Origin of the sequence: Candidatus Planktophila sp., from assembly GCF_040402275.1 — a bacterium.
Taxonomy (GTDB): domain Bacteria; phylum Actinomycetota; class Actinomycetes; order Nanopelagicales; family Nanopelagicaceae; genus Planktophila.
On the sequence record NZ_JBBAMW010000009.1, the window covers coordinates 1 to 40,700 of the forward strand.

44 protein-coding genes and 3 tRNA genes are annotated in these 40,700 nt (G+C 45.2%); 19 read left to right on the top strand and 28 right to left on the bottom strand.

Annotation, left to right across the window (positions count from 1 at the left end):
- From AC9UEY_RS03330 to AC9UEY_RS03365, 8 genes are all read right to left on the bottom strand, one after another.
- A partial coding sequence (locus tag AC9UEY_RS03330) for a 2Fe-2S iron-sulfur cluster-binding protein (protein ID WP_509537751.1) occupies positions 1-367 on the bottom strand: 367 nt, incomplete at its 3' end.
- On the bottom strand, positions 367-2,247 hold the full coding sequence (locus AC9UEY_RS03335) for a fumarate reductase/succinate dehydrogenase flavoprotein subunit (protein ID WP_509537754.1): 1,881 nt from the start codon (positions 2,245-2,247) through the stop codon (positions 367-369). The genes AC9UEY_RS03330 and AC9UEY_RS03335, both read right to left, overlap by 1 nt.
- 14 nt (positions 2,248-2,261) lie before the next feature.
- Entirely contained in the window at positions 2,262-3,062 is an 801-nt protein-coding gene (gene sdhC / locus AC9UEY_RS03340; protein WP_509537756.1) for a succinate dehydrogenase subunit SdhC, read from the bottom strand.
- Between the two features lie 120 nt (positions 3,063-3,182).
- A tRNA-Ser gene (locus tag AC9UEY_RS03345) sits at positions 3,183-3,268 on the bottom strand.
- A gap of 48 nt (positions 3,269-3,316) precedes the next feature.
- Complete coding sequence (locus tag AC9UEY_RS03350) at positions 3,317-4,129, bottom strand: HAD family hydrolase (protein WP_509537759.1); 813 nt, start codon at positions 4,127-4,129, stop codon at positions 3,317-3,319.
- On the bottom strand, positions 4,126-5,385 hold the full coding sequence (gene serS / locus AC9UEY_RS03355) for a serine--tRNA ligase (protein WP_509537762.1): 1,260 nt from the start codon (positions 5,383-5,385) through the stop codon (positions 4,126-4,128). Before serS ends, AC9UEY_RS03350 begins: the two co-directional genes overlap by 4 nt.
- Positions 5,382-6,212 (bottom strand): prephenate dehydratase, encoded by an 831-nt coding sequence (gene pheA, locus AC9UEY_RS03360; protein ID WP_509537764.1) that lies wholly within the window; start codon positions 6,210-6,212, stop codon positions 5,382-5,384. Before pheA ends, serS begins: the two co-directional genes overlap by 4 nt.
- Before the next feature lie 3 nt (positions 6,213-6,215).
- A complete protein-coding gene (locus AC9UEY_RS03365) occupies positions 6,216-6,893 on the bottom strand; it encodes a glycerophosphodiester phosphodiesterase (RefSeq protein WP_509537767.1) in 678 nt (225 codons plus the stop codon).
- A gap of 30 nt (positions 6,894-6,923) precedes the next feature.
- Here AC9UEY_RS03365 and AC9UEY_RS03370 point away from each other — a divergent pair, with 30 nt between their 5' ends.
- Both AC9UEY_RS03370 and AC9UEY_RS03375 read left to right on the top strand, forming a co-directional pair.
- Positions 6,924-7,700, top strand: coding sequence for a PP2C family protein-serine/threonine phosphatase (locus tag AC9UEY_RS03370; protein WP_509537770.1), 777 nt, complete (start codon positions 6,924-6,926; stop codon positions 7,698-7,700).
- On the top strand, positions 7,693-9,243 hold the full coding sequence (locus AC9UEY_RS03375) for a protein kinase domain-containing protein (RefSeq protein ID WP_509537773.1): 1,551 nt from the start codon (positions 7,693-7,695) through the stop codon (positions 9,241-9,243). The genes AC9UEY_RS03370 and AC9UEY_RS03375 overlap by 8 nt, the downstream gene beginning before the upstream one ends.
- Position 9,244: 1 nt before the next feature.
- Here the strand turns inward: AC9UEY_RS03375 and AC9UEY_RS03380 are convergent, their stop codons facing one another.
- The gene (locus AC9UEY_RS03380) at positions 9,245-9,895 is read right to left on the bottom strand and encodes an aminodeoxychorismate/anthranilate synthase component II (RefSeq protein WP_509537776.1); all 651 of its coding nucleotides are present in this window, start codon (positions 9,893-9,895) and stop codon (positions 9,245-9,247) included.
- On the opposite strand from AC9UEY_RS03380, the gene AC9UEY_RS03385 reads away from it, so the two are divergent.
- Positions 9,894-10,178: a cell division protein CrgA gene (locus AC9UEY_RS03385; RefSeq protein ID WP_509537779.1), complete on the top strand. Its 285-nt coding sequence runs from the start codon at positions 9,894-9,896 to the stop codon at positions 10,176-10,178. The two genes, AC9UEY_RS03380 and AC9UEY_RS03385, sit on opposite strands and share 2 nt — an antisense overlap.
- Before the next feature lie 49 nt (positions 10,179-10,227).
- Here AC9UEY_RS03385 and AC9UEY_RS03390 read toward each other — a convergent pair whose 3' ends face one another.
- From AC9UEY_RS03390 to dnaA, 10 genes are all read right to left on the bottom strand, one after another.
- Positions 10,228-10,698, bottom strand: a complete 471-nt coding sequence (locus AC9UEY_RS03390; RefSeq protein ID WP_509537782.1) for a rhomboid family intramembrane serine protease — start codon at positions 10,696-10,698, stop codon at positions 10,228-10,230.
- Between the two features lie 55 nt (positions 10,699-10,753).
- Positions 10,754-11,266, bottom strand: coding sequence for a peptidylprolyl isomerase (locus AC9UEY_RS03395; RefSeq protein ID WP_509537784.1), 513 nt, complete (start codon positions 11,264-11,266; stop codon positions 10,754-10,756).
- Positions 11,267-11,316: 50 nt separating this feature from the next.
- A tRNA-Ala gene (locus AC9UEY_RS03400) sits at positions 11,317-11,389 on the bottom strand.
- A 13-nt stretch (positions 11,390-11,402) separates the two neighbouring features.
- Positions 11,403-11,477, bottom strand: a tRNA-Ile gene (locus AC9UEY_RS03405).
- Positions 11,478-11,581: 104 nt separating this feature from the next.
- The gene (gene gyrA, locus AC9UEY_RS03410; RefSeq protein WP_509537787.1) at positions 11,582-14,077 is read right to left on the bottom strand and encodes a DNA gyrase subunit A; all 2,496 of its coding nucleotides are present in this window, start codon (positions 14,075-14,077) and stop codon (positions 11,582-11,584) included.
- Entirely contained in the window at positions 14,077-16,032 is a 1,956-nt protein-coding gene (gene gyrB / locus AC9UEY_RS03415) for a DNA topoisomerase (ATP-hydrolyzing) subunit B (RefSeq protein ID WP_509537790.1), read from the bottom strand. Before gyrB ends, gyrA begins: the two co-directional genes overlap by 1 nt.
- Positions 16,033-16,208: 176 nt before the next feature.
- A complete protein-coding gene (locus AC9UEY_RS03420) occupies positions 16,209-16,667 on the bottom strand; it encodes a DciA family protein (protein ID WP_509537792.1) in 459 nt (152 codons plus the stop codon).
- Positions 16,667-17,761 carry a DNA replication/repair protein RecF gene (recF, locus tag AC9UEY_RS03425; RefSeq protein ID WP_509537794.1) on the bottom strand — a complete coding sequence of 365 codons (1,095 nt, stop codon included), beginning with the start codon at positions 17,759-17,761 and terminating at the stop codon, positions 16,667-16,669. Before recF ends, AC9UEY_RS03420 begins: the two co-directional genes overlap by 1 nt.
- A 23-nt stretch (positions 17,762-17,784) precedes the next feature.
- The gene (dnaN, locus tag AC9UEY_RS03430) at positions 17,785-18,915 is read right to left on the bottom strand and encodes a DNA polymerase III subunit beta (RefSeq protein ID WP_509537796.1); all 1,131 of its coding nucleotides are present in this window, start codon (positions 18,913-18,915) and stop codon (positions 17,785-17,787) included.
- A 327-nt stretch (positions 18,916-19,242) separates the two neighbouring features.
- On the bottom strand, positions 19,243-20,643 hold the full coding sequence (gene dnaA, locus AC9UEY_RS03435; RefSeq protein ID WP_509537859.1) for a chromosomal replication initiator protein DnaA: 1,401 nt from the start codon (positions 20,641-20,643) through the stop codon (positions 19,243-19,245).
- Between the two features lie 284 nt (positions 20,644-20,927).
- Between dnaA and rpmH the strand changes: the two genes are divergently transcribed.
- From rpmH to AC9UEY_RS03475, 8 genes are read left to right on the top strand one after another with little or no spacing between them, the layout of a single operon-like run.
- The gene (rpmH, locus tag AC9UEY_RS03440; protein ID WP_509537799.1) at positions 20,928-21,065 is read left to right on the top strand and encodes a 50S ribosomal protein L34; all 138 of its coding nucleotides are present in this window, start codon (positions 20,928-20,930) and stop codon (positions 21,063-21,065) included.
- Positions 21,066-21,084: 19 nt separating this feature from the next.
- The gene (gene rnpA / locus AC9UEY_RS03445; RefSeq protein ID WP_509537802.1) at positions 21,085-21,438 is read left to right on the top strand and encodes a ribonuclease P protein component; all 354 of its coding nucleotides are present in this window, start codon (positions 21,085-21,087) and stop codon (positions 21,436-21,438) included.
- A complete protein-coding gene (yidD, locus tag AC9UEY_RS03450) occupies positions 21,435-21,662 on the top strand; it encodes a membrane protein insertion efficiency factor YidD (RefSeq protein WP_509537804.1) in 228 nt (75 codons plus the stop codon). Before rnpA ends, yidD begins: the two co-directional genes overlap by 4 nt.
- On the top strand, positions 21,662-22,564 hold the full coding sequence (gene yidC / locus AC9UEY_RS03455; protein WP_509537806.1) for a membrane protein insertase YidC: 903 nt from the start codon (positions 21,662-21,664) through the stop codon (positions 22,562-22,564). The genes yidD and yidC overlap by 1 nt, the downstream gene beginning before the upstream one ends.
- Before the next feature lie 48 nt (positions 22,565-22,612).
- Positions 22,613-23,143, top strand: coding sequence for a Jag family protein (locus tag AC9UEY_RS03460; protein WP_509537809.1), 531 nt, complete (start codon positions 22,613-22,615; stop codon positions 23,141-23,143).
- A gap of 3 nt (positions 23,144-23,146) precedes the next feature.
- Positions 23,147-23,725 carry a 16S rRNA (guanine(527)-N(7))-methyltransferase RsmG gene (gene rsmG, locus AC9UEY_RS03465; RefSeq protein WP_509537811.1) on the top strand — a complete coding sequence of 193 codons (579 nt, stop codon included), beginning with the start codon at positions 23,147-23,149 and terminating at the stop codon, positions 23,723-23,725.
- A gap of 8 nt (positions 23,726-23,733) precedes the next feature.
- A complete protein-coding gene (locus AC9UEY_RS03470; RefSeq protein WP_509537813.1) occupies positions 23,734-24,642 on the top strand; it encodes a ParA family protein in 909 nt (302 codons plus the stop codon).
- On the top strand, positions 24,642-25,505 hold the full coding sequence (locus AC9UEY_RS03475; protein ID WP_509537816.1) for a ParB/RepB/Spo0J family partition protein: 864 nt from the start codon (positions 24,642-24,644) through the stop codon (positions 25,503-25,505). The genes AC9UEY_RS03470 and AC9UEY_RS03475 overlap by 1 nt, the downstream gene beginning before the upstream one ends.
- Here AC9UEY_RS03475 and AC9UEY_RS03480 read toward each other — a convergent pair.
- From AC9UEY_RS03480 to AC9UEY_RS03510, 7 genes are read right to left on the bottom strand one after another with little or no spacing between them, the layout of a single operon-like run.
- Positions 25,502-26,767, bottom strand: coding sequence for an aminotransferase-like domain-containing protein (locus AC9UEY_RS03480; RefSeq protein WP_509537818.1), 1,266 nt, complete (start codon positions 26,765-26,767; stop codon positions 25,502-25,504). The two genes, AC9UEY_RS03475 and AC9UEY_RS03480, sit on opposite strands and share 4 nt — an antisense overlap.
- 41 nt (positions 26,768-26,808) lie before the next feature.
- The gene (locus AC9UEY_RS03485; protein WP_509537821.1) at positions 26,809-27,801 is read right to left on the bottom strand and encodes an N-acetylmuramoyl-L-alanine amidase; all 993 of its coding nucleotides are present in this window, start codon (positions 27,799-27,801) and stop codon (positions 26,809-26,811) included.
- A gap of 4 nt (positions 27,802-27,805) precedes the next feature.
- Positions 27,806-28,129 (bottom strand): thioredoxin, encoded by a 324-nt coding sequence (trxA, locus tag AC9UEY_RS03490; protein ID WP_509537823.1) that lies wholly within the window; start codon positions 28,127-28,129, stop codon positions 27,806-27,808.
- Between the two features lie 33 nt (positions 28,130-28,162).
- Positions 28,163-29,089 (bottom strand): thioredoxin-disulfide reductase, encoded by a 927-nt coding sequence (trxB, locus tag AC9UEY_RS03495; protein WP_509537826.1) that lies wholly within the window; start codon positions 29,087-29,089, stop codon positions 28,163-28,165.
- Positions 29,090-29,111: 22 nt separating this feature from the next.
- Positions 29,112-30,758 (bottom strand): murein biosynthesis integral membrane protein MurJ, encoded by a 1,647-nt coding sequence (murJ, locus tag AC9UEY_RS03500; protein ID WP_509537829.1) that lies wholly within the window; start codon positions 30,756-30,758, stop codon positions 29,112-29,114.
- Positions 30,755-31,858: a DUF6049 family protein gene (locus tag AC9UEY_RS03505; protein WP_509537832.1), complete on the bottom strand. Its 1,104-nt coding sequence runs from the start codon at positions 31,856-31,858 to the stop codon at positions 30,755-30,757. Before AC9UEY_RS03505 ends, murJ begins: the two co-directional genes overlap by 4 nt.
- Positions 31,855-32,433 (bottom strand): NUDIX hydrolase, encoded by a 579-nt coding sequence (locus AC9UEY_RS03510; protein WP_509537834.1) that lies wholly within the window; start codon positions 32,431-32,433, stop codon positions 31,855-31,857. The genes AC9UEY_RS03505 and AC9UEY_RS03510 overlap by 4 nt, the downstream gene beginning before the upstream one ends.
- 32 nt (positions 32,434-32,465) lie before the next feature.
- Between AC9UEY_RS03510 and AC9UEY_RS03515 the strand changes: the two genes are divergently transcribed.
- On the top strand, positions 32,466-33,896 hold the full coding sequence (locus tag AC9UEY_RS03515; protein WP_509537837.1) for a CCA tRNA nucleotidyltransferase: 1,431 nt from the start codon (positions 32,466-32,468) through the stop codon (positions 33,894-33,896).
- Here AC9UEY_RS03515 and AC9UEY_RS03520 read toward each other — a convergent pair.
- Positions 33,886-35,157 (bottom strand): MFS transporter, encoded by a 1,272-nt coding sequence (locus AC9UEY_RS03520; RefSeq protein WP_509537840.1) that lies wholly within the window; start codon positions 35,155-35,157, stop codon positions 33,886-33,888. The genes AC9UEY_RS03515 and AC9UEY_RS03520 overlap by 11 nt on opposite strands.
- Positions 35,158-35,200: 43 nt before the next feature.
- Here AC9UEY_RS03520 and AC9UEY_RS03525 point away from each other — a divergent pair, with 43 nt between their 5' ends.
- From AC9UEY_RS03525 to rplI, 7 genes are all read left to right on the top strand, one after another.
- Complete coding sequence (locus AC9UEY_RS03525; RefSeq protein WP_509537843.1) at positions 35,201-35,614, top strand: DUF5318 family protein; 414 nt, start codon at positions 35,201-35,203, stop codon at positions 35,612-35,614.
- A gap of 9 nt (positions 35,615-35,623) precedes the next feature.
- Complete coding sequence (locus AC9UEY_RS03530; protein WP_509537846.1) at positions 35,624-37,525, top strand: transglycosylase domain-containing protein; 1,902 nt, start codon at positions 35,624-35,626, stop codon at positions 37,523-37,525.
- A complete protein-coding gene (locus AC9UEY_RS03535) occupies positions 37,525-38,712 on the top strand; it encodes a glycosyltransferase family 87 protein (protein WP_509537848.1) in 1,188 nt (395 codons plus the stop codon). Before AC9UEY_RS03530 ends, AC9UEY_RS03535 begins: the two co-directional genes overlap by 1 nt.
- 101 nt (positions 38,713-38,813) lie before the next feature.
- Complete coding sequence (rpsF, locus tag AC9UEY_RS03540; protein WP_445822045.1) at positions 38,814-39,101, top strand: 30S ribosomal protein S6; 288 nt, start codon at positions 38,814-38,816, stop codon at positions 39,099-39,101.
- A gap of 52 nt (positions 39,102-39,153) precedes the next feature.
- Complete coding sequence (locus AC9UEY_RS03545) at positions 39,154-39,657, top strand: single-stranded DNA-binding protein (protein WP_509537851.1); 504 nt, start codon at positions 39,154-39,156, stop codon at positions 39,655-39,657.
- A gap of 84 nt (positions 39,658-39,741) precedes the next feature.
- The gene (gene rpsR, locus AC9UEY_RS03550; RefSeq protein WP_509537854.1) at positions 39,742-40,029 is read left to right on the top strand and encodes a 30S ribosomal protein S18; all 288 of its coding nucleotides are present in this window, start codon (positions 39,742-39,744) and stop codon (positions 40,027-40,029) included.
- Between the two features lie 13 nt (positions 40,030-40,042).
- Positions 40,043-40,492, top strand: coding sequence for a 50S ribosomal protein L9 (gene rplI, locus AC9UEY_RS03555; protein WP_509537856.1), 450 nt, complete (start codon positions 40,043-40,045; stop codon positions 40,490-40,492).
- 53 nt (positions 40,493-40,545) lie between these two features.
- On the opposite strand, the gene AC9UEY_RS03560 is transcribed toward rplI, so the two are convergent.
- The coding region (locus AC9UEY_RS03560) for a CorA family divalent cation transporter (protein WP_509537861.1) at positions 40,546-40,700 on the bottom strand (155 nt) is incomplete at its 5' end.

Below are 40,700 nucleotides of genomic sequence, written 5' to 3' on the forward strand. Positions count from 1 at the left end.
GATCCTTAGGGTGCTCATAAGCAGGGATTTCCATTGCTTTTTTGTAGTTAAAGGAAACATCTGTAACAAGGTCTTTGATGATTGGGAATGCACGAAGTGGTGTGACAGTGATTGTTTCCTCTTCACCAAATGATGCAACCTGTGTCATACATGCAAGACGAGGCTTACCGTTGATCTCCATTGAACAAGATCCACACTTACCAGCCTTACAGTTCCAGCGAACAGCCAAGTCACCCATCTGTGTTGCTTGAACACGGTGGATTACATCCAGGACTACTTCACCTTCGTTTGCCTCTACAACTACATCTTTAAGACCACCATCGGTTGAGTCTCCACGCCAAATACGAAGTTTAATATTGCGTGCCATTAGTTGGAACCACCTTTCACAACTTCTTCGGGTGTCATGTATTTCTCCAGCTCATCAATATCAAAGAGATCAAAGAGCTCTTTCGGAATCACTGGCAACGCTTGTTCACGAACATTCACCTGATTACCATCAAATGAGGAAATATTATTTATCTGACGCCACTTTGTATTCATAACCGGGAAATCATCGCGGGTATGACCACCACGTGATTCTTCTCGATTGATTGCCGACTTTGCAGTTGATTCAGCAACTAACAACATATTATCTAAATCAAAAGCAAGGTGGAACCCTGGGTTGAACTTTCGACTGCCGCTCACCGCAACATTCGCGCTGCGTTTTCTAATATCTGCGATCTTTTCGATTGCTTCTTTTAGTTCACTACCAGTGCGGATGATTCCAACAAGGTTGTGTGCTACTTCCTGTAACTCTGCATGGAGTGAGTACGAGTTTTCTCCACCTTCACGATCAAATGGAGCCTGAATCTTTGCTGCAGCTGCCGTGATTGCAGCCTCACTGACGGGGTTTACTGGATTATTCTTCACATATTCAACGGCGCCCATTCCCGCGCGACGACCAAATACCAAAAGATCTGACAGTGAGTTTCCGCCAAGACGATTTGATCCGTGCATTCCACCGGCGACTTCACCAGCTGCAAATAAGCCCGGAACCCCTACCGCTGCTGCAGTATCGGGCTCTACTTCAACCCCACCCATGACGTAGTGACATGTTGGGCCAACTTCCATGGCCTCCTTTGTGATGTCAACGCCAGCTAACTCGTAGAACTGGTGCCACATAGAAGGAAGGCGCTTTTTAATAATCTCTGCAGATATGCGCTTTGAAACATCGAGGAACACCCCACCATGTTCTGATCCACGACCTGATTTAACTTCAGTGTTAATCGCACGTGCAACTTCATCACGAGGCAACAGCTCTGGCGGGCGACGGTTGTTGTCCTGATCTACATACCAACGATCTGCTTCTGCTTCGTTGTCTGCGTACTTATCCTTAAACACATCTGGGATGTACTTGAACATAAATCGCTCGCCTAAGTTGTTTGTAAGAACTCCACCTTCACCACGAACAGATTCAGTTACCAAGATTCCCTTAACAGATGGTGGCCACACCATTCCTGTTGGGTGGAACTGCAAGAACTCCATATCAACCAGGTTTGCACCAGCCTTTAATGCAAGTGCATGTCCGTCGCCAGTACCTTCCCATGAGTTAGAAGTAATCTTGAAAGTCTTTCCAACACCACCAGTTGCAATAACAACTGCAGGTGCTTCAAATAAAACCTCTTCGCCAGATTCACGCCAGTACCCATAGGCACCAGAGATCTTTCCATTTTCTTTCAGAATGTCAGTGATTGTTAGCTCTGCGAAAACTTTAATTCCGCTTTCCATATCACCGGTATCGCGGCCATCTTTTTGCTGCAGCGCAACAATCTTCTGCTGCATGGTGCGAATAAGTTCTAGGCCGGTGCGGTCACCAACGTGTGCCAGGCGTGGGTATTCATGTCCACCAAAGTTACGTTGTGAAATCTTTCCTTCTTTAGTGCGATCAAAAAGAGCGCCCCATGTTTCCAGCTCCCAGATGCGATCTGGTGCTTCCTTTGCATGCAGCTCTGCCATGCGGAAATGACTGAGGAATTTGCCACCGCGCATAGTGTCGCGAAAGTGAACCATCCAACTATCTTTGTCGTTGACGTTACCCATTGATGCTGCGGCTCCACCTTCAGCCATAACAGTGTGGGCTTTACCAAATAGAGACTTACAAATGATTGCTACGCGAAGTCCTGATTCACGTGCTTCTACAGCAGCACGTAATCCAGCACCTCCGGCACCGATTACAAGGACATCGTATGTATGGCGTTCTAGTTTCATAGTCGAATGTCCCTTTAGAAGAAGTAGAAGTTAGTCCATGCGCCAGTTGCAACTTGGCGAACATAGATATCGGCGAATGCAACAGCGGCTAATGAGAACCATGCAAACTGTTGATGTGAATGATTAAGTACTGAAACCCAACTCCATAGCTTGTAGCGAACAGGGTGCTTAGAGAAATTCTTTAAACGTCCACCAATTGTGTGGCGACATGAGTGACATGACATTGAGTACAACCACAACAGCGTTGAGCTCACAAGAAGAACAAGTGAACCGACGCTCATGTGACCCCATTGGCCTTCAGGGTTCTTAAATGAAATAACTGCGTCGTAGGTAAGAATTACATTTAACAGTAAACCTGCATAGAAAAAGTAGCGATGTGAGTTTTGAATAATGAGAGGGAATCGAGTCTCACCTGTGTACTTCTTGTGAGGTTCTGCAACTCCACATGCTGGTGGCGACATCCAGAATGAACGGTAATACGACTTGCGGTAGTAGTAACAGGTCATACGGAAACCGAGAGGGAAGATCAAAATAATTAACGCTGGTGATAATGCAAAGTTAAAGATTTGCGCACTCACTGGTGTGAAACCAAGCATTGTTGCTTCAGGTACACAGGCCTGCGACAAACATGGTGAATAGAAAGGTGAAATCAAGTGATCCGCGTAGTAATTAGCATTTTCAAATGCGCGGAAGGTTGCATAGATAACGAAGGAGATTAAGACTCCGAAGGTTGCAAGTGGTTGTAACCACCACTTATCTGTGCGAAGCGTGCGCTCTTTAATCTTGGCGCGTGTTGGTGAAAAAACACCTGACATGTACAACTCCCCTGGTGTAAGCCTGTTTGTTACTAGGGGCTAAGTCTGCTCTGGAGATGAAAAAGTGGCTAGATCAATTCCCGCTTAAGCGGTATGAACTCAGCCACAACTTCACAAAAATGGCGGAGGGCGTGGGATTTGAACCCACGAAACTTTCGTTTGCCGGTTTTCAAGACCGGTGCACTCGGCCGCTATGCGAGCCCTCCGTGGGAGAGATTACCCGAATTTAGCCCTAGCGAAAAATCGGCCAGTTATTAGGCGGGAAGATCCAAGAGTTCTTCGATGATCTTTGCAACACCATCGGCGGTACATGGTTCTGCTACCCCTTTTGCAAATGATGGTGCATCTGGATGGCCATCTGACATTGCATAAGAACGAGCTGTCCATTCAAGCATTGAGAAATCATTGGGATTATCACCAAAGGACACACAATCCTCAGCTGTTAGACCTAGACGCTCTGCCATCATTGCAAGTGTTGTCCCTTTTGAAATATTAAGTGCTGAGATTTCAATAAGTGAATCCCTTGATGTTGAATGAGTGACAGTCACAAGATCACTGAGCTCGCGATGGGCAACGGCAACCATTTCATCAGATGTGAACTCATAATTACTGCATCTTCCTAAAATCTTTAAAGCAGGACGCTTGATTGCATCCTCAATTTTTTCCACACCAACGTTGTCCAAGCCAACATCCCACTTAGGAACATATGCGATCTCACGGTGGTAGTGATCGTTAGACTCAACAGCAAATGACATTTCAGGCATTGCTATGCGCATGCGTCGAACAACCTCTAGTTGCTCGTCAATTGGAATCATCCACTCTTCAAGAACGGCGTCATTCATCAAGTCATACAACATCGCACCATTGCAACAAATAGCTTCACCAAATCCAAATGCTTCACGAATTTCACCCATCCAACGTGGAGGGCGTCCTGTTACAAAGAAAACATGGACGCCTAGATCGCGTGCTCGTATAAATACATCAATTGTGCGCTGCGAAATTACACCTTTATGCGAAACGACTGTTCCATCTAAATCTGTTGCAATTAGTTTGGGGCGTTTACTCACACCAGCTCAAATCGTTTCACACCTAAGAAAGGTTGCAGTGCTGGGGGAACATTGACTGATCCATCTGCATTTTGATGGTTCTCTAAAATCGCAACAATCATGCGGGGAATAGCAACTAATGTGCCATTAAGTGTTGCGACCACTCTTGTGCCATCTGCATCCTTAAAGCGAATGTTTAAGCGGCGGGCCTGAAATTCAGTGCAATTCGAGGTACTTGTGACCTCGCGGTATGCATTTTGTGTAGGAATCCACGCTTCAATATCAAACTTACGGTTGGCACTAGATCCCAAATCACCTGATGCGACATCGATAACTCGGTATGGAATCTCCATCGCATTAAGGAAATCCTTTTCCCATTGCAATAAGCGCCTGTGCTCTTCTTTAGCTTGATCTGGATGACAGAAAGAAAACATTTCGACTTTATCGAACTGGTGCACGCGAATAATTCCACGAGTGTCCTTGCCGTATGAGCCTGCTTCGCGGCGGAAACATGATGAATACCCTGCATATCGAATAGGAAGTTTGTCAGCTGGTAGAACTTCATCCATATGCATTGCAGCAAGTGGAACTTCAGAGGTACCCACTAAATACACATCATCTTTTTCAAGGTGATAAACATTTTCTGCAGCTTGACCTAGAAAGCCGGTGCCTTCCATTGCGGCGGGATTTACAAGTACTGGTGGGATAACAGGTGTAAAGCCAGCCTTGTTGGCAGATGCAATTGCGTAATTAATAAGTGCGAATTCAAGCATCGCGCCAACACCTGTTAAATAGTATGAACGAGAACCTGCAACCTTTGCACCACGTTCAGTATCAATTGCACCAAGTAACTTACCTAGTTCGACGTGATCTTTTGGTTCAAAATCAAATGTGCGCGGTGTGCCAACATGTTCGATAACAACAAAATCTGCTTCTGTGCCAATGGGTGCTTCTGGATCTAAAATATTTGATAGCTGCATGATCAATTGCTTTGCTTGTTCTTCAACCTCTGCGCGCTTTGAATCCGCATCTTTAACCTTGTTTGCAAGCTCTTTAGCGTTTTCTAATAGCGTTGCTTTTTCATCGCCTTTTGCAGCACCAACTGATTTAGACAATACATTTTGTTCTGCGCGTAATGTTTCAAACTTATCGAGCGCGGCGCGGCGGATTTCATCAATTGCTAAAACTTTATCAACGATCGTTACATCTTCCCCACGTCCCTTTTGAGATGCGCGTACCGCATCAGGGTGTTCACGCAGATACTTGATGTCGATCATTTACTTATCTTTTCTCGTGGGTATGAGCCAAGGAATCGGATGTCTTCGCAGATTGCTCGAAGGCTTTCTACTGCCTCCTTCACAGGTGCATCTGCAATGTGACCCTCAACGTCAATAATGAAATGGTAATGGCCAAGGGCGGAACCAGTCGGACGTGACTGAATAAAAGTTAGGTTTACTTCCCGCTTAGCGAACTCAGTCAGGATATCAAGAAGCGCGCCAGCATGGTCAGCTCCGATAAAGACCACTAAGGAGCTCCGATCCCAGCCGGTGTTCTTTGGAACTGATCCTGGCTTTGCAACCACAATGAATCTAGTAACTGCGCCCGGGTTATCGCCAATGTTGTCTGCAATTACGCGAAGACCGTAGTGGGCAGCTGCAACAGGTGCTGCAATTGCTGCATCAAAATCACCACGTGAAATTGCCTCCGCCGCTGCAGCAGTTGATGCCGTAGAAATTAATTCAGCATCTGGATAATTTTTAGCAACGTAATTGCGGCACTGTGCCTCCGCATGTGGGTGTGTAGCAATTCGCAAAATCTCTTTTTCATCGCCCTTGATCATTAATGCAAAGGAAACAGGCAAAGTCACTTCACCAACGATTGCTAGTGGCTCACCAGTTGCAAGCTCATCAAGGGTGCGAGCAACAACACCTTCAACTGAGTTTTCAATTGGGACTAATGCATAGTGGGCTTTACCAAGACGGACCGCATCAAGGGCTGCAGTCACGTTGGCATAAGGCATAAGGCGATCATTGGAAGAAGTGATCTTTTTAAGAGCCGCCTCTGTAAATGTTCCCTTGGGACCGAGATAGGCGTATGTACTCACTTGCTAATTGTACCCGAGTACCGACCTTGCAAATGACGGGGTATTTGTGATCAAGACATCAACACCGTTATCAGCGCAAAAGCGCATATCGTCGGCATCATCAACGGTCCACACGAAGAGATTGCGTGGATCTTGATTTAAATGTGGTTTCTCTCTAAATGCTGTAATTCCGGGGCCAATTGATTGTGCTGATGTAAACCTTCTCATTGCAAATGAATATCTCTCATGAAGTAAAGCAACAGTTTTTTGCTCTGGATCTATCTTTCTAATATTTTCTAGGGCTAGCCAGGAAAATGACATGACGTGAATATCTGCGACTGGTTTTTCTTGTTGGAGTAGTTGCATTACCTTCTTTTCTACCGCACTGCCCGATGGCACCGGATGTTTAGTTTCAATCGCTAACTCTTTTTTGTTATCTCGAGCAAGTGTTAGTAACTCATCAAGAGTCATTGCTTGCGGATAGTGGGACTTGATTTCCTTAAAGGTGGAATCTGCAATACGCGCAGCATCGCCTGCAACCCTTTGCATATCTGCGTCATGCCATAAAACCAAGTGGTTATCTTTAGTTAAGCGAACATCGCATTCAAAGCCATCTGCGCCATCATCTATGGCGGCCTTATAGGCAGCCGTTGTTAACTCGGGATGGGTACTCGAGGATCCGCGGTGTGCGTAGATCTTCATCTTTGAAGGTTACACCGTTAGGCTTACATCATGAGCGCGCACTTCTTTGAAACCTCTGCGCGTTCTGCTATTGGCCTAGTTCGGCAAGGAAATGAAGACTCTGCTTTTTCTTCCGCCCAGTTAATCGCAGTTGCTGACGGAATGGGCGGACATGCAGCTGGCGAGGTTGCATCCCGCATCGCAGTACAAGTCTTACAAAAGTTAGCACCAACACTTACTGCCGAAGATATTGATGAAGATTCTGTAGAAGATTTGTTAATGCATTCATTACACAGCATCGATGCAGAGATTGCTGCCGTTGCTGATGAGGAAATTGAAAAACGGGGCATGGGCACAACCTTGACCGCACTTCTCATCCGTGACAATCACATTGCTTTGCTCCATGTTGGTGATTCACGCTGTTATCGCTTGCGCGGAAACACCTTGGAACAACTCAGCAACGATCACACCGTTATTCAAGAACTACTTGATCAAGGGGCAATTACCCCAGCTGAAGCAGTTGAGCACCCACAACGCTCGATGTTGACCCAGGCGCTGCGCGGAGATGGTGATGTGACCCCAGTACTGCAAATGTATGAGGTTAAAAAGGGTGATCGATACTTGCTGTGTTCTGATGGTTTGTCGGGTGTTTTAACGGATAAAGAGATCAAAGTTGGCTTAAAGAAATCTGATAAAGATGAAGCTGTTAAGTTTTTAAATGATGCAACATATATAAATGGTGCACCTGATAATGTCACCATTCTGATCGCTGATATTTCAGATAATTCAGCAGCGCCATCACTCTTGTTAGGAGCAGCTCATGATTAATGTGTTGCTGGGTGGACGTTACAAACTTGGCGAAATGATCGGCACTGGCGGTATGGCAGATGTGTATGTTGCTGAAGATACTCGTCTTGCACGACAAGTTGCCGTAAAGGTATTGCGCAGTGATTTAGCGCGTGATCCATCTTTTGTTGCTCGCTTTAGAAAAGAAGCATTCGCTGCTGCAGGACTTAATCACCCAGGAATTGTTGCTGTGTATGACTCGGGTGAAGAACCAGCGCCCTACATTGTCATGGAGTTAATCTCTGGCCACACTCTTCGTGAACTCATCCATAAAGGAGAACGTGTTCCATTAAAGCGCGCACTTGAAATTGGTGAAGGCATCTTGGCAGCACTTGAGTATTCACACCACAGTGGAATCGTGCACCGAGACATTAAGCCTGCAAACATCATGATTACAGATCACGGCGATGTGAAGGTGATGGATTTTGGAATCGCGCGCGCACTTGCTGATTTAGGTGCAACACTTACCAGCACCTGGAATGTTGTTGGAACCGCTCAATATCTCTCTCCCGAACAAGCATTAGGAGAGGTTGCAGATCTTCGTAGCGATATTTACTCCACTGGGTGTTTGTTATATGAAGTCTTAACAGGAAAGCCTCCGTTTAGCGGTGAAACTCCTGTCTCGATTGCATACCAACATGTTTCTGGAGTTTTAATCGCTCCAAGCAAGATTGTTCCTGAACTTCCTGCAGGTATTGATACTTTATTAACAGTTGCACTAGCAAAAAATCCTGATGACCGTTATCAAACAGCTGGATTGATGCTTGATGATTTATATAAAATCAAAGGCGGAGAAGTTGTAACTACAAAGATTGCAAAGGCTCCGATGTCACGCCGTAAGGTGTTAATTGGTGCAATTGGTAGTATTGCCGCCCTCGGTCTGCTTGTCGCAGGCGTGTTCCTGACTAAACCAGGTGTGGATCCTGCTGGATTACCGCAATTGCCTAATGTTGTTGGTTTAACTCAAGGAGAAGCTGAAGCCTTGCTCGGTGATTACATTGTCACCGTTACTCGTGCCCATGATGGTCGAATTCCCAAAGACCGAGTCGCTAACCAAATTCCTCTTGCCACTGTCCGTGTGCAAAAAGGTTCAGGGGTTGTTTTAACAATTTCAGATGGGCCAGGAAACTCAATTGTTCCTATTGATTTAGTGGGAATGTCACTCATTGACGCCCGCACCGCGTTATCTGCAGTTGGTTTGTTAGTAACAGCAACCGAGGCTGTGCCATCAGATGAAGCGCAAGGAACTGTATTGAAGGTAACACCTGAACCTGGATCAACAATTACTGCTGGTCGTGGTGTTGTATTACAAATTGCTAGCGGACAAGTACTGGTTCCATCATTAATTGGAACTGATGCATTGCAAGCAAAAACTATTTTAGTTCAGGCAGGCTTCTTGGTCAATGAAGTTTTTGGTTACGACGCAAATCAGCCAATTGGAGTTGTTATTCGTCAGGCACCAGATGCTGGAACAACACAGACAATTGGTAAGTCAGTAACAATTACAATTAATAAAGCGCCGTAAATTACTTAGCTTTGCCAACTACCGGTGACAGACCAACTGCGCGTTCGCGAGCGCCATTATCCCCACACATCACTAACCAGTTAGCAAGCATGTGATGTCCATGCTCTGTTAAAACAGATTCTGGATGAAACTGCACACCTTGAATTGGAAGTGTTGTATGTTGCATTGACATTACTAATCCAGATTCAGTTGATCCCGTGATATGTAATGTGTTTGGTACTGAATCTTTTTCAACACAGAGTGAGTGGTAACGAGTTGCTGTAAAAGGTGATGGAAGATCTGAGAGCACACCCTCTTGCTTGTGATACACAAGAGAGGTTTTACCATGGAGTAATTCGGGTGCTCTTGAAACAGTTGCGCCAAATGCAACACCTATTGCTTGATGACCTAAGCACACACCAAATAATGGAATTGAATGCTCTGCGCAATACTTAATCATCTCTACTGATACGCCAGCTTTTTCAGGTGTACCGGGTCCTGGAGAGATGAGGACACCGTCGTACTTGCCGGCTTCACTTGCCGCAACAGCATCGTTTCTGACAACAATGCACTCGGCCCCTAGTTGCTGCAGGTACTGCACCAAATTAAAGACAAAGGAGTCATAGTTATCGATGACGAGGATCTTGGTGGCCATAGGAGCATTCTCTCTCATGGTGTATCTTTCGCGTATGCCTAAATCAAAACTACGCAAGAAGGTCGAGCAGCAGCGCGCTCACAATCAAGAGGTTGATGTGAAGACACCTCATGAGCCACTGGAGAGCCCACGCTGGCTTGCTCCAACAATGGTTTCAGCCTTCTTAATCGGTTTGTTCTGGATTGTGGTCTTCTATGTAACCCAGACCTCGTATCCAGTCCCTGGAATCGGTGCTTGGAACATGATTATTGGCTTTGGTTTTATAGGTGTTGGCTTTTCACTCGCCACTCGCTGGCGCTAATTACACCGTTGTAATTCGATCCACAGTGTGGGTAACACCTGTGGATAACTTATCTCTTTGCCATCACTAACTGAGCCGCCACTACCCCGCCGATTAACCCGCCCAGGTGTGCGCGCCAATCAACCCCACCCATTGCAAAGCCAATAAAAAAGTTAATTCCAATAATGACAACAATAGATCGAATATCTGCGCCAATTCGCTTTCCAACGATTGCAAGTGCTCCGAATAATCCGAAGATCGCACCTGATGCGCCAACTGAGTAGCTATACACAGATGCAAAGTATGAAGAAGCAAGTGATCCTGTTAGAAGTGAAACAAAGAAGACGATAAAGAGTTTGTTCTTACCAAATGCTTCTTCTAGTGGGTTTCCTAAAACCAACAATGAATACATATTGAAGCCAAGATGTAATAAGCCTGCATGGGTTAATGCAACTGTAAATAGTCGATACCACTGGTTTGTCGCTTGTAAGTATTCAAAACTTGGAAGCATTAAATCTTGTTGCAACGATGGGAAAACCATCTGCACAAGGTAAGCAGCGCAGATTACTGCGATTAAAGAGTAGGTGGCAGAACGCTTAAGCAACTGTAACGCTGTTGATAGTGATGTCAGTTGCTGGCTTGTCCTGTGCGCCAGTCTTTGCAGTTGCAATCGCATCAACTACAGCCTGGCTAGCAGAATCCTTTACTTCACCAAAGATGCTGTGCTTGCGGTTTAACCATGTAGTTGGTGCAACGGTAATAAAGAACTGTGAACCATTTGTTCCGGGTCCTGAGTTAGCCATTGCAAGAATGTATGGGCGATCAAAAGTTAACTCCCCGTGGAACTCATCTGCAAAACGGTATCCCGGTCCACCTGTTCCACGACCTAGTGGATCTCCGGCTTGAATCATGAAGCCATCAATGACGCGGTGAAAAATTGTTCCGTCATACAACTTAGCAGTTGACTTATCGCCGGTGCGTGGGTCAGTCCACTCCTTTGCACCAGTTGCTAACTCAACGAAGTTTGCAACTGTCTTTGGTGCATGGTTGGGGAAAAGTTCAATAACAATGTCACCCAGTGATGTGTGAAGAGTTGCTGTTGATGACATGATTTTCTCTTTTCTTATCGTTGGTGGGCGTGTGGTGTAATCAAACTGTGTGGAGACCAGGGGAATCGAACCCCTAACCTCTGCCTTGCAAAGGCAGCGCTCTACCAATTGAGCTAGGTCCCCGTATTAGAACGGGTGGGCCCAGGTGGACTTGAACCACCGACCTCTTCCTTATCAGGGAAGCGCTCTAACCAGGCTGAGCTATGGGCCCGCTGTAAAGATTTCTCTTTAAAGCGCGAAGTACCAAGATTACCTTGAACTTCACTAACTCCCAAAACGGGCGTTAACTGCTTCTAACTCAGGGTGCGAACCATACTAACTTTTCCCTGAAATCTCATCTTCGCCGTTCTTGGTGACAGATAGCAGGCTCACACCTTCATCAAGATTCACTAATCGCACACCCATGCTGTCGCGCCCGGTCTGACGGACTTCTGCAGCAGGTGTTCTCATGACAGTTCCAGCTGAAGTAATAGCAAGTACTTCATCCTCATCACGTAATACCAATGCGCTAACAAGGGATCCACGTGAATTCTCATCGATCTTGGCGGCCTTAATACCAATACCACCACGGCCCTGCAATCGATACTCATCGATTGGAGTTTTCTTTCCATAGCCACCATCGGTAGCTGTAAAGACAAATGAATCCTTAGCAAGGTCAGCGTTAACACGTGCCATGGTTAACAAGTTGTCATCTGCACGGAACTTCATTCCGATCACACCACTTGTTGAACGTCCCATTGAACGAAGTGATTCATCATCTGCGGTAAAGCGCAATGACATTCCTTTTGTTGATACTAATAATAATTCATCATCGGTGTTGATAAGAGATGCGGACACAACTTCATCACCAGGTTTTAATGTGATTGCGATTAATCCACCAGTGCGAGGAGAGTCGTATTCAATCAAAGGTGTTTTCTTCACTAAACCGTTGCGAGTAGCAAGAACTAAGAATGGTGAAATTGTGTAATCCTTTAATGACAACACTTCTGCAATCTTCTCATCCGGCTTAAAAGCCATCAGGTTTGCAACATGTTGTCCACGTGCATCGCGCCCAGCATCTGGTAATTCATGAACCTTTGAACGATAGACACGGCCTTGGTTTGTGAAGAACAACAACCAGTCATGTGTGGATGCCACAAAGAAATGATCTACAACATCATCTTCCTTTAGCGCCGCACCCTTCACGCCTCGACCACCACGACGTTGTGATCGATAGAGGTCAGCCATGGTGCGCTTTGAATATCCACCACGAGTAATTGTTACAACAACATCTTGGTCTGGAATTAAATCTTCAGCGCTGAAGTCGCCTTCACTTGCAACGATTTGGGTGCGGCGCTCATCGCCATACTTTGCAACCAAATCAGCAAGCTCTGTCTTAACAATTTCGCGTTGTCGCTCTGGGCTCACAAGGATCTTGTTGAGTTCAACTATGTCAGCCATTAAGCCGTCATACTCATCATTAATCTTTTGACGCTCCAACGCAGCAATACGGCGCAGTTGCATATCCAAAATAGCGTTAGCTTGAATTTCATCAACATCAAGTAGTTTCATCAAACCTGTGCGAGCCTCTTCAGGTGTTGTTGATGCGCGAATTAATGCGATTACAGCATCTAAAGCATCTAGTGCTTTGAGGTAACCCTGCAAGATGTGAGCACGTTTTTCCTTTTCCGCTAAGCGGTACTTAGTGCGACGAACGATAACTTCGATTTGGTGCTCGATGTAGTAACGAATAAATTCATCTAGGCGTAATGTGCGAGGCACACCATCCACAAGTGCCAACATGTTTGCACCAAATGTGTCCTGCAATTGTGTCTGCTTATACAAGTTATTGAGAATGACCTTTGGAATTGCAGATTGTTGCAAAACAATTACAAGACGTTGGCCTAAACGCTCATTACCTTCATCGCGAACATCTGCGATGCCCTTGATTTTTCCATCTTTAACAAGCTCTGCGATCTTTAGCGCAAGGTTGTCTGGGTTAACTTGGTATGGCAATTCACTAATTACAAGACATGTGCGCTTGTTTATCTCTTCAACTTGAACAACTGCGCGCATTGTGATTGATCCGCGACCTGTGCGATATGCCTCTTCAATACCTGTGCGGCCAACAATGAGCGCTTTTGTTGGGAAGTCTGGTCCTTTAACAATTTTAATTAATTCACTAAGCAGCTCTTCTTGCTTCATCTCTGGGTGTTCAAGAGAGTAAATAACAGCTTCGCCGATTTCACGCAGGTTGTGCGGTGGAATATTTGTTGCCATTCCAACTGCAATACCCGCAGAGCCATTGACTAAAAGGTTTGGCAGACGGCTTGGTAGAACTGTTGGTTCTTGTGAGCGGCCGTCATAGTTGGGGATAAAATTAACTGTGTCTTCATCGATATCCCGCATCATCTCCATGGCAAGTGAGGACAAACGAGCTTCGGTATAACGCATTGCCGCAGCTGGATCATTTCCTGGAGAACCGAAGTTTCCATTTCCATCGATCAATAAATAGCGAAGTGACCAGTGCTGGGCCAAGCGCACGACAGAGTCGTAAATCGCGGTGTCACCGTGTGGGTGGTAATTACCCATGACATCACCAACAATGCGGGAAGATTTGTAATAACCCTTATCTGGGCGATAGCCAGCGTCATACATCGCATACAAAACACGGCGGTGAACTGGTTTTAACCCATCTCTAACATCTGGCAACGCACGACCGACGATAACTGACATCGCGTAATCAAGATATGAACGTGCCATTTCGACTTGAAGATCAACTGTGTCAATCTTGTCAAAGTTTTCGAGGTTTTTTGGGTTTAACTCATCCATTAGATATCCAAGAACCTGACATCTTTTGCATTGCGCTGAATAAATGCACGGCGCTTTTCAACATCTTCACCCATGAGTACTGAGAACAAATCATCTGCAGCTGCAGCATCATCTAGTGTCACGCGCACTAAAACGCGATGCTCTGGATCCATGGTTGTATCCCACAACTCTTTTGCTGGCATCTCACCCAAACCTTTGAAGCGCTGAATTCCATCATCTTTAGGTAGGCGCTTGCCTGCTGTAACACCTAGTTCGATCATGCCATCTCGTTCACGATCACTAAATGCATACTCAACTGGCTCTTTACCTGCCCACTTCAATTTATAGAGTGGTGGTTGTGCAAAGTAAACGTAACCGTGCTCGATTAATGGACGCATGAAACGGAACAGCAAAGTTAAAAGAAGTGTGCGAATGTGTTGTCCATCAACATCAGCATCGGCCATCAAAATTATCTTGTGATAACGCAGTTTCTTAACATCGAAATCTTCATGCACACCAGTACCAAGTGCGGTAATTAACGCTTGAACTTCATTGTTTTGTAGAACGCGATCAATACGTGCTTTTTCAACATTTAAAATTTTGCCGCGAATAGGAAGCACTGCCTGGTTGCGTGAATCACGGCCACCTTTTGTGGAACCACCTGCAGAGTCACCTTCAACAATGTAGAGCTCACACTTGGCTGGATCAGTCCACTGACAATCAGCTAGCTTTCCTGGCATTCCACGACCTTCAAGTAATCCTTTGCGATTACGGCTTAAGTCACGCGCTTTACGTGCTGCCACACGTGCTGCGGCTGCATCAATACTCTTACGAACAATCTCTTTGCCTTCTGCAGGATTCTGCTCAAACCAACTCGTTAACTCTTCATTAACAATTTTTTGGGTAAATGTTTTTGCTTCAGAGTTACCAAGCTTTGTTTTTGTCTGGCCTTCAAACTGTGGGTCTACAAGTTTGATGGAAACAATAGCCGTTAAACCTTCGCGAACATCATCACCTGTGAGGCGATCTTCCTTCTTTCGAATAAATCCTTGCTCTTCTCCGAACTTATTAACAATGGAGGTTAGTGCTGTGCGGAAGCCCTCTTCGTGGGATCCACCTTCATGGGTGTGAATGGTGTTTGCAAATGTGTAAACAGATTCAGAAAAACCAGCGTTCCATTGCATTGATACTTCCAGTGAAATCTTGTTCTTCTTATCTTCTGATGCAAAAGAAATAATTGATTTGTGGGTTTCACCGCGGGTTGAATTAAGGTGCTTCACAAAATCTGCAATACCCCCGTCATACTCGTAGCGAACTGTTAGCTGCTCACCCTTTTCATCAACGTGTCCGTTGCGCATATCGGTGAGAGTTAAAATCAAACCTTTGTTAAGAAATGCCATTTCACGAAAGCGAGTCGATAAAACTTCAAATGAAAAATCTGTAGTCTCAAAGATTTCTTTTGAAGGCCAGAATTGAACAGTTGTTCCAGATTGTGTGGATGCATCACCTTTGCGTACTGGCGCTGTTGGAACACCCAGTTTGTACTCTTGATACCAAAAACTTCCATCACGTTGAACGATTACTGAAAGATCTGTACTGAGTGCGTTCACTACAGAGATACCAACGCCATGTAATCCGCCAGATACTGAGTAGCCAGCATCGCCGAACTTTCCGCCGGCGTGTAAAACTGTGAGAACAACTTCAAGTGCTGGCTTCTTTTCAACCGGGTGAATATCCACCGGAATTCCGCGGCCGTTGTCGATTACTTCAACGCCGCCATCGGCCATAAGAGTGATGTTGATTTCGGTGCAATGCCCAGCCAGAGCTTCATCTACTGAGTTATCGACGACTTCATAGACCAGGTGGTGAAGGCCGCGCTCTCCTGTGGAGCCGATATACATTCCTGGGCGCTTACGAACCGCCTCTAGGCCTTCTAGGACGGTGATGTTGCTGGCGTTATAGGAGTTCTCGGCCATCGCAACCCCTTTCCTAAAAATCGGTTAAATCAGCCCTGAAGGCTTTTGAAGAGGATAGACCTCTCGGAATGGCTCTATCCTAGTCATAAGTGGCGGTAATAAATAGCCGAAAAAAGCCCTGTGGATGGGTATAGCCGAACTTTGAGCGTGGAGTTGAGGGGATCTAGTGCCTAGCTCTAGTTATAGGTGTCACGGGGGCCGCGAGCGTTACGGATCGTGCGGACCCCTTTCTTCCAGGTTGGGGTTTGAGGGCCAATAATCACAAGCCGCTCAATGAGCACCCCAATGGCATCTTTTTGGATCGTTGCCAATAAATTGCTAGAAATTAACTGTAGTTGTGTTGCCCACGCAGTTGAGCTGCTTTGTATTGTTAAAACATTGTCCAAAATCGAAATCGGTTGTGCGTGTTCTGAAATTTCATCACCAACAATTTTTTTCCAGTTAACAAAAAGATTTCCTTCAGCTAAACCAGAATCCCAATCGCGATCTGAAACCAGATCACTTAACACTCCACCAATTAATTCAGGATCGCCTGGTTGTCCAACTCGCATGGTTGGTGCAGGTTTGTTTGGTTTTCTTGTCACACCAGTCTTAAATGCTTTAAAAAGATCTAGAGCTAAGTCGCGTTTTGTCATTAACTCTCTCCTTTCTTCACAACACCTGGCATCACATAAAACTTTTGTGTTAACAACTCTGTAGGTAGATCGCTTTCAACAGCAGCGGTAATAAATGTTTGCTCTGCTAGTTGCGTGGTAGACATTAATTGAATACGGCGTGATATATCGAGCTCTGCGAAAACATCATCTAAAATAAGAATAGGAGAAGAGCCTTCAGATTTTAAAAGGTTAAAAGATCCAATACGTAATGAAATAGCTATTGACCAAGATTCGCCGTGGCTGGCATAACCTTTTGCTGGAAAATCTCCTAGTTGTAAATGTAGATCATCACGGTGTGGACCGATTAAAGAAATTCCTCGCTCAATTTCTTGGTAGGCGACCTCTTCTAATCGCGCAGAGAGTGCAACGATGTTGTCGTTAATGTTTTTAGTAACACCATCCGTGCTGCACTTATATGAAATAGATGTTGGTTTAACCTCATTGAGGTTTGCATAGTTTTTAGCAACCCAAGGGTTTAAAGCCTCAATTAAGGTAATCCTTTCAGCGGTTAACTCTGCGCCTAATTTAATAAGTTGTTCATTCCAGGGAACAAGTGCTGCAGCAGATGTGCGCGTTTTTAGTAGTGCGTTGCGTTGTTTAACAACGCGCTCATAATCGGCGATAACCCCTGCTAAGCGTGGGGTCCGAGTAATAAGTAGGCGATCTAGAAAATCTCTGCGGTTGCTGGGTTCACCGCGCACAAGATCTAAATCCTCTGGTGAGAAGTAAACAATTTGGATAGCACCCAACAGCTCTCGCTGACTACGAGTTGGGTTTCCATTAATCCGTGCGCGGTTAGCTTTACTTGCATTGATCTCTAAATCAATTTGTAATGTGCGATCATCTCGCTGAACCTCGGCGCGGATAATTGCTTGTTGATTACCGAGTGAAATGAGTGGCACATTGTTGGCAACACGATGTGAAGAAAGGAAAGCTAAATAGATAAGTGACTCAGCGATGTTAGTTTTTCCAGAACCATTATCACCAATAAATGTAGTAACACCTGGTTCTAACTCTAACTCTAGTGAGTTATAGGAACGAAAGTTGGTCAAAGCCAACTTGTTAATACGCACTAGGTGTCCTTAAAAATATGGGGTTACGAGGCGTAGCGCATTGGCATTAATAGATAGCGGTAGTTTTCAATAACCGCACCATCTTTATCGCTCTTACCCATTAAAATCGCAGGCTTATTTGAACCGGTAAATGAGATTTGGACAAACTTTGTTCCAACTGCATTTAAGCCATCTGCAAGAAATGTTGGATTGAAGGCAATTGAGATTGCTTCACCAGTTAACAAGATCTCAATTGCTTCAGTCGCTTGTGCTTCTTCACCGGCACCAGCTTCAAGTGAGAGGGTGTTATTGGAGAAATCAAGGCGAAGAGGAACTGTCTTGTCTGTAACAAGTGCCACGCGTCGAACAGAGTCAAGAAGTGTTGCTACTTCAATGAGCGCAGTTGTTGTTACCTCTTGTGGAAGTAGATGGCGATATGGAGGGAATGTTCCATCCAACATACGCGATGTCATGGTTTTCCCATCACCTGCAAAACCAGTTAAACGATCATTGCTTGTGTTGGGAGCAAAAGAGAGCGAAACATCTTTAGAACCAGTTAGTGATTTGGCAGCATCGGCAATAGTGCGAGCGCGTAGTAGCGCTGTTGTTGATGTGTTTGGCGCTGTTGGTGTCCATTGGATTTCGCGCACAGCCAAGCGATAGCGATCTGTTGCTGCGAAGGTAACAGTGTCTTCGTTGATCTCAATATGCACACCGGTAAGTGTTGGGAGTGAATCATCACGGCCCGCGGCGATTGCAACCTGTGCAACAGCTGTTGCAAATGTGTCACTTGCAACCATTCCTGTTGAATCTGGAAGTTCGGGTAGGTTTGGATACTCATCAACTGAAAGGGTTGGCAATGTGAACTTTGCGCTGCCGCTTGTCACAGCAACACGTGTTCCTTCCAAAACAAATGTAATTGGTTTGTTTGGGAGAGAACGTGAAATTTCTGCAAGAAGCTTTCCTGGTACTAAAACCTTGCCTGGCTCTTTTACCTCAGCTACAAAATGTGCCTTGCTTGCTGTTTCAAGATCAGATGCTGATAGGAAGACTTCATTACCGGTTGCGTTGATAACTATTCCGAGTAACTCGGTTTTAATGGGACGAGTTGATAGAGAGCGTGAAACCCAGTTAACCCCATCGGCTAACGCTGACTGTTCGACTGTAAATTTCATCTCTATCCTCGGCTTTTCTGTAATGTGGAAAGGTTATTCGCGTAACTGGATATATGTATATAAAGGTAGTCGTAGTAACTAGAGCGATTTTCTGTGGGTAAGTTATAAAAACCCTGTTCGGTGCGGAGATTGGCTTTGTATAAGCTGTTAATAACTAGTGGAAAGGTGTGGGTATAACTCTGCTTCATTTCAACCACACCCTTCTTCCTTATTAATCCACCGAGGTTATCCACGGTGTTGCCCTCATTCTCCACAGTTATCCACAACTTGTCCCCAACTGGGGGTAAAGAGTGGCAATTCGGACAAATAGCCCAAATCAACCGCGGCTTATCTAGCTTGCTGTTTAATTCTGGTGGTGAGCTCGTTGACCTGGTTATAGATCGAACGGCGCTCAGCCATCAGTTGACGGATCTTTCTATCAGCGTGCATAACCGTTGTGTGGTCACGCCCACCAAATGTTTGGCCGATCTTCGGCAAGGAAAGCTCTGTGAGCTCTCTGCATAAATACATCGCGATTTGACGAGCATTAACTAACACTCGAGAACGGGATGTTCCGCACAAATCATCAATTGTCAGACTGAAGTACGCCGCGGTCTGAGCCATGATGGTTGCACCAGTAATTTCTGGGTTAGATTCATCAGGAATTAAATCCTTTAAAACTATTTCAGCCAGCGATAAATCAACACTCTGGCGATTAAGGGATGCAAAAGCTGTAACACGAATTAACGCACCTTCTAATTCACGGATATTTGTTGAAATTTTGCTTGCAATATATTCAAGAACATCATCCGGCGCATTCAACTTATCTTGCGCTGCTTTTTTACGAAGAATCGCAATACGTGTTTCTAGTTCAGGAGGTTGGATATCTGTAATCAAACCCCACTCAAATCGAGAACGTAGACGATCTTCCAAAGTTGTTAACTGTTTTGGTGGCCGGTCACTTGAGATAACAATCTGCTTGTTCGCGTTATATAGAGTGTTGAAGGTGTGGAAGAACTCTTCCTGTGTACGCTCTTTATTTTCCAAGAACTGAATGTCATCAACTAATAAAATATCTAGATCGCGGTAGCGACGTTGGAAAGCAGAGGCCTTATCGTCTCGAATTGAGTTAATAAAGTCATTGGTGAACTCTTCTGATGAAACATACTTAACACGCACATTTCCGTAGAGTTCTTGGGCGTAGGCACCAATAGCGTGCAGTAAGTGAGTCTTACCCAAACCAGACTCACCGTAAATAAATAACGGGTTGTATGCCTTGGCAGGTGCTTCTGCCACTGCAACGGCAGCTGCGTGCGCAAAACGATTAGATGCACCAATAACAAAAGTTTCAAAGATGTAGCGAGGGTTCAAAGTTGAGGTCTCGGCAGATTTTGACAGTGGTGAGTCATCGCGACCCATGCCAGTTTTCGGAGCAACAAACTCAACTTCAACATCTTGGGATGGCGTAGTAACAACTTCCAATGTTTCATCAACAGTTACTGCGATATTTGTGGTTGATCCAAGCTCACGAGTTAAAACATCGCTAACAACAGTGCGCAAACGACTTTCTAAGACATCTTTTGCAAAAAGATTGGGTGCTGCAACCAATAAAGTTGTTTGATCATCATTGTGAAGAAGACCTAATGGCTTTGTTAACTGCAAAAATGCCCGGTGTTGTGGCGCGTTGATCGCAACTTCCTCAATTACGCGGCCCCACAGGGTGGGTAGCTCAACTTCAATAACACTCACCAAGGCCTCAATTCCATAGAAAAACTCATCCACAGGGTTATCCACAGCCTGTGGTCTAAACCCCAGGTTGAGCCCTGCTATCCCCCCAAAAGTGATTTACCTGTGGAGGGGGAGTGAAAAGTAGAGCGATTTGGCAAAAAAAGCAACTGGTTATCCACAATCTGGACCAACCACCCTAAACCCAGCCCTCAGTTTGACCCGCTTATCCCCAGACCTCTACCGTTACCTTCTTGCTTCCCCCGTATTTCTGGCCCTGAGTAAAAGATATGTATTAGGAGTTTTCAATGACAAAGCGCACCTTCCAACCCAACACACGTCGTCGTGCCAAGAAGCATGGCTTCCGTGCCCGTATGGCAACCCGCGCAGGCCGTGCAGTACTAGCTGCTCGTCGCGGCAAGGGTCGCGCCAAGCTTTCTGCATAAGGGTTCATAAACGATACCCGTGCTTGCAAAAAGCGCACGCCTTACCGAGAGCGCCGATTTCGCGCGCGCAACAAAGAGTGGTTTGAGGTTTTCAACCCAAAACTTTGTCGGATATCTCTACCCCACCAATCTAGATCAACCTGCTCGCGCGGGATTAATCATTAGTAAAAATGTTGGTGGCTCTGTAACCCGACACCGCATTGCTCGCAAAGCACGTCACGCGCTGCGAGAGATCTACCCACAACTACCAACCGGTGGTTTGTTAGTAGTTCGAGCTCTTAACAGCGCGAGCGAGGCAGATGTCGCGCAAGAGATAACAAAGATTGTCGGACAACTCCTAAAAAAATTGTCCGAGAAGGCTAATCAGAAGTGAGGCACATATTGATCACACCTATCAAAGTGTATCAAAAGTGGATCTCACCAATGTTTGGGCCACGTTGTAAGTACTACCCGTCATGTTCTTCATACGCCGTCACAGCAATTGAAAACTATGGAGTAAAAGGTATTGCAATGAGCACTTGGCGTTTGTTGCGTTGTAATCCATGGTCACACGGTGGTGTTGATTATGCAGTTCCGAAAGAGAAGGTAGTTATTTAATGGATAGCATCCTAAAACCCCTATATATCGCTGTTTCTTGGGTCATTGTAACGATCCACGATTTACTGTCTCCAGTCTTTGGAACTAACAGTGGCGTGTCATGGTCATTAGCAATCATCGGTCTCGTAATCATCATTCGTATTATTTTAATCCCACTTTTTGTGAAGCAGATTAAATCTCAGCGTGCTCTAACCGCTCTTCAACCACACATGAAGGAAATCCAAAAGAAGTACAAGGATGATCGCCAAAAACAATCAGAGGAGATGATGAAGCTCTATAAAGAGCACAAGACAAATCCACTTGCATCATGTTTTCCTATCTTGGCTCAGGCACCAATCTTCTTTGCTCTGTTCACAGTGCTAAACGGAATCGGAAAGAACCCTCCCGTTAAGCACGGCGTGTTAACTCAAGAAGATGTTGTAAGTGCCGCGCAAGCCAGGTTCTTCGGCGCACCTATCTCAGATACTTTCCTTGGAACAGATATAACAACTGTAAAAATCGTCACCGTTTTATTAATAGCACTAATGTCACTAACAACCTTCACAACTCAACGTCAGTTGATGATGAAGGGAATGCCTAAGATGGATGCATCAAATAACATGATGTTGCAGCAACAAAAAATTATGTTGTATGCATTCCCAGTTATTTTTGCAATCTCCGGTGTTAACTTTCCAATCGGTGTTTTAATTTATTGGTCAACAACAAATATTTGGACATGGGGACAACAGTTCTATGTCATTAAGAGAAACCCAACTCCAGGTTCACCTGCCTACGAAGAGCTCGCACGAAAGCGAGCAAAACACAGCGGGGTAGTAGAGGAAACAACCGAGAACTCTGAGGGCACAACGATCGAAGAAAAAGGTCAGCGCCAGCAGCCAAAAAAGAAGAAAAAGAAGAAGTAGAAGTAGACAAAACGGACTTATAACTACAATCCCGACAAAGGGGGCATCATGGCAAAGAGTAAGACTGAAGTGGTAGAGGTTGTTACTGAAGAGGTGGCAGAAACCAAAAAGGCACCTAAGGGTGTTGCACGCTTAGAGGAAGAGGGCGACATCGCCGCTGACTACCTAGAAGCACTCCTTGACATCGCCGATCTTGATGGCGACATCGATATCGATGTTGAAAATGACCGTGCGGCTCTGGCCATTGTTGGCGGGAAGCTCAGCCACCTCGTGGGTTCAAGCGGTGAGGTTTTAGATGCTATCCAAGAGCTAACTCGCCTAGCTGTGCAGACCTCAACAGGAGATCGCAGCCGTTTGATGCTTGATATTGACGGATTTCGCGCTGGCCGTCGCACAGAGCTCAAGAAGTTGGCCGAGGATATGGCTGAAGAGGCAAAGACCACCGGCAACTCAATCAAATTGAAGCCAATGAACGCCTTTGAGCGCAAAATCATCCACGACACAATCCAGGATCTAGGCCTAACCAGTGAGTCTGATGGCGAAGATCCAAACCGTTTCGTAGTTATTTATCCAGCCTAAATCGTGGAGGTTTCACGTGAAACCCTCATCGCGAGGCATTTTCCAGATGTTGAGCGGGTTCACGCCTACGCTAAATTCCTAGAAACAGCTGGAATTGAGCGTGGATTGATCGGTCCCCGCGAGGCTGACCGTATCTGGGAGCGCCACATCTTTAACTGCCTACCTATAACCACCCTTTTCACAGAAGGTGCCACAGTCTTTGATATTGGCTCTGGGGCAGGCCTGCCCGGAATTGTTATCGCCCTGGCCCGTCCAGATCTGAAAGTCACCTTGATTGAACCCCTTGAACGTCGGGTGGAGTTTCTCCAAGAGGCGGTTATTGGGCTTGATATCGAGGTAATCCGCGGCCGTTCCCAAGATGTGAAGGCAACAACCCATTATGTGACAGCCAGAGCGGTTGCTCCACTCGAGAAGTTAAAGAAAATCAGCTGGCACCTTTTAAAAACAAATGGTTCATTGCTGGCCATGAAGGGTGAAAAAGCCCAAGAAGAGATGAAAACTGTGCCAAAAGCGATCCTCCATGAGGTAAATCTGGAGGGAATTGAGCTCAGCCGCATAGTTGAAGTTAAAAAAGGTGCTTAACTACCCACGTGAATGATTCACGTGAAACAAAAAAGGTAATTGGCACCCGCCGCCTCAAAGAGGCGATGGCAAAACCCGCCTCCCTTCGAATCCTCACCGTGGCTAATCAAAAGGGCGGGGTCGGTAAAACCACCACCACCGTCAACCTGGCAGCTGCCCTTTCTATGGGTGGGTTAAAAGTCGTCGTTATTGATCTAGATCCGCAAGGAAATGCATCCACCGCCCTTGGTGTTGAGCACCAAGATAACGCAGGAATTTATGAAGTGTTGATGGGTGATTCAACAATGTCACAAGTAATTCAAAAAGTTGCTGGCTTTCCTTCACTTGAATGTGTTTCATCGAGTACTTCACTTGCACAAGCAGAAATTGAACTTGTTCCCATGGTTGCGCGCGAGATGCGTTTGAAAGAGGCAATCGAAGAGTTAATTACAGATCGCGCAGCAGGCGGCGAAACAATTGATTACATCTTTATTGATTGCCCACCATCACTTGGTTTACTAACCATTAACGCGTTTACCGCTGCGAAAGAAGTTTTAATCCCAATTCAATGTGAGTACTACTCACTTGAAGGATTATCACAACTATTAAAAACATTTGAATTAGTAAAAAAGCGTTTGAATCCAACATTAAAGTTGTCAACACTAGTTTTAACAATGTTTAACAGTACAAATCTTGCAAATGATGTTGCTAATGAAATTAGAAAACATTACCCAAATGAGTTAATTGATATTCCAATTCCTCGCACGGTGCGGGTTTCAGAGGCACCAGGATTTAAACAAACAGTGATGACATATGATCCTGTTTCACCAGGAGCGGTTGCATACATGGCTGTTGCTCGCGAACTCGCAGAGCGCGGAAAACCTTTTGATTCAAATGTTGTTTCAATTAATTACAAACGTGAAGGTGAGATCGCTTAATGGCACGTCGTGGTGGACTTGGAACAAACCTTGATGCATTAATCCCAACATCATTAACTGTTGGCGACCAGGAGGTTGGACAGCAAAATGAAGTTGCTATCAGTGCAATTTCACCTAACCCACGCCAACCCCGCAAACACTTTGATCCTGCAGCACTTGATGAATTGATCGCATCAATAAAAGAAATCGGAATTTTGCAACCACCTGTTGTGCGTCAGACAACACCAGGCAGCTATGAATTAATCATGGGAGAACGCCGTTTCCGCGCGGCAAAAGCTGCTGGATTAAAAACCATTCCGGTCATTATTCGCCAAACTCCAGATAATGAACTATTACGCGAAGCGCTCATTGAAAACATTCACCGCAGCCAACTCAACGCACTAGAAGAAGCAGCGGCCTACTCACAACTTCTCACAGACTTTAACTGTACTCATGATGAACTTGCCCAGAAACTTGGACGATCTCGTCCGTTAATTTCAAACACAATACGGTTAATGAACTTGCCAACATCTGTTCAACAAAAACTAATATCTGGTGTTTTATCTGCAGGTCATGCTCGAGCTCTACTTGGATTAAGTGATGCAGGCACAATTGAAAAACTTGCCACACGAATTGTCACAGAAGGACTATCTGTCCGTGCAACTGAAGAAATCATTTCTTCAGGTGCTCCCAAAGGACAATCTGCTAAAAAACCTAAGCAGACAAAGTCGGCTAGCCCGGAACTACAAGAAATCGCAGAACGTATTGGTGACGCCCTAGACACCCGAGTTTCAATTCAAGGCAGCGCGAAAAAAGGAACGATTGTGATTGAGTTTGCTGGAGCAGAAGATTTGAAACGAATTACAAAGGCGTTAGAAAACTAACCCTTTAGTTCAAATCCTTTGCGGCTTGCCATCTCTTGCTTGATAACGCCGCCGAGTGCTTTAACACCTTCACGGATGCGCTCTGGTGTTGGGTAGCAATAGGACAAACGAAGTGACCATGAACCAAAACCATCTGCATAAAACGCGGTTCCTGGAACATAGGCAACCTTGGCAACAATCGCTTTAGGCATCATTGCCGTTGTATCAATTTCAGGTGGCAAGGTAACCCACACATAAAAACCACCGCCAGGCTTTGTCCATTGCGCAGTTGCTGGGAAATGCTCATCTAATGATTCCAACATCGCATCGCGGCGGACCTTATAGAGCTCGCAAAATGATGCGATCTGATCGCGCCATGGCTGATCAGCTAAGTAACTAGAAATAGTTAGCTGTGTGAAGTTTGAAGGACACAAAATTGAAGATTCGCTAGCGATGACCAGTTTTTCCTTCAATGAAGGTGGCACTAGCGCCCAACCCACACGCAATCCTGGTGCGATTGTCTTTGAAAACGAGCCTAGATAGATCACGTTCTCAGAGTCTTCAGCACGCATCGCATTAGGTGATGGCTTATCAAATCCAAGCAATCCATATGGGTTGTCTTCAACTACGAAAATCCCTGCTTCGCGACAAATGGACAAGATTTCTGTGCGGCGAGATGCCGGTAATAAAACTCCACTTGGATTTTGGTAATTAGGAATTGTGTATAAAAACTTAATTTTACGCCCAGCTGCTCGCACAGATTTAATTGCTTCAGCGAGTGCTGCTGGAACTAATCCATTCTCATCTGTTTCAACATGCACGACAGATGCTTCATACTGATGAAAAGTTCCGAGTGCGCCAACATAGGAAGGTGCTTCTGCAAGAACAACATCTTGTGGATCTAAGAAGATGCGTGAAATAAGGTCCAACGCTTGTTGTGAACCAGTTGTAATTAAAACATCATCAGGATTAGCGCGAATACCTTCAAGTGCCATAACTTCACAGATTTGTTCACGCAGCTTTGGATGTCCTTGACCATTTCCATACTGCAATGCTTCCTGTCCATTGTTGCGGATTAGATTATTAACAACATCAGCCATCATTCCCATTGGGAGTGCTGAAAGATTTGGCATTCCACCTGCAAGTGAAACAATTTCTGGACGGGATGCAACGGCAAAAAGAGAACGAATCTCACTTGGCTTCATCTGGGCAGCCCTTGATGCAAATCTTTGTTCAAGATTTTGAGGCGCACCTGTTGAGAAGCGTTGCGTTATGTCCGACATGACCTAAGTCTGTCATACCCAAGGGAATGACCGCATGTTATTTAGCGGCGGATGCCGGCTTTACGAAGATCAGAAATCCGCAAAGTTCCCGTTTTTGCATCATCTTCGGCAGCTAAATAAAGACGTTGAATCGCAATAACTAAGGCTTCGGCAATCACATCACGAAAATCCGGGCGAGATAGGCGACCCAAATCACCAGGGTTACTCATATATCCAAGATCAATGCGAACAGTTGGCGCCATTGTCATGCGCAACAACTCCCATGTCTTTGCATGGGTGCGGCAATTTGTTAAGTCGGTACGAGCGCAAATCTCTCGTTGCACGAGCGAAGCGAAGCGCTCACCAACAATTGAATGAACACCATGTGCATCACTGCCATAAAAATATGTTGCTGCGCCGTGTGCTTTGTCATTGCTATATGAATCGACATTTAAAGAGATCATTAAGTCAGCACTACTTTTATTACTGAATGTAATTCGCTCTAATTCAGAGGGGTTATTTGTCGCGCCTCGTGTTAAGAAGACAGAAGCACCTAATGCAAGCAAACGACCTTCGGTGCGAACTGCAACATCGTAAACAAGGGCATCATCACCATCTGGGTTTAAAACAATAACTTTATTTGCAAGTGCTGGACCACGACTTTGTTGCATCGCATTTTGACGCAGCGTTGAAGGCACTCCCCCAGAAACTATCTTTGTTAAACGAATCAGGGCGATAATTGTCGCAGGACCACATTTGCCATCAACGGTTGCACCTACAGATTTTTGGAATTCTTTAACGGCTAATTGTGTTCGCGGTCCATAAATTCCATCAACTCGACCACAATCAAAACCCATTTCCGTTAAACGTGATTGCAAAGCAGCAATATCATCGCCATGCATTAAGGGTGGCTCCTGCAGATATAGCGAACGATCTCCAAGTTTCCACTGCGCCTCTTCTAATGCTCGCACAGTCACCGCATCAACAAAACCCGTGACATCAAGGCCACGGGCTTGCTGAAATGAGCGGATCTCCGACTCGGTTAAATCTGACATGGATTTATACGAGGAAGCTTTCTAGTTCCTTAAGTAGTGCTGGCTTTGGCTTAGCGCCAATAATCTGCTTCACAACTTCACCGTTAACAAATACATATAAAGCTGGAATTGATGTAATTCCATACTTCATAGCAATCGCAGACTCTTCATCTGTGTTGAGTTTTACGATCTTGAGCTTTGCACCGTGCTCATCTGAGATTTCCTCAAGAATCGGCCCAACAGCACGGCATGGACCACACCATTCAGCCCAAAAATCAACCAAAACAGGGGTGCTGCTCTTGAGAACATCTGCATCAAATGATGCCGTTGTTACCTTGCTTGTTGCCATCGTATTGCTCCTTATTCGTGTGTTAGTTAAAGACTAGTGGGCTAAGAATTTTTCAGCATCAAGGGCTGCCGCGCAGCCTGAACCAGCTGCTGTGATTGCTTGACGGTAGGTGTGGTCTACCAAGTCCCCGCATGCAAAGACACCTTTAAGGTTTGTTCGAGTTGAGCGACCCTCGCAGATCACATAACCCTCATTGTCTAGGGTGATTTGTCCCGCAATTAATTCACTGCGCGGAATATGTCCGATCGCAACAAACAAACCCGTAAATGCTTGTTCTGATTCTGTGCCATCAATAGTGTTCCGAAGTTTTAATCCTTCAACCTTGTCGGCGCCAAGAACATCAATAACCTCTGTGTTCCATAGAAATTCAATCTTCGGATTAGCTTTCGCGCGCTCTGCCATAATCTTTGATGCGCGTAATGAGTCACGACGGTGAATCAAAACTACCTTGTCAGCAAAACGTGTTAAAAACGTTGCTTCTTCAACAGCAGAATCTCCGCCACCAACAACAGCAATTGTTTGTCCACGGAAGAAGAAACCATCACATGTAGCACACCATGAAACCCCGTGACCAGATAAACGCTTTTCATTGACTAAACCAATTTCACGATAAGCACTACCAGTTGCAAGAATTACAGATTTTGCTTTAACCGTGTTTCCAGAACCATCCTTCAAAATCTTTATATCTCCAGATAAATCCATTTCAACAATGTCATCTGTAATTAACTCAGCACCAAAACGCTTAGCTTGCTTGCGCATGCTGTCCATCAAGTCTGGACCCATCACACCATCTGTGAATCCAGGAAAGTTTTCAACCTCTGTTGTGTTCATCAGTGCGCCACCTGCCGTGACAGAGCCTTCGTAGATAATTGGATCTAACTGCGCACGCGCTGCATAAATCGCAGCGGTATATCCGGCAGGACCAGATCCAACAATTACTACATTTCTTACTTCACTCACGATGCCCCCTAGGCCCTGAAATCTATTCGTTTTCTTCTGGTTTTGCTGAACGGCGACTAATTGAACTACCTAAGTGGCGAATCATGGAAATCTCTTCAATGTGAAGCGCCTTTGCCGCCAGGATGTAGGTAAAGAATGCGACGACCATCACAACTAAGAGTTCGCCAGCACGTGCAGCACGCGACATATCAAGTGCGAGCCAGGATATGTATTGGGTCATAGCAAATAGTGGAAGCATCGCAAGAAGAGAGGCAATCAATAAACGTATGTGTTGGCCCAAGAACTCAGAGAGTGCAAGTTTTCCAACATGTTTTTTCAGCAATCCCAAAGTTACAAGTAATCCAACTAAATAACTTGCAGAAAATGCCACACCTAAACCAACTGTTACCCACTGAGTTTTCAAGGAGTATAAGAAGAAGTAAGACATTGCAACAGAGAAAATATTGATAACTACAATTGAGATAACTTGAGTTTTTGTATCTTCAAAAGCGTTAAAGCCTCTAATCAAAATTAAGTTGATAGAAAATGCTACTAAACCAAAGCTAAGCGCCGATAAAACATAACCGATATAGCGGGAATCATCATTAGAGATTCCAATGAAGATACTTTGTGTGATTAAAGGACCAAATAACAAGAAGGCCACGGCGCTCGGAACTGTAATCACACCAACTAAACGGATTGCCCTGATCAACTGGGCCTTAACTTCATCACGCTTGCCATCCAATGCCAGCTTTGAAATATGAGGCAAGATCGCAGTAATAATTGAAATCGTGACAATGGAATATGGCAACAACATAACAAAGTAGGCAAATGTGTATGGGGTGTAACCAACACCAGTTACAACACCCTCTTGTGCGCTTCGAACTGCTGCTGTTGTTGCAACATTTACCGTTACTAAATAACCAAGTTGTGAAATCAATACATAAACCAAGGTCCAACCAGCTAAGTTAAATGATTTACCTAAACCAGAAACACCCAGCTTTGGCTTAATCGAGATTCCAAGTTTTCTAATGACTGGCACTAGAACCAAGGCCTGCACAACAACGCTCAAAGTTGTTCCCCAACCAAGTAGCGCGACCTGGTTAGAGGTAATGCTGGAGATATCGATGCCAGGTGAGAACAGTAAGAATCCACCAAATAACGCGATACCTACGAGGTTATTAGCAATCGGTGCCCACATAAGCGGGCCAAAGGAACCACGGGCATTGGCCACTTGGCCCAGCATTGTAAATAAACCAAGAAAGAAGATTTGTGGCAAGCAGTAGCGCGTAAAGGCGATTGCGATCTCTTGCTCAGTTTCAAAACCTGTTGTGAAAAATTCTGGTGCATATAAGCGAACTAGAGCTGGTGCAAAGAACATACCAAGTGAAACAAGCACAAGCAGAATAAGTGAAATGGTTGTAATAAGCCGTGAAGCAAAATCATCGCCGCCGTCTTCGTGGTCAAAAGATCTGACTAATTGTGGAATAAAGATTGCAGTCAACGCGCCGCCAACGAGCAAGTTATACAAAATGTTTGGCATTGTGTTTGCAACGTTGTAGGTATCTGCAAGCAATGTTGTTCCGAGGACGGCAACAATTAAAATTCCGCGAACAAAACCAGTAATACGAGAAATAATTGTGCCTAGAGCCATGATTCCTGAAGCACGGAAGAGTTCGTTAGATTTCAATTAACCCTCCTTCGGACTCGGCGGACGCTTTGTGCCACACCTGCCAATAGAAGAAGTATGGCGGCGCCAGTGGTAAACCAGGTAACACGCGAGTCAATAACAGTTGAATTTAATGTCAGTATCGCCTCTGGGACTATTTCATTACCTTCGTCATCGATGATCTGTGCGGTGACCGTCGTCTGACCCGGTGCGATTACATCCACAACCATTTCAAGCTGCCTTTTAGATTGTGCTGGAACTGTTACAGCATCAAAACTATCTACGACCACACGTGAGTTAATTGGAAGTAAAGAGATATTAATTGTGACATCGGCATCAAACTCATTGATGACAGTTACGGGCAACTTAACATTTGATGTGGTGATCTGGTACTTACCGCTATTTATACGCAATTTATTAACCATTGCATCTACTGCAGTACGCGCACTGTAAGAGTAAAAATCTCGACTATCTTTATCCAGTTTTGGTGAAAGTAACTTTGAAAGCTGAGCTCGCAGAATGATTAATTCAGCATCATTAACAACCCTTGAAAGCTTTGTTAACGCCTTGCGGTTATCGCCGTAGGCCTTTCGCAGCGGGAAACTAAGCCCAGATTTACCTGTACTCCACTCACCATTTGGCTCGCTGCGCACTGTGCGACCCAGCGCTAGTTCTAATTGTGATTTACCAAAAGCGTAATAATTCTTTAACTCACTAGGTGCCAAACGCTTAGCAAGTGAAACATCTGGATTTCCGTATGCAAGTGCAACAACTTGTTGGCCATATGTAATTTGTCGAAGCTGTTTTAACCACGCAGTTGCAATATCTTTACCAGCAGGTGTTGCATCAGTTGCTAATGTGTAATCACCAGTCATTGCAATAACTTCGTCAATTAGCGCGGCGTCAATTACCCAAGTTTTGTTATTTGAACGCGGGGTATATACCAACTGTCCAAGAGCACCTGACGGAGTTAACTCCTGCGCTAAATCATCATTTCTAAATTCACCAGTAAATGTCTGATGTGCTATGGATGTAATTCGGACTATCGGACCTGCTGCTTTTGCAGGTGACAATGGAAGCAGGAGCAAAAGCATCACAAAAAGTCCAATTAATCTTTTCATAGCGCCAACTCTGCACTTTTAGCAATTAGCTTTTTTTCATCTGGGTATGCCAAGCGATCAACAATTTCAGCGAGAGGAAACCAAGAAACCTCATCTACTTCACTCTCTTGAGCAAGCAATGTTCCGCCAACTTCTGTGAACATAAAATGGTGAACAGTCTTGTGAATTCGCTTTCCACCAGCCATAAACCAAAAATCAATTACGCCTAAGGATTTTGTAATAACTGAAGTAATTCCAGTTTCTTCAGCAACCTCACGAATAGCTGCCTGTTCTGGGGTTTCACCTTCTTCAATATGCCCTTTAGGCAAAGACCATAAAACTCGTTTTCCGCTGGCATCTTTGTGGTCGTAGCGACCGATCAATAAACCCATCGTGCCAGTGGTATCAATGACTAAACCGCCAGCACTGACCTCATCAACTCTTTTTGCATAGGGCCGTTTTACCTCAGCACGCTTCGGTTGAGCGCTCTTCTGAGCAGTGTTTTGTGTCTGTGGTTGTGGGCCGCGATTACCGGAGCGCTTACGCTTCCGCTTTTTCTTCGTACCTTCGCTGCCCGCACCAGGTGCCGGGATCATGGAGCAAGGGTAGTGCTTTAACCTTACTTATTGTGAGCACAGCATTAGGCGCCGCAGGAGAGTTAGCGATCCGTTCATTAGTTGAACGAGCACCGCTTGCAAGCTCCTTAGCCCAAGCCTTTAAGGCCAAGGGGTTTACCTTGGCATTGGTTGGCGGACCTGTGCGTGATGCAATTCTTGGGCGTCTTGGAAATGATTTAGATTTCACAACCAATGCGCACCCATTAGAAACAAAAAAGATTTTACAAGTTTGGGCAGAAAATATTTGGGACACTGGAATTGCTTTTGGAACAGTTGCAGGAAAACGTGGCGACACAACTGTTGAAGTAACTACTTATCGTTCTGAAAGTTATGATCCAGAATCTCGTAAACCAGATGTTGAATATGGACAAACAATTGAAGGAGATTTATCACGTCGCGATTTCACCGTTAACTCTATGGCACTTGAATTAACTGGTGACAAACCACAGTTCATCGACCCATTTAATGGTTTGCAAGACTTAGCAGGCAAACTCTTGCGCACACCCGGCAAACCCGGTGATTCTTTTAACGATGACCCATTACGAATGATGCGCGCTGCACGTTTTGCTTCACAACTAGGTTTTGAGATTGCTCCAGATGTTCTTGTTTCGATGAAAGATTTAGCCCACCGCATCAGCATTATTTCTGCCGAACGCGTACGCGATGAATTTACAAAAATATTAATGTCGCCTAACCCCCGCATAGGAATTACGATTTTGGTTGACACAGGTTTGGCCGATTTAGTTCTGCCTGAAATTCCAAAGCTGCGATTGGAAGTTGATGAGCACCATCACCATAAGGATGTGTATGAACACTCCATTACTGTTCTAGAACAAGCCATCGAAGATGAAGATCGTCTAGGTGGACCTAACCTTGTTATTCGCCTTGCCGCGTTACTACATGACATTGGAAAACCAAAGACCCGCGCCTTCATTGAAGGCGGTGGAGTTTCTTTCCATCACCACGAAGTAGTTGGTGCGCGTCTTGCAAAGAAGCGTTTAGAAGCGCTGCGCTTTGATAATGACACTATTGATGCGGTGGAGCTATTAACAACGCTGCACCTTCGTTTTCACGGTTATGGTGAGGGAGAATGGACTGATTCTGCTGTGCGCAGATATGTGCGAGACGCCGGTGATTTCATTACCCATTTACATGTTTTAACCCGCGCCGATTGCACAACACGCAATAAAACAAAGGCCGCCCGCCTTGCTGCAACATATGACTCTCTAGAAGCACGCATTGCTGTGTTGATGGAGCAAGAAGAGTTGTCAAGGATTCGCCCTGATCTAGATGGCGCGCAAGTTATGCAAATACTTAACTTAAAGCCTTCACGAGAAGTCGGACAAGCTATGGATTTCTTACTTGAACTTCGTTTAGAAGAAGGTCCAATTGGCGAGGAAGCAGCAACAAAAGCGCTGCTTGCATGGTGGGCTAGTAGGTAGCGTAAAACTTTGCTGGTCGAAGAAGAATGAAAGCGACCAATAAGTAAGCACCTGACACGGCAAGTGGCACTATGCGAGATAAACCTGAAGGTGGCAGCAATAGCGCAGCTATCAAACCACCGCTGACAATCGCGCCATTTACAACAACGTCGTAAACGGCAAAGACTCTACCGCGGTGGTAATCATCAATTTTTGATTGCACCAATGCATCATTAGTCACTTTGATGTTTTGGCCAAAAAATGCGGTAAGAAAAGCAGTGACACATAATCCAATTTCTGTTTGCGAAACAGCAAGAATAAGCGGAGAGCAGGCACTTGCGATCATCGCAAACTTGATCCAGCGATGCCTTCCAAATCGCGCAACCCCATAAGGGGCTAAGAACGCGCCTAAGAAAAGACCGACTCCAGCAATACTTAATGCAATACCAAAGCCTTGTAATCCAGCTTCTGGTTTAGATGAATCATTAAATGTGTTTCGCTCTAATAACAGGGCGGTTAAGGTTAAAGCGGTTAGTCCACCACGCTGCACAGCTGTCGCAATAATTCCGCGAGATGCATCAAGACGCTCCTGTAGGTATTGGAAGCCTTCTTTCATGTCTCTAAATCCTTGGAGAAAAGAGGCTGATTCCTTTTCTTTCTGGAGTGGGCCTATTTCACTCTTCTGTAATCGACCAGTAAGGAGTGCGGCAATAAAATATCCCGCTGCAGCAAGCACAATAAGTAAAGCATCAGCGTGATCTGCAATTGCCGCACCGTCTACTAGTGCGCGCACCCCAACACCAATACCGCCACCAATAACAACCAAAACAGAACCACCCGTAACGGCAATTGCATTTGCTGTTATTAACGATTTTGAATCAACTAATAATGGAAGACCAGCAGAGAGTGCGGCAAGAATAAATCTATTAATACCAAAGGCAACTAATACAACAATTGTTAGTTCAACACCTGTGGTGCCGGTATAGACAAGCAAGGCAACAAAGAAAAGGTTTGCGCTACGAGCTACATTGCAAAAAAAGAGTACGCGTTGTCTAGAAACGCGATCTAGAATTGTTCCAACAAAAGGCCCAATGAGTGAATACGGCAATAACACTACTGCGAAACCAATTGCAGCACTTAATGCATTTGCTTGGCGCTCTGGAGAAAATAAAACAAAGGATGCAAGTGCGCTTTGAAAGATGCCATCTGTTGCTTGGCCGGTCCACCGAACAGCAAGCAGGCGAGAAAGCCGAGGGTGGCGCATCAACCCAACAAAACTCATAAGAAAGAGCGTAACCCTCAAAATGGGATTATTCTTCCCCCTAATGAAATCGCAACGAGGGTTCATCGATTATTCACTCGATAAGCGCGCCACTTTGATGGCTCTCTTTCGTGGTGTTGTTGATGCCTGCGACGCCGACCCTTATTTGATGCGCGCCGCGAAGTGGCATGGGGACAAAGTTGCTCGTAACTGCCCAGTATGTAAAAAGGAAGAGCTCGTTGAATTGCGCTACACCTTCGGCGAGCAACTAGGTCAATACTCAGGCCGCATTAAGACTCCCAAAGAGTTAATCGCGATGGAACGTGAGTTCGGTGAGTTCACTGTGTACATCGTTGAAGTCTGTAAGAACTGTTCATGGAATCACCTATGTGCCTCATACGTATTAGGTGATGGAGTTGAACGAAAAGCCCCGCGCAAGGTTCGCACCTTGGAGGATGAGGATTACGCCAAGGGATAGCATTAGCAAATGGCCCGTAAATTACTGATTAGAGCCGCAGTCTTTCTTGGTGGCTTTGGTTTCATTGCCGGCTCAGTTTTATTTGCTCTTGCCTATTTCACCGTTGATATCCCTGATGCCAACGCATATGTAAATAGCCAATCAACAATTATTCAGTATTCAAATGGCGAAGAGATCGGCCGAGTTGGAACACAAAACCGCCAGATCGTGCCTCTTGCAAAGATTCCACTCAATGTTCGTTACGCAGTATTAGCAGCAGAAGATCGTGGCTTCTACTCAAACAAAGCATTTTCTGTAACAGGAATCTTGCGCGCAGTTGTTAATAATTTACGAGGCGGCGCCCTACAAGGTGGTTCCACCATCACACAGCAGTATGCAAAGACTGCCTTCTTAACTCCTAGCCGCACGATTCAGCGAAAGATTAAAGAACTTGTCATTGCAATCAAGTTAGAGAATCAACTTTCAAAAGATCAAATCTTTGAAAGTTACTTAAATACCATTTACTTCGGTCGCGGCTCCTATGGTGTCATGACCGCATCACAGCAGTACTTCAACCGCAACGTCGAGCAATTAACAAATTCACAAGCAGCTGTCATTGCATCTATTTTGCGCTCGCCAGGTTTGTATGACCCAGCATTTAAAGAAGGCAACGCAGAACGTTTAGCTAATCGTTTTGAGTATGTAAAGAACAACATGATTGAAGCTGGCTGGTTAGATAAAGATGCTGCTGCAAAAATGAAGTTGCCAGCAGTTGCACCACGTTCAACCTCTGGTCAACTAAGCGGTCCCAAGGGCCACATCATTGAAGCTGTTCAAAAAGAGTTAGCAAAACTTGGTTTTAGCCAGGATCAACTATTAGTTGGTGGTCTTGTCATTAAGACAACCCTTGATCAAAAGGCGCAGCAATCCGCAGTTGATGCGGTAAATAAGTTTTATCCTGCAAATGCCCCTAAAGATCTTCGCATCGGGTTAGTTGCTATTCGCCCCGGGACCGGAGAAGTCCTTGCTATGTATGGCGGGCGTGACTATTTAGAGCGTCAATTAAATGATGCAACGCAATCTATTGCTCAAGCCGGTTCAACATTTAAACCATTCGCAATTGTTTCAGCACTCGAACAAGGCATCCCACTGACATCAATGTGGAATGGTGATTCACCACAGACATTTGATGATGCCGGAAAGCCATATGAGGTTTTCAACTATGGCAATGAAGGCTGGGGACAAATCGATCTACTCTTTGCAACTAAGCACTCAGTTAACACAATCTTTGTTCCACTTGGAATCAAAGTTGGCCCAACAAATGTTGTTGATGTTGCACGCCGTGCAGGTATTCCTGAGAGCGTTGCAATGATGCCAACACCATCAATTGTGCTTGGAACATCAAGTCCACACGTGATCGATGTGGCAAATACATATGCAACCTTTGCGGCACAAGGAGTTAAGTCAAAGCCATTCTTAGTAACTCAAGTTCTAGGTAGCAATAAGGGTGTCTTGTATGAGGCCACACCACAAACTCAAGAAGTATTTAGTAAAGAGGTAATGGCTGATTTAACCTACGCACTCAAAGGAACAATTACAGGCGGAACTGGAGCTGCAGCCCTTGCACTAGGTCGACCAGCTGCAGGTAAGACTGGAACATCTCAATCAAATGCATCAGCGTGGTTTAGCGCCTACACACCACAGATCGCCGCATCCGTTGCATTCTTTAGAGATAACGCAACGCAAACTCTTAACGGCATTGGTGGAATGACTTCTCTAACAGGTGGATCCTTCCCTGCACGTATTTGGACACAGTTTATGAAGGGTGCACTCAAGGGCGAACCAGTGATGGATTTCCCAGCACCATCAAATATTGGTGGCCTTGAACCTGTTGTTATGACATCTGGCGGAAAGCAAAAGCCGAAGCCGTAATGAAAGTTAGAACGCTTGTAGTTCTTGCCATATTTGCCTCACTGCTTTCCTTTGCAAAATCTAGCCAATGCGAAAACACCGGCTGGGTAACGCCAGATCAATACATTCACGCTTGTTACAGCGACCTACCAGCACTATATGCAAACCGCGGATTAGATAAGAATGCCTGGCCATATGCGAGTAATGAGAACAGCGTTGAGTATCCAGTAGTTACTGCAATGGTTATGTATGTAACAAGCTTTGGTGCTAACTCCCCTGCCACCTACTTTAATATCAATATTTTCTTTCTAGTGCTTCTATTTCTTGCAACCGTTGTGATGGTGAGAAAGATCAGACCAGAGTTTGCCTACCTTCTCCCTGTTGCGCCAGCAATGATTGCATCCCTTTATATCAACTGGGATCTGTGGGCGATTGCAACAATGATGCTTGCCATCTATTGGTTTGATAGAAAACAGTATCTACACAGCTCTCTAGTGTTGGCACTTTCAATCTCAACAAAGTTTCTACCTATCTTCTTGCTCATCCCAATCGCATTTATTCTGTGGCGAGATGGGAAAGTAAAAGAACTTGTGAAATATGTTGCAGTCGTTGCACTTACGTGGATTGCAATCAATGCACCATTTGCATTGACGACCCCAACCGGTTGGTGGCGCTTCTACAAACTAAACCTTGAGCGCGGAGCAGACTGGGGCTCAATCTGGTTGGCGTTAGAACAACTTGGTCTTTCACTAACAAACCTGAATTATCTTTCAGTCTTACTACTTCTGATTGCACTGACAACAGTTGCTATTTTGTTATTTGAACTCAAGTACACACCAACACTCGCATCCGTAGCCTTTATAGTTTTGGCATCTGTAATGCTTGCCAGCAAGGTGTATTCACCGCAATATGTTCTTTGGTTAACACCATTAGCTGTTATTGCCCTAACAAATAAGAAAGATCTGCATGCATTTTGGGCCTGGCAAGCAACTGAAGTTATTTATCACGTTGCAATCTGGCAACACCTCGCATTTGTGACCGGATCCAAATTTGGACTGGCTGCGACCCCCTTTGCCATCCTGACCCTGGTCCGAATCGGGGGCACGATCTACCTGATGGCAGTCCTGGCCAGACGGGCTTTACAGGCTCGAAATACGCACAGCAGGCTCCTCGATTTACTATTTGAGGCCCAAAAGCCTTACCCTTAGCCCTCTTAAAGCCTAAGGTTTTCCTTAGGTAATAAGGAATTTAACCCTCCTGTCACGGAAATGCCGTGGCCGTCTTAGTCCAGAGGAGGTCGGGTTAACACATGCGTCATTATGAACTTATGGTCATTCTTGATCCAGAACTAGAAGAACGCACAGTCACACCAAGCCTAGAAACATACTTGAAGATCATTAAAGACTCAGGTGGAACAGTCAACAAGCTTGACTTGTGGGGCCGTCGCCGTATGTCTTTTGAAATTCAGAAAAAAGGCGAAGGTATCTACGCAGTCATTGATATGAATTGCGAACCAGCAGCGATTAAGGAATTAGATCGCCAGCTTAATTTGAACGAATCAGTGTTACGCACAAAGGCAATGCGTCTAGACGCATAAGCTTTTTGCATACATGATGCTAGGACTCCACGAGTAGAGATGAGGAAATAAAATGGCAGCAGGAGATACAACAATCACGATGATCGGCAACTTAGTTGACGATCCAGAGCTTCGTTTCACACCATCAGGTGCGGCCGTTGCAAAATTTCGCGTTGCATCAACACCACGCTATTTAGATAAGCAAACTAATGAATGGAAAGATGGCGAGAGCCTTTTCCTTCAATGTCAGATCTGGCGTCAAGCAGCTGAAAATGTTGCAGAGTCACTGACAAAAGGAATGCGCGTCATCCTTTCTGGTCGTCTTAAGCAACGTTCGTATGAAACTAAAGAGGGCGAAAAGCGCACCGTCTTTGAGGTAGAAGTAGATGAAGTTGGTCCATCACTACGCAATGCAACCGCGAAGGTCACTAAGGCCCAGCGTTCAGCAGGTGGCGGATTCTCTGCACCAGCTGCATCAGATTCATTTAATGAAGACCCATGGGCAGCAGCATCATCGTCATCAGCACCAGCAGGTGGTGGATGGGGAACATCTACAACCGACGAACCACCGTTCTAAATCAACACAGATTTAAATCAAAGTAAGCCAACCGTCCATCCATTCCTAGTCAGTAATGACTAGGGCCCGAAAAGGAGCACCATAATGGGAGCAAGAAATAACAAGGCTCTACGCGAGCCTAAGAATAAGAATGCGAAGCAAGCAGCCTTAAACAAGAAGTTTAAGAAGAAGCCTTGCAGCTTTTGTCAGCAGAAGGTCACATTCATCGATTACAAAGATATTGCGACACTTCGCAAGTACATTTCTGATCGCGGCAAAATCCGCGCTCGCCGCGTTACAGGTGCCTGCACACAGCACCAGCGTTCAATCTCAACCGCGGTAAAGAACAGTCGTGAAGTAGCACTACTTCCTTACACATCTTCAGCGCGATAAGGGGAATAGAACAATGAAACTAATCCTTACTCGCGAAGTTGCAGGCCTAGGTGCTGCAGGAGATGTTGTAACTGTTAAAGATGGATTCGCTCGCAACTTCTTGTTGCCACGCGGAAACGCAATTGCTTGGTCACTTGGTGGAGAAAAGCAGATCGAAAGCATTCGTCGCGCACGTTCAGTACGCGAAGTTCGCGATATCGATCACGCCAAGGAAATCAAGGCAAAGCTTGAGAACGCATCCGTTGTTACTAAGGTCAAGGTCGGCGCTAAGGGCGCACTCTTTGGTTCAGTAACTGACAAAGATGTTGCATCAGCAATCAAGTCTGCAACTGGTCTAGATATCGATCGTCACTCGATCGCTACTAAGGGCCACATCAAGAAGCTTGGCACTCACGATGTGAAGGTCTCTTTGGGTCACAACGTGACTGCAAAGGTTTCAGTAAGCGTTGTAGCTGACAAGTAAAAAGATATTAAAAAGCCCGTCACTTAATTGTGACGGGCTTTTTTATTACACATTTATAACCACTTTGCTTTCTTAAATTTCCAGTAGAGAAAACCAGTAACAAGCAACAACCCTGTCATCACCATTGGGTACCCAAATTTCCAGCGTAATTCAGGCATCACATCAAAGTTCATTCCATAGAGACCAGCGACCATAGTTGGCACTGAAG

What these genes read in the sequence shown, in the direction of transcription:
- AC9UEY_RS03390 (WP_509537782.1), bottom strand. Translation starts at nt 10,698, where the DNA reads ATGGTTTTCCCATCGTTGCAACAAGATTTAATGCTTCCAAGTTTTGAA.
- AC9UEY_RS03505 (WP_509537832.1), bottom strand. Translation starts at nt 31,858, where the DNA reads ATGAAAAGATTAATTGGACTTTTTGTGATGCTTTTGCTCCTGCTTCCA.
- AC9UEY_RS03385 (WP_509537779.1), top strand. Translation starts at nt 9,894, where the DNA reads ATGGTGTATCTTTCGCGTATGCCTAAATCAAAACTACGCAAGAAGGTC.
- gyrA (WP_509537787.1), bottom strand. Translation starts at nt 14,077, where the DNA reads ATGGATGAGTTAAACCCAAAAAACCTCGAAAACTTTGACAAGATTGAC.
- AC9UEY_RS03475 (WP_509537816.1), top strand. Translation starts at nt 24,642, where the DNA reads ATGGCACGTCGTGGTGGACTTGGAACAAACCTTGATGCATTAATCCCA.
- AC9UEY_RS03545 (WP_509537851.1), top strand. Translation starts at nt 39,154, where the DNA reads ATGGCAGCAGGAGATACAACAATCACGATGATCGGCAACTTAGTTGAC.
- AC9UEY_RS03420 (WP_509537792.1), bottom strand. Translation starts at nt 16,667, where the DNA reads ATGACAAAACGCGACTTAGCTCTAGATCTTTTTAAAGCATTTAAGACT.
- AC9UEY_RS03365 (WP_509537767.1), bottom strand. Translation starts at nt 6,893, where the DNA reads ATGAAGATCTACGCACACCGCGGATCCTCGAGTACCCATCCCGAGTTA.
- AC9UEY_RS03395 (WP_509537784.1), bottom strand. Translation starts at nt 11,266, where the DNA reads ATGTCATCAACAGCAACTCTTCACACATCACTGGGTGACATTGTTATT.
- rpsR (WP_509537854.1), top strand. Translation starts at nt 39,742, where the DNA reads ATGGGAGCAAGAAATAACAAGGCTCTACGCGAGCCTAAGAATAAGAAT.
- AC9UEY_RS03380 (WP_509537776.1), bottom strand. Translation starts at nt 9,895, where the DNA reads ATGAGAGAGAATGCTCCTATGGCCACCAAGATCCTCGTCATCGATAAC.
- serS (WP_509537762.1), bottom strand. Translation starts at nt 5,385, where the DNA reads ATGATCGACATCAAGTATCTGCGTGAACACCCTGATGCGGTACGCGCA.
- rpmH (WP_509537799.1), top strand. Translation starts at nt 20,928, where the DNA reads ATGACAAAGCGCACCTTCCAACCCAACACACGTCGTCGTGCCAAGAAG.
- yidC (WP_509537806.1), top strand. Translation starts at nt 21,662, where the DNA reads ATGGATAGCATCCTAAAACCCCTATATATCGCTGTTTCTTGGGTCATT.
- AC9UEY_RS03480 (WP_509537818.1), bottom strand. Translation starts at nt 26,767, where the DNA reads ATGTCGGACATAACGCAACGCTTCTCAACAGGTGCGCCTCAAAATCTT.
- AC9UEY_RS03510 (WP_509537834.1), bottom strand. Translation starts at nt 32,433, where the DNA reads ATGATCCCGGCACCTGGTGCGGGCAGCGAAGGTACGAAGAAAAAGCGG.
- AC9UEY_RS03520 (WP_509537840.1), bottom strand. Translation starts at nt 35,157, where the DNA reads ATGAGTTTTGTTGGGTTGATGCGCCACCCTCGGCTTTCTCGCCTGCTT.
- AC9UEY_RS03525 (WP_509537843.1), top strand. Translation starts at nt 35,201, where the DNA reads ATGAAATCGCAACGAGGGTTCATCGATTATTCACTCGATAAGCGCGCC.
- trxA (WP_509537823.1), bottom strand. Translation starts at nt 28,129, where the DNA reads ATGGCAACAAGCAAGGTAACAACGGCATCATTTGATGCAGATGTTCTC.
- AC9UEY_RS03535 (WP_509537848.1), top strand. Translation starts at nt 37,525, where the DNA reads ATGAAAGTTAGAACGCTTGTAGTTCTTGCCATATTTGCCTCACTGCTT.
- AC9UEY_RS03530 (WP_509537846.1), top strand. Translation starts at nt 35,624, where the DNA reads ATGGCCCGTAAATTACTGATTAGAGCCGCAGTCTTTCTTGGTGGCTTT.
- dnaN (WP_509537796.1), bottom strand. Translation starts at nt 18,915, where the DNA reads ATGAAATTTACAGTCGAACAGTCAGCGTTAGCCGATGGGGTTAACTGG.
- AC9UEY_RS03335 (WP_509537754.1), bottom strand. Translation starts at nt 2,247, where the DNA reads ATGAAACTAGAACGCCATACATACGATGTCCTTGTAATCGGTGCCGGA.
- sdhC (WP_509537756.1), bottom strand. Translation starts at nt 3,062, where the DNA reads ATGTCAGGTGTTTTTTCACCAACACGCGCCAAGATTAAAGAGCGCACG.
- gyrB (WP_509537790.1), bottom strand. Translation starts at nt 16,032, where the DNA reads ATGGCCGAGAACTCCTATAACGCCAGCAACATCACCGTCCTAGAAGGC.
- AC9UEY_RS03460 (WP_509537809.1), top strand. Translation starts at nt 22,613, where the DNA reads ATGGCAAAGAGTAAGACTGAAGTGGTAGAGGTTGTTACTGAAGAGGTG.
- AC9UEY_RS03485 (WP_509537821.1), bottom strand. Translation starts at nt 27,801, where the DNA reads ATGTCAGATTTAACCGAGTCGGAGATCCGCTCATTTCAGCAAGCCCGT.
- AC9UEY_RS03375 (WP_509537773.1), top strand. Translation starts at nt 7,693, where the DNA reads ATGATTAATGTGTTGCTGGGTGGACGTTACAAACTTGGCGAAATGATC.
- rpsF (WP_445822045.1), top strand. Translation starts at nt 38,814, where the DNA reads ATGCGTCATTATGAACTTATGGTCATTCTTGATCCAGAACTAGAAGAA.
- rplI (WP_509537856.1), top strand. Translation starts at nt 40,043, where the DNA reads ATGAAACTAATCCTTACTCGCGAAGTTGCAGGCCTAGGTGCTGCAGGA.
- AC9UEY_RS03370 (WP_509537770.1), top strand. Translation starts at nt 6,924, where the DNA reads ATGAGCGCGCACTTCTTTGAAACCTCTGCGCGTTCTGCTATTGGCCTA.